Annotated in this window: 55 protein-coding genes; 20 read left to right on the forward strand and 35 right to left on the reverse strand. The window is 54.4% G+C overall.

What is annotated here, in order from left to right; translation table 11 throughout:
- On the reverse strand, window positions 1–1406 hold a 1406-nt coding region (locus Q0362_RS03440), incomplete at its 3' end, for a LamG-like jellyroll fold domain-containing protein (protein WP_298119794.1).
- Between the two features lie 171 nt (window positions 1407–1577).
- On the opposite strand from Q0362_RS03440, the gene Q0362_RS03445 reads away from it, so the two are divergent.
- Window positions 1578–2225, forward strand: a complete 648-nt coding sequence (locus Q0362_RS03445) for a TetR/AcrR family transcriptional regulator (protein WP_298119795.1) — start codon at window positions 1578–1580, stop codon at window positions 2223–2225.
- Here Q0362_RS03445 and ychF read toward each other — a convergent pair whose 3' ends face one another.
- On the reverse strand, window positions 2226–3299 hold the full coding sequence (gene ychF / locus Q0362_RS03450; protein WP_298119796.1) for a redox-regulated ATPase YchF: 1074 nt from the start codon (window positions 3297–3299) through the stop codon (window positions 2226–2228).
- 72 nt (window positions 3300–3371) lie between these two features.
- On the opposite strand from ychF, the gene Q0362_RS03455 reads away from it, so the two are divergent.
- Window positions 3372–3584 carry an antitoxin MazE-like protein gene (locus tag Q0362_RS03455; protein ID WP_298119797.1) on the forward strand — a complete coding sequence of 71 codons (213 nt, stop codon included), beginning with the start codon at window positions 3372–3374 and terminating at the stop codon, window positions 3582–3584.
- Window positions 3581–3913 (forward strand): type II toxin-antitoxin system PemK/MazF family toxin, encoded by a 333-nt coding sequence (locus Q0362_RS03460; protein ID WP_298119800.1) that lies wholly within the window; start codon window positions 3581–3583, stop codon window positions 3911–3913. Before Q0362_RS03455 ends, Q0362_RS03460 begins: the two co-directional genes overlap by 4 nt.
- On the opposite strand, the gene Q0362_RS03465 is transcribed toward Q0362_RS03460, so the two are convergent.
- The gene (locus Q0362_RS03465; protein WP_298119802.1) at window positions 3910–4311 is read right to left on the reverse strand and encodes an acyl-CoA thioesterase; all 402 of its coding nucleotides are present in this window, start codon (window positions 4309–4311) and stop codon (window positions 3910–3912) included. The genes Q0362_RS03460 and Q0362_RS03465 overlap by 4 nt on opposite strands.
- Before the next feature lie 146 nt (window positions 4312–4457).
- Here Q0362_RS03465 and Q0362_RS03470 point away from each other — a divergent pair, with 146 nt between their 5' ends.
- Window positions 4458–5219: a GntR family transcriptional regulator gene (locus Q0362_RS03470; protein ID WP_298119805.1), complete on the forward strand. Its 762-nt coding sequence runs from the start codon at window positions 4458–4460 to the stop codon at window positions 5217–5219.
- A gap of 3 nt (window positions 5220–5222) precedes the next feature.
- Here the strand turns inward: Q0362_RS03470 and Q0362_RS03475 are convergent, their stop codons facing one another.
- From Q0362_RS03475 to Q0362_RS03515, 9 genes are all read right to left on the reverse strand, one after another.
- Window positions 5223–5441: a DUF6186 family protein gene (locus Q0362_RS03475; protein WP_298119807.1), complete on the reverse strand. Its 219-nt coding sequence runs from the start codon at window positions 5439–5441 to the stop codon at window positions 5223–5225.
- Window positions 5438–6028: a hypothetical protein gene (locus Q0362_RS03480; RefSeq protein WP_298119809.1), complete on the reverse strand. Its 591-nt coding sequence runs from the start codon at window positions 6026–6028 to the stop codon at window positions 5438–5440. The genes Q0362_RS03475 and Q0362_RS03480 overlap by 4 nt, the downstream gene beginning before the upstream one ends.
- A gap of 9 nt (window positions 6029–6037) precedes the next feature.
- Window positions 6038–6166 (reverse strand): hypothetical protein, encoded by a 129-nt coding sequence (locus tag Q0362_RS03485; protein WP_280794166.1) that lies wholly within the window; start codon window positions 6164–6166, stop codon window positions 6038–6040.
- Window positions 6167–6260: 94 nt separating this feature from the next.
- A complete protein-coding gene (locus tag Q0362_RS03490; RefSeq protein WP_298119812.1) occupies window positions 6261–7064 on the reverse strand; it encodes an ATP-binding cassette domain-containing protein in 804 nt (267 codons plus the stop codon).
- Window positions 7064–8107: an ABC transporter permease gene (locus tag Q0362_RS03495; RefSeq protein WP_298119814.1), complete on the reverse strand. Its 1044-nt coding sequence runs from the start codon at window positions 8105–8107 to the stop codon at window positions 7064–7066. The genes Q0362_RS03490 and Q0362_RS03495 overlap by 1 nt, the downstream gene beginning before the upstream one ends.
- 74 nt (window positions 8108–8181) lie before the next feature.
- Window positions 8182–9240, reverse strand: a complete 1059-nt coding sequence (locus Q0362_RS03500; protein WP_298119815.1) for a sugar ABC transporter substrate-binding protein — start codon at window positions 9238–9240, stop codon at window positions 8182–8184.
- Window positions 9241–9359: 119 nt separating this feature from the next.
- Window positions 9360–10367, reverse strand: coding sequence for a sugar phosphate isomerase/epimerase (locus tag Q0362_RS03505; RefSeq protein ID WP_298119817.1), 1008 nt, complete (start codon window positions 10365–10367; stop codon window positions 9360–9362).
- Window positions 10368–10382: 15 nt separating this feature from the next.
- The gene (locus tag Q0362_RS03510; protein ID WP_280794161.1) at window positions 10383–11588 is read right to left on the reverse strand and encodes a Gfo/Idh/MocA family oxidoreductase; all 1206 of its coding nucleotides are present in this window, start codon (window positions 11586–11588) and stop codon (window positions 10383–10385) included.
- 301 nt (window positions 11589–11889) lie between these two features.
- The gene (locus Q0362_RS03515) at window positions 11890–13101 is read right to left on the reverse strand and encodes a Gfo/Idh/MocA family protein (RefSeq protein ID WP_298119820.1); all 1212 of its coding nucleotides are present in this window, start codon (window positions 13099–13101) and stop codon (window positions 11890–11892) included.
- 142 nt (window positions 13102–13243) lie between these two features.
- Here Q0362_RS03515 and Q0362_RS03520 point away from each other — a divergent pair, with 142 nt between their 5' ends.
- A complete protein-coding gene (locus tag Q0362_RS03520; RefSeq protein WP_298119822.1) occupies window positions 13244–14269 on the forward strand; it encodes a Gfo/Idh/MocA family protein in 1026 nt (341 codons plus the stop codon).
- A gap of 19 nt (window positions 14270–14288) precedes the next feature.
- Entirely contained in the window at window positions 14289–15065 is a 777-nt protein-coding gene (locus tag Q0362_RS03525) for a TIM barrel protein (RefSeq protein ID WP_298119824.1), read from the forward strand.
- Between the two features lies 1 nt (window position 15066).
- Here Q0362_RS03525 and iolG read toward each other — a convergent pair whose 3' ends face one another.
- Entirely contained in the window at window positions 15067–16065 is a 999-nt protein-coding gene (gene iolG / locus Q0362_RS03530; protein WP_298119826.1) for an inositol 2-dehydrogenase, read from the reverse strand.
- Window positions 16066–16383: 318 nt separating this feature from the next.
- Between iolG and Q0362_RS03535 the strand changes: the two genes are divergently transcribed.
- Window positions 16384–17394 (forward strand): LacI family DNA-binding transcriptional regulator, encoded by a 1011-nt coding sequence (locus Q0362_RS03535; RefSeq protein WP_298119828.1) that lies wholly within the window; start codon window positions 16384–16386, stop codon window positions 17392–17394.
- Window positions 17395–17398: 4 nt separating this feature from the next.
- Here the strand turns inward: Q0362_RS03535 and Q0362_RS03540 are convergent, their stop codons facing one another.
- The 7 genes from Q0362_RS03540 to iolC all read right to left on the reverse strand — a co-directional run bounded on the left by Q0362_RS03540 (window position 17399) and on the right by iolC (window position 25514).
- Window positions 17399–18274 carry a sugar phosphate isomerase/epimerase gene (locus tag Q0362_RS03540; RefSeq protein WP_298119888.1) on the reverse strand — a complete coding sequence of 292 codons (876 nt, stop codon included), beginning with the start codon at window positions 18272–18274 and terminating at the stop codon, window positions 17399–17401.
- A gap of 29 nt (window positions 18275–18303) precedes the next feature.
- On the reverse strand, window positions 18304–19218 hold the full coding sequence (locus Q0362_RS03545) for a sugar phosphate isomerase/epimerase (protein ID WP_298119830.1): 915 nt from the start codon (window positions 19216–19218) through the stop codon (window positions 18304–18306).
- Window positions 19218–21140, reverse strand: a complete 1923-nt coding sequence (iolD, locus tag Q0362_RS03550) for a 3D-(3,5/4)-trihydroxycyclohexane-1,2-dione acylhydrolase (decyclizing) (RefSeq protein ID WP_298119832.1) — start codon at window positions 21138–21140, stop codon at window positions 19218–19220. Before iolD ends, Q0362_RS03545 begins: the two co-directional genes overlap by 1 nt.
- A 22-nt stretch (window positions 21141–21162) precedes the next feature.
- Window positions 21163–22068, reverse strand: coding sequence for a 5-deoxy-glucuronate isomerase (gene iolB, locus Q0362_RS03555; protein WP_298119835.1), 906 nt, complete (start codon window positions 22066–22068; stop codon window positions 21163–21165).
- Between the two features lie 74 nt (window positions 22069–22142).
- Window positions 22143–23639: a CoA-acylating methylmalonate-semialdehyde dehydrogenase gene (locus tag Q0362_RS03560; RefSeq protein ID WP_298119837.1), complete on the reverse strand. Its 1497-nt coding sequence runs from the start codon at window positions 23637–23639 to the stop codon at window positions 22143–22145.
- A 34-nt stretch (window positions 23640–23673) separates the two neighbouring features.
- Entirely contained in the window at window positions 23674–24555 is an 882-nt protein-coding gene (locus tag Q0362_RS03565) for a deoxyribose-phosphate aldolase (RefSeq protein ID WP_298119839.1), read from the reverse strand.
- Window positions 24552–25514: a 5-dehydro-2-deoxygluconokinase gene (iolC, locus tag Q0362_RS03570; RefSeq protein ID WP_298119841.1), complete on the reverse strand. Its 963-nt coding sequence runs from the start codon at window positions 25512–25514 to the stop codon at window positions 24552–24554. The genes Q0362_RS03565 and iolC overlap by 4 nt, the downstream gene beginning before the upstream one ends.
- A gap of 151 nt (window positions 25515–25665) precedes the next feature.
- Between iolC and rmuC the strand changes: the two genes are divergently transcribed.
- Entirely contained in the window at window positions 25666–26898 is a 1233-nt protein-coding gene (rmuC, locus tag Q0362_RS03575) for a DNA recombination protein RmuC (RefSeq protein WP_280794150.1), read from the forward strand.
- A 15-nt stretch (window positions 26899–26913) separates the two neighbouring features.
- Window positions 26914–28149: a CynX/NimT family MFS transporter gene (locus Q0362_RS03580; protein ID WP_298119844.1), complete on the forward strand. Its 1236-nt coding sequence runs from the start codon at window positions 26914–26916 to the stop codon at window positions 28147–28149.
- Here the strand turns inward: Q0362_RS03580 and glpX are convergent.
- Entirely contained in the window at window positions 28146–29084 is a 939-nt protein-coding gene (glpX, locus tag Q0362_RS03585) for a class II fructose-bisphosphatase (protein WP_298119891.1), read from the reverse strand. The two genes, Q0362_RS03580 and glpX, sit on opposite strands and share 4 nt — an antisense overlap.
- Window positions 29085–29295: 211 nt before the next feature.
- Here glpX and fbaA point away from each other — a divergent pair, with 211 nt between their 5' ends.
- Together fbaA and Q0362_RS03595 are read left to right on the forward strand one after the other, a co-directional pair.
- Window positions 29296–30321, forward strand: coding sequence for a class II fructose-bisphosphate aldolase (fbaA, locus tag Q0362_RS03590; RefSeq protein ID WP_280794148.1), 1026 nt, complete (start codon window positions 29296–29298; stop codon window positions 30319–30321).
- Between the two features lie 11 nt (window positions 30322–30332).
- Entirely contained in the window at window positions 30333–30875 is a 543-nt protein-coding gene (locus Q0362_RS03595; protein ID WP_298119846.1) for a DUF6264 family protein, read from the forward strand.
- A gap of 26 nt (window positions 30876–30901) precedes the next feature.
- Here the strand turns inward: Q0362_RS03595 and Q0362_RS03600 are convergent, their stop codons facing one another.
- The 5 genes from Q0362_RS03600 to Q0362_RS03620 all read right to left on the reverse strand — a co-directional run bounded on the left by Q0362_RS03600 (window position 30902) and on the right by Q0362_RS03620 (window position 36639).
- Complete coding sequence (locus Q0362_RS03600; protein WP_298119848.1) at window positions 30902–31918, reverse strand: NAD(P)-dependent alcohol dehydrogenase; 1017 nt, start codon at window positions 31916–31918, stop codon at window positions 30902–30904.
- Window positions 31919–31962: 44 nt separating this feature from the next.
- Window positions 31963–33435 carry a mannitol dehydrogenase family protein gene (locus Q0362_RS03605; RefSeq protein ID WP_298119850.1) on the reverse strand — a complete coding sequence of 491 codons (1473 nt, stop codon included), beginning with the start codon at window positions 33433–33435 and terminating at the stop codon, window positions 31963–31965.
- A gap of 27 nt (window positions 33436–33462) precedes the next feature.
- On the reverse strand, window positions 33463–34275 hold the full coding sequence (locus Q0362_RS03610) for a carbohydrate ABC transporter permease (RefSeq protein WP_298119852.1): 813 nt from the start codon (window positions 34273–34275) through the stop codon (window positions 33463–33465).
- Window positions 34275–35204, reverse strand: coding sequence for a sugar ABC transporter permease (locus Q0362_RS03615; protein ID WP_280794143.1), 930 nt, complete (start codon window positions 35202–35204; stop codon window positions 34275–34277). Before Q0362_RS03615 ends, Q0362_RS03610 begins: the two co-directional genes overlap by 1 nt.
- A gap of 85 nt (window positions 35205–35289) precedes the next feature.
- Window positions 35290–36639 (reverse strand): sugar ABC transporter substrate-binding protein, encoded by a 1350-nt coding sequence (locus Q0362_RS03620; RefSeq protein WP_298119854.1) that lies wholly within the window; start codon window positions 36637–36639, stop codon window positions 35290–35292.
- 346 nt (window positions 36640–36985) lie between these two features.
- On the opposite strand from Q0362_RS03620, the gene Q0362_RS03625 reads away from it, so the two are divergent.
- Entirely contained in the window at window positions 36986–37969 is a 984-nt protein-coding gene (locus tag Q0362_RS03625) for an AraC family transcriptional regulator (protein ID WP_298119856.1), read from the forward strand.
- Between the two features lie 125 nt (window positions 37970–38094).
- Complete coding sequence (locus tag Q0362_RS03630; protein WP_298119859.1) at window positions 38095–40044, forward strand: beta-galactosidase; 1950 nt, start codon at window positions 38095–38097, stop codon at window positions 40042–40044.
- Here Q0362_RS03630 and galE read toward each other — a convergent pair.
- From galE to Q0362_RS03670, 8 genes are all read right to left on the reverse strand, one after another.
- Window positions 40041–41000 (reverse strand): UDP-glucose 4-epimerase GalE, encoded by a 960-nt coding sequence (gene galE, locus Q0362_RS03635; RefSeq protein ID WP_298119861.1) that lies wholly within the window; start codon window positions 40998–41000, stop codon window positions 40041–40043. The genes Q0362_RS03630 and galE overlap by 4 nt on opposite strands.
- Window positions 41000–42154 (reverse strand): galactokinase, encoded by a 1155-nt coding sequence (gene galK / locus Q0362_RS03640; protein WP_298119863.1) that lies wholly within the window; start codon window positions 42152–42154, stop codon window positions 41000–41002. Before galK ends, galE begins: the two co-directional genes overlap by 1 nt.
- Window positions 42154–43221, reverse strand: coding sequence for a galactose-1-phosphate uridylyltransferase (gene galT / locus Q0362_RS03645; protein WP_298119893.1), 1068 nt, complete (start codon window positions 43219–43221; stop codon window positions 42154–42156). The genes galK and galT overlap by 1 nt, the downstream gene beginning before the upstream one ends.
- Before the next feature lie 53 nt (window positions 43222–43274).
- Window positions 43275–44435: an ROK family transcriptional regulator gene (locus Q0362_RS03650; RefSeq protein ID WP_298119866.1), complete on the reverse strand. Its 1161-nt coding sequence runs from the start codon at window positions 44433–44435 to the stop codon at window positions 43275–43277.
- A 37-nt stretch (window positions 44436–44472) separates the two neighbouring features.
- Entirely contained in the window at window positions 44473–46599 is a 2127-nt protein-coding gene (locus Q0362_RS03655; protein ID WP_298119868.1) for an alpha-galactosidase, read from the reverse strand.
- 98 nt (window positions 46600–46697) lie between these two features.
- Window positions 46698–48029 carry a sugar ABC transporter substrate-binding protein gene (locus tag Q0362_RS03660; RefSeq protein ID WP_298119870.1) on the reverse strand — a complete coding sequence of 444 codons (1332 nt, stop codon included), beginning with the start codon at window positions 48027–48029 and terminating at the stop codon, window positions 46698–46700.
- A 79-nt stretch (window positions 48030–48108) separates the two neighbouring features.
- Window positions 48109–49053: a carbohydrate ABC transporter permease gene (locus tag Q0362_RS03665; protein ID WP_298119872.1), complete on the reverse strand. Its 945-nt coding sequence runs from the start codon at window positions 49051–49053 to the stop codon at window positions 48109–48111.
- A gap of 2 nt (window positions 49054–49055) precedes the next feature.
- Complete coding sequence (locus tag Q0362_RS03670; protein WP_298119874.1) at window positions 49056–49952, reverse strand: carbohydrate ABC transporter permease; 897 nt, start codon at window positions 49950–49952, stop codon at window positions 49056–49058.
- A gap of 152 nt (window positions 49953–50104) precedes the next feature.
- Between Q0362_RS03670 and Q0362_RS03675 the strand changes: the two genes are divergently transcribed.
- Both Q0362_RS03675 and Q0362_RS03680 read left to right on the forward strand, forming a co-directional pair.
- Window positions 50105–51040, forward strand: coding sequence for a glycosyl hydrolase family 32 (locus Q0362_RS03675; RefSeq protein ID WP_298119876.1), 936 nt, complete (start codon window positions 50105–50107; stop codon window positions 51038–51040).
- Window positions 51041–51050: 10 nt separating this feature from the next.
- The gene (locus Q0362_RS03680; protein ID WP_298119879.1) at window positions 51051–52025 is read left to right on the forward strand and encodes an aldose epimerase family protein; all 975 of its coding nucleotides are present in this window, start codon (window positions 51051–51053) and stop codon (window positions 52023–52025) included.
- A gap of 22 nt (window positions 52026–52047) precedes the next feature.
- Here Q0362_RS03680 and Q0362_RS03685 read toward each other — a convergent pair whose 3' ends face one another.
- A complete protein-coding gene (locus Q0362_RS03685; RefSeq protein WP_298119895.1) occupies window positions 52048–53043 on the reverse strand; it encodes a 4-hydroxy-3-methylbut-2-enyl diphosphate reductase in 996 nt (331 codons plus the stop codon).
- An 88-nt stretch (window positions 53044–53131) separates the two neighbouring features.
- Between Q0362_RS03685 and xseA the strand changes: the two genes are divergently transcribed.
- The 5 genes from xseA to Q0362_RS03710 form a co-directional block, all read left to right on the forward strand.
- Window positions 53132–54355: an exodeoxyribonuclease VII large subunit gene (gene xseA, locus Q0362_RS03690; RefSeq protein WP_298119881.1), complete on the forward strand. Its 1224-nt coding sequence runs from the start codon at window positions 53132–53134 to the stop codon at window positions 54353–54355.
- 2 nt (window positions 54356–54357) lie between these two features.
- On the forward strand, window positions 54358–54585 hold the full coding sequence (locus Q0362_RS03695; protein ID WP_280794139.1) for an exodeoxyribonuclease VII small subunit: 228 nt from the start codon (window positions 54358–54360) through the stop codon (window positions 54583–54585).
- A complete protein-coding gene (locus Q0362_RS03700; RefSeq protein WP_298119884.1) occupies window positions 54582–55217 on the forward strand; it encodes a DUF4245 domain-containing protein in 636 nt (211 codons plus the stop codon). Before Q0362_RS03695 ends, Q0362_RS03700 begins: the two co-directional genes overlap by 4 nt.
- Window positions 55214–55870 (forward strand): carbonic anhydrase, encoded by a 657-nt coding sequence (locus Q0362_RS03705; protein ID WP_280794137.1) that lies wholly within the window; start codon window positions 55214–55216, stop codon window positions 55868–55870. The genes Q0362_RS03700 and Q0362_RS03705 overlap by 4 nt, the downstream gene beginning before the upstream one ends.
- A gap of 39 nt (window positions 55871–55909) precedes the next feature.
- The coding region (locus Q0362_RS03710; RefSeq protein ID WP_298119886.1) for a lyase family protein at window positions 55910–56303 on the forward strand (394 nt) is incomplete at its 3' end.

The following is a 56303-nucleotide window of genomic DNA, read 5'->3' on the forward strand; positions in this document are numbered from 1 at the left end:
GCTGAAGTTCCATCCGGAGATATCTGAACAATCGATTCGTTTCCTGTTTGGGTATTTCCAACATAGAGATTGCCTGAAGCATCAAATGCCATTGCTGTAGCTGCTGGAGAAAGCAATAAATTCGAGGCGCTAAATAAAGTGGTGGAGCAGGTTCCAAAGCCCGCTGGACTGAGCTTCCTGATTGTGTTTCCCGAGGGGAAATACATGTTTCCTTCGGCATCAAAGGTACCGATACTCGCACAGTTTGAAGGACTAAAGACAGGAACAGGCATCACTGATGCGGTGTAGGGATTTCTGCTCATCAGGGGACTACACGAATTCGATCCGAGCCACGTACTTGTTGAGCAATATGAAGCCCATGAGGACACCGGGCCAAACCTCACGGTAGTAAAGCTGCCCTCAGGAATCGAGTAATCGGAAGTTCCAAAATTGTTAGTCGCGTTGACTCGAAAAATGTAACCCCTCGCCATTGTGAGGCCGGTAACCGTGCAGGTCAATTGGGACGTATTTACACAGTTTGGGATCGGGTTGTAGGTAATTCCATCTATGGATGAGAAAACCGAGTATGTATTTGCGCCCATCCCTGAAATTTCAGTACTCGCTGCCCATGTAACTACTGATTGGGTGTTAGCCCCAGAGGTTGCCTGAACTGTTGTTGGGGGTCTAGGCAAACTGGTGGAAAAAGGGGAATCTGAGCTACTGGTTGGAGTTCCGACAGTCATGGGGACTGCTGGCAATGCCGAACTATCTACTAAATAGGATGGCCCTGTTGCAGTATTCAACAACAAAGATGTCGCTGGCTCCCTGACGAGAGGTGTTGTGCTTGGAGTGAAGCTGGACGTGTACAACGCGGACTTTGTAATCCTGACGTTACTCAGGCGGCCAAAGAAAAAATTTCCGTCTCCACTCGTACTATTTCCACCGCCAATTTCCAGCGGAGTTGAAGTTGCAATTGCAGGGGTTCCGGCGTTAATGCCGGTAGTGGCAATTTGTGTGCCGTCGGAGTAAACCTTGATGGAGGTACCTGAACGTACTATGGCGAGATGATGCCACCCTTTTTCTGCTGGCTGTGCAAAAAGAAAGTTGGCCAATTGGCCAGTTGTAGATTTTTGGATGAAGTTGAATCGAAAGTGGTCATAGCTCGAAAGAAGGAACTCTTGTTTTGATGAGTTGCCCGTCACCCACCGACCCAAAATGTCGCTGACTGGCTTGATCGAATAATTTATCCACATTTCGATGGTGTAATCCCCTGTGCCGATAGACGCGTTATCTGAAGACGGGATAGATATTCGACTATTTCCATCGAAATTTATGCTGCCAGGATCACCATCTAGAGCAACAGCAGATTGGCTTCCAACGCCAAATACCGGTTGCAGAGTGGACACGGTCAATGCAACTACAAGCATCCACGCAAGAAGAAACAACCGAGATGGTCGAAACTGTCGCTTGCTGGGCGATATCTGTAGTGAGGTATTCATAATTGAATATCGTAGTCTTACTTCGATATAGAAAGATAATTAGTTTATTAATATTCGATTACGACTTTCAGATAAATTGAACTCATGGGAGACAGCGATATGACCGTTACAGCCGCTCCCATCGGGGGCCGAAAGAGTGCCTACGTGGCCCGCAACCGCCTTGCCTTATTGCGCGCGGCCCAACGAGCCGTTGCCGAGTACGGACACAACGCCACAATTGAGCAGATCGCTGAAGAAGCTGAGATGTCTGTCAGCACCGTCTACAAGCACTTCGACAATAAAGAGCTCCTCATCTCGGAGGCTTTTCTCTCTGGCTACAAAGAGTGGGAGGAATGGGCAGTTGACCAAGCGTCTGCATGCACAGACCCGCTCGAGCAACTCATTCTCCCCATGCGACTTTTCGTGCGAACCGGGGAAACACATCCCCTGTTCAGCCGAATGTCTGCGCAGTACCCCTCAATCGTGCTCGAGTTGATCCCCCAGGCATCTCAAGGGCTTTTGGGAAGATTCGGGTCTGAGTCAGAGAGTGCTTTCCCCGCGCTCGACGATATGGAAATCCGGGTGGGTAACGTGACTAATTGCGCAGCTATCGCCTTTATTCGCAGGGCGACAGACTCTACATTTACCGCAGAGCAAGCTGACAGAACAATTGGCATTGCCCTGAAGATGTTCAACATTCCACCTGAGCTCGTTCGAGCTGTATTGGATAGGCCACTCCCACCACTGAGTGTGGTCAGAGCACTCTAACTACACATTGAAGCGGAACTCGACTACGTCGCCATCTTGCATGACGTAGTCCTTACCTTCCATGCGGGCCTTGCCCTTGGCACGTGCTTCTGCAACAGAACCGGTGTCAACCAGGTCCTGGAAGGAAATGATTTCTGCCTTGATAAAGCCACGCTCGAAGTCAGTGTGGATCACACCTGCTGCTTGCGGAGCCTTCCAGCCCTTACCAATGGTCCAGGCGCGTGCTTCCTTAGGACCTGCGGTGAGGTAGGTCTGAAGGCCGAGAGTGTCAAAGCCAATACGAGCGAGCTGGTCAAGACCGGACTCATCTTGGCCGGTCGAAGCCAGCAACTCAGCAGCATCCGCTGCATCAAGGTCAATCAGCTCTGATTCGAGCTTGGCGTCCAGGAGAACTGCTTTGGCAGGCGCCACGAGAGCTTCGAGCTCCTTGCGCTTAGCTTCATCACCCAGGACATCCTCATCCACGTTGAACACATAGATAAAGGGCTTAGCAGTGAGGAGACCCAGTTCCTTGATGGGGGTGAGGTCAATGGAGGTGGATGACAAAGGCTTGCCATCGTTGAGCACCTTCTGTGCTTCCAGTGCAGTCTCGAGAGCGATGGGCTCTGCCTTCTTGCCCTTGACTTCCTTCTCAATACGAGGAACAGCCTTCTCCAGAGTCTGGAGGTCAGCCAAGATCAGCTCGGTGTTGATGGTGTCCATGTCAGAGGCAGGGTTGACCTTGCCATCAACGTGAACAACGTCAGGGTCAGAGAATCCGCGAACAACCTGTGCAATAGCGTCAGCTTCACGGATGTTGGCCAAGAACTTGTTACCGAGGCCTTCACCTTCGGAAGCACCCTTCACAATGCCGGCAATGTCGACGAACGACACTGCTGCAGGCAGCAGACGTTCGGAGCCGAAGATGCCAGCGAGAATGCCGAGGCGCTCATCGGGGAGGTTGACGACTCCCACGTTGGGCTCAATCGTGGCGAACGGATAGTTCGCTGCGAGAACGGTGCTCTTGGTCAGAGCGTTGAACAGGGTTGACTTGCCGACATTGGGCAGTCCCACGATTGCGATAGTTAGAGCCACAAGGGTTAATCGTACCGGTTTGGTTATCCACACTCTTGCCAATACGAGGTGTTACATGTAACAATTTCAGGTATGTCTAGTCGCATGAGAGTTGCACAACACCGCAAGCAGATGAAAGAGGATGGCTACCGCCTACTCCAAATCTGGGTACCCGACCGGGCAAATGATAAATACCTCGCCGACATGAAGCGCGAATGCGCCAGCATCAACAAAGCTGACGAGCAAGACGACATCATGGAATGGCTTGAGGACCAGTCAAGCTGGATTTGGGATGAAACAGAGTGAGACGCGGAGAAATCTGGGTCATTGCAGGCGGGAATTACGCAGGTAAACCGCGACCAGGGATCATCATTCAAGATGACAGTCTGCATGAATTACACAGCGTGACCGTCATTCCGCTTACTACTCAAGAAAGCGATATTGGCCGGATTAGAGTTGCCATTTCCATTGAAACCCCAGATGGCCCACCGATAAATAGCTTTGCCCAAGTGGACAAGATTATGACGGTGAAAGCAGCCAATGTCTCGAAACGAATTGGCTCACTCAGCCTGCCTGAAATCAGGGCAGTTGAGAAATCACTTCTCAACCATCTAGGAATTGGTTCCGCGCGCTAACTGGTGGGAATGCGGTCTCGCTCCATGGTGGCCCCGGTATAACCGTGAGGCATGGGCTTGCCATCTTCACCTAAGCCCACAAATACTATGTGGTCCACCGTAAGGATGGACTTCCGAGTAATCATGTTCCGAACCTCAGCCCGCATGGTGATGGAGGTTGTGCCGAACTTGGTGGCCACGAGACCCATCTCAATGAGGTCACCCTCAATGGCCGAAGCTACAAAGTTAATCTCAGAAATGATCTTGGTCACCACACGGCGATTACCCAGCTGCAAGATGGCATAGATCGTGGCTTCTTCATCAATCCACTTGAGCAGAGAGCCACCAAAGAGCGTGCCATTGGCATTGAGATCTTCGGGGCGCACCCATTTGCGGGTGGTGAACTCAATCTGTTCCATCTGACGACCTCGCTGTTGTCTGACATGACGATATAAATGGTGTGAAATATCGGTCTAATTTCACTAATTCTACCGTTCTGTGGTGCTAATGTCATGACATGGTGTCAAAGATGACGCCATGTAAGCACGATGAATAGGAACACACCATGAATCCCACCGAGCAAATTCTGCCTCTGTCGTTATTTATGGATCTGGAACGCACCGGCCCCATCCCTCTCTACTTCCAGGTGGCAACCCGTATTGAGAAGTCGATTCTAGATGGCACTCTCCCCGCAGGTTCGCGCTTGGAAAACGAAGTTGCCCTCGGCGAGCGCCTAGGCCTCAGCCGCCCCACGATTCGTCGCGCAATTCAAGATCTTGTGGACAAGGGACTTCTTGTTCGTCGACGTGGCATTGGTACGCAAGTTGTGCACGGGCAGGTCACCCGAGGCGTTGAACTCACCAGCTTGAACGATGACCTCAATCGAACAGGTCAGAAGCCCTCCACCACGATGCTGACCTGCGAGGTCATTGCCGCCGACGCCAAGATTGCTGAAGAACTCGCCGTTGCCGTCGGTGCACCCACTCTTCACCTCAAGCGCGTTCGTAAAGCAGACAACGTTCCCGTTTCTGTGCTCGAAAACTGGCTCCCTGAAGACTTCACTGACTTGAACCCTGCAGATATCGCCGAGCACGGTCTCTATGCCGTCCTGCGCTCACGTGGTGTCACCATGCGCGTAGCAAAGCAGCGTATTGGTGCACGAAAGTCCACCAATCAGGAAAGTGATCTACTGGATGTTGAGAAGCACGCAGCCTTGCTAACCATGGACCGCACAGCTTTTGATAACTCTGGCCGTGCTGTTGAGTTTGGTCACCACTGCTACCGCCCAGACCTCTACTCCTTCTCGGTCACCTTGGTGGAGAAGTAAGCCTTAGAGCTCTAATTGCACGGTGTCCGCAAAGGCAAAGTGCCACCCGAACCACCACCAGGCAGCAATCACGCCGATTCGAGTCGTGCGTGAAGTCATCACGTGTTCGAGCATGTCCCCGATGGGGGCAAAGTTGTTGGGCTTGCGTTGTGCATAGATCTCGCTGAATATGGCCACAGCCACCACCACGAGGTAACCCGCAATCACAATTGTGCGAATCATGAGCGCCTCCAGAACCTGAGCAGGCCATAGCCTGCAGCTAGCCAGAGGCCCACGAACACAAGCCTGCCCCACACGTTCTCCACGAAAGGGTCGAAGAGAACGGAAATAGTGGGGTAGTTCTCGTTTCCGCCGGGCATGGTCACGCTAAGCACAAAGGCAGCAGCTTCCCACACACAGATAGCCACTGCGAGCATGGACCACATCCACATGGAGCGAAGTAATGCTGCGTGAGGCCGCTGCTCGCGGTCGGGAGCAGGTTCCCAGGCCACTAACAGCACCGTGACACCAATGGCAACGAATACTGCTAAATCGACCCAACTGTGACGGGGTGCCAAGACCAAGACCACCCCTAATGTTCCCGTGACGGCTAGGGTGAGAATCTTGGGCGCAGAAATCGTCTTTTTGATGATGATGAGGCGACCACCGGTCAGGCGGTCAAGAATAAGCATCGCAACGAGTGAGAAAAACAGGATGCCGTCCACATAGGCACCGCGCCAGGTTTGAAACCCGGCCATGATGCCCAGAATGCTAATCCACAACACAGCGGACACACTCCATTGTGGAACTACACGTTCTGAGATGCTCATTCTCTGAGCTTATTCGTCCTTGTTTTTCTTCTTGTTGAGGACGTACCACGCGCCAACAATGAGGATTCCAACACCAAACAAGATGATGCTGCCTGGCGTGCCATCCATGGGCAACAAACCGTCGAGTGGATCAATCATGAGGGCGATCTTTCTGTAAAGAAAAAGGTAGGCGCCCTATCCGCGAAGGTTAGGACGCCCACCAATTATCCCAAGGACTGGGAGTTGAATTGCGTTAGTTGATGGTTGGAATAGTTCCCGTCAGCAACGCGAGTTCTGCTTCGAGCTCGTGCATAGCTTCACCACCGGCCATCAGGTCAGTGATCTGCTCGCGGGTGCGCTCACCCTTAGCAAAGTCATCTGCCTTCTCACCACGAATGAGAACTGCGAAGTGGTCTCCCACCGTCATTGCGTGAGCAACGGAGTGGGTAACGAGAACTACAGCAACACCGCGGTGCTTAGCCTGCATGATGATACGAAGTACGTGTGCAGCTTCCTTCACACCGAGTGCAGCAGTTGGCTCATCGAGGATGAGAACGTTTGCACCGAAGTACACAGCGCGAGCGATAGCCGAAGCCTGACGCTCACCACCGGAAAGGCTACCAACAAGACGGTCACCATCGGTGATGCGGGTAAGGCCGAGGCCCTGCATCTCGGTAACAGCAACGTCGTTTGCGAACTTCTTGTCGAAGCGGCGGAATGGACCCCAACCCTTCATTGGCTCTGCACCAACGAAGAAGGAACGGCCGATGGTCATCAGCGGGAAGGTTCCACCGAACTGGTGAACCGTCGCGATACCTCGTGCGCTTGCATCCTTAGGGGACTTGAAAACAACCTCTTGGCCATCCATCTCGATCTTTCCCGAGGTTGGCTCGTGGAAACCGGAGAGGATTTTGATGAGAGTCGACTTACCAGCACCGTTATCTCCAAGGAGACACAGAACCTGGCCCGCGTAGACGTTGAGTGAAACGTCAACCAAAGCTTTGTTTCCGGGGTAGATCTTGGAAACGTGCTTGAGGGAAAGAATTGGCTTAGTCATTACTTTTTCCCTTTCTTAGGTCCAGTCGATAAAGCTAATCGTCTGAATAGGTTGTTGGTCAATACTGCAGCGAGAACGAGGATACCGATGATGAGCGAAGCCCAGTCAGAGTCCCAGGGGGTGTAGTAGATGCCCTGCTGAACGACAGCAAAAGTGATGGTTCCGAGGATGACACCGAATACAGATCCGTATCCACCGGTAAGGAGAACACCACCGATAACAACAGCGATGATGGCGTTGAACACGAAGGACTGACCCTTCGATACACCTGCACCGTTATAAGTAATGGTCTGCATCATTCCCACGAATGCAGCGGCGGTACCGCTAGCAACGAAGAGCCAGATCTTGACCTTACCTACCTGGATACCCTGTGCACGTGCACTGATGGCGTCGCCACCGATTGCGTACACCCAGTTACCAAAGCGTGAGAAGGACTGAACCCACCAGACCACAATGGCGATGGCGATGGCCCAGAAGATGACGACGGAGAACTTACCGTCAATAAATGTTCCGAACAGCATCTTCGCAACGGGGTCACCCTCAACAGCAATGTTTACTGTTCCCGCGAGGGCACGGGTGAGACCGAGGGTTAAACCCATCACGATGTACATCATGGCCAACGTCACGATAAATGACGGCAGCCCGGTTCGAACAATGATCCAACCGTTGAGGAAACCGATGATTGCACCGAACAGCACTCCACCAACCATGGCGAGCCACAGTGGGAGACCGAAGGTGGTTGCCATCAGCGCGGTAACCATGGAGCTACCGGCAATAACGGAACCGACAGAAAGGTCCAGTTCGCCGGCAATCATAATGAGCGACACTGGCAATGCGACGATGACGAGGTCAGCGAAGATGTTGAGCCAGCTTGCGGCACCGTAGGAGGAGGTGAACTTGTCACCACCGGCGACGGCGAAGAAGAGATAGACGGCGATAGCGCCGATCAGGGCGCCCATTTCAGGGCGGCGGGTGAAGGATCGCAGTGCGTCGCCGAGAGTTCGACGCGGCATTGCGAGCTCAGCCTGTTTGGTGGAAGACATAGATTTCCTCGTCCTTGAGAGTGAAAGTTGGGGTTGCTACCCCCGGGTTTCCCCGGGGGTAGCAAGGGGTATTACTAGCGTGCGCCTGCCGAAACACCAGCCTGTACAGAGGCGATGTTTGCTTCGGTTACCAGTGCAGGACCGGTCAGGAAGACGCGCTCAGCTGGCAGGATGCCGTACTGAACGTACTGCCATGCCATCGAGGTTGCCATGTATCCCTGGAGGAATGGCTGCTGGTCAATACCGAACAGCTGAGTTCCGTCAGCGATACGTGCAAGCACGTTCTCCGAGAGGTCGAAGGTGCCGAGGAGGACCTTGCCGGTCTGGCCAGCCTGCTCGATACCGGATGCAGCTGCGTCAGAGTCCTGCGCACCAATGGTGAGAACACCATCGATGGTGGGGTCTGCAACAAGTGCACCCTTTACTGCCTGTGCAATTGCAGCAGGGTCACCGAAGGAGGATGCGGGGAGAGGAAGCTGAGTTCCTACGCCACCGTTTGCAGCCATACCTTCAGCAAGACCCTGGCAACGGGTTTCCTGGTTTACAGAACCTGGAGTGGTGTTGACACAGATAACGTTCTTTGCACCCTGCTCAGCGAAGTACTCGCCACCGGCAGTACCAGCGATGAGTTCGTCAGAGCCGATGTACATCTGTGCACCAGTGTTCTCCATAGCGGTTACGCCACCAGCGTTGTAGATGAAGACAGCAATACCGGCTGCAACTGCATCCTTGATTGCGGGATCTTCAGCCTCAGGAACCCAGTCAGCGATGACGATTGCGTCAACACCCAGGCCGATTGCGTTACGAACCAGGTCACCTGCGTCAGGGCCGAGGTTTTCGTAGCTCTTGAGAGGCAACCAGGTAACTTCGCCACCAGCGCCCTGAACAGCAAGGCCAGCAGCCTCTACACCGTTCTTGACAGTGGTCCAGAAGCCATCGCTAGCCATACCACCGATAACAGCAACCTTTGCTCCACCAGTCTTGGTTTCGCTTGAGCTGCTGCTGTCGTCAGCTGCAGGAGCTGCACAGCCAGCGAACAGCAGTGATGCTGCAATTGCTACTGGAAGAGCCTTAACAAGGCCCGACACGCGACGCTTCTTTGCGCCTGTGATGGAAGAGATCATCTTTTCCATTTCCTTTCCTTCTTTGTGATTGCGTTCCCCGTCACGGTGACTGAGACGCTCCTAAAAACCAATGGTGTACTGGTTGTCAGGTTGGCCCGATACAAGTACCGAGTCAATTCTTTGTTGAGTTATTCCGGCTTGATACCGGCGATATCTGCAGCTTCGAGAAGAACCTTGGCTGCAAATTCCAGACCCTCGATGCGTCCGAGGGAAGTATCTTCGTGCTCGATAATCACGAACATGTTGGGGTCAACTTCGTAGAGAGCTTTGAGGAACTCTGCCCAGTACTGAGCGTCGTGTCCCTTGCCCACAGCAACGAAGTCCCATGCGGCAGGCTTAGGCCATTCGTTAGCCCATTCGTCGCCACCCAGGTTGGTGCGAGGCTCGTCAGCGCCCAAACGGCGGAAGCTGTTGTCGAGAACACCTTCGATTGCTGCGTGGGGGTTGACGCGAACGTCCTTAGCTGCCGAGTGGAATACGAGAGGACCGAGGTTGCGAACAACAGCTACGGGATCCATCTGCTGCCAGAACAGGTGAGAAGCGTCCAGCTCAACACCGATGTTGGTCACACCAGTGCGCTTGACGAGTTCACGCATGCTTGCGGGGTTGAAAACCAAGTTCTGTGGGTGCAGCTCAAGAGCTACCTTCACGTCAAGGTCACGAGCGAGCTTGTCGACCTCGGTCCAGTAGGCGCCAGCGACGCCCCACTGGTACTCGAGCACGTCAAGTGCATCTGAGTTCCAAGCGTTGACAATCCAGTTCGCGTGCTTGGAACCTGCTTCACCGCCGGGCAGACCTGACATAGTGACAACGCGGTTCTGGCCGAGACGGTGAGCCAGACGGATAGAACGCTTGACGTCTTCCCCGTGCTTGTCACCAATGACGGCGTTGGGGTGAAGAGGGTTACCGTTGCAGTTCAAACCACCGATAACAACGCCGGTGCCTTCGAACAGAGCCAGGAAATCATCACGGGCAGCATCGCTGACCAGGATGTCATCCATAGTGGGTACGTGAGTTGCTGGCAAGAATCCACCAGTGTTGATTTCAATTGCTCCGAGACCGAGGTCAGAGATGACCTTGAGTGCTTCGGGAAGTGAGCGATCGTGAAGGATCGCGTTGTAGACGCCGAGTTTCAACGTAGTTCTCTCTTCTTAGTAGTGCAGGTAGGAGGGGTCAGCCGCTGGAACGTCTACTGACGAACCATTGAGGTTGTAGGACTCAATGACTGAGCCGATAACTTCCATGTTGTGGAGGCCATCTTCGAAGCTGGGGCAGTAAGGCAGAGCAGGAGTCGAAGGCAAGCCAGCAACTTCCTGAAGGAATGCGCGGTTCTGGAAGAAGAACTGATCGTTCTGGCCAACACCAACACCGGGAGCGTCAACGGGGACACCGCCAGCGATGTAGGGGTGATCAGGACCAACCTGGACTGTGCGGTAACCGCGCTCGCCGTAGGGGCCTTCGTTGAACATGAGCTGGAACTCACCATTACGACGCTGGTCGAAAACTGCAGCGCCCTTTTCGCAGAAAACCTCGAACTTGAGGCTGGTGGGGTGACCAGCAGCAACACGAGAAACCTCGATTACACCGGGTACGCCACCGAAGTCAACGGAGAAGCCTGCGTAGTCATCGTTTTCTACTGCATCCATCTCACCGGTCACAGCTGCGAGGCCGTGACCCATGACTGCACCAGTTGCGACGGGGCGCTCGGTGATGGAGGTGACGAAACGTGCACCAGAAACTGCCTTGAAGGGCTTGCCTACGATGAATTCGGAGACGTAGGAGATGTGGCTTCCGACGTCAGCGAGTGCACCAGTTCCCTGAGCACCCTTGTAGCGCCATGAGATAGGTGCGTTGGGGTCTGAGGAGTAGTCAGCCCAGTACTGGCCGCTGAAGTGGAGGACCTTGCCGAGCTTGCCGGACTGGATCAAATTGCGGATAGCCGCGATTGCAGGGTTGCGCAGGAAGGTGAGACCAACACGTGCGGTGGTCGATGCGCGGTTTGCAGCAGCGATCATGGCCTGGGCGTCTTCGAGGGTGTCACTCAGGGGCTTCTCACACAGAACGTGCTTGCCCGCGTCGAGGAGACCTTCAACGATTTCGCGGTGCAGGTGGTTTGCCACAACAACGCTGACAGCGTTGATGTTGGGGTCATCTGCAATGGCACGCCAGTCAGTGTCAGTGCGCTCGTAACCGAAGCGGTCTGCAGCCATCTTGCCAAAGGTGGGGTTTACATCACCGATGGAGACAAGCTTGATTTCAGGAAGGTCTGAACCGTAAAGAGAAGTTGCTGCACGGTAAGCGGCTGCGTGAGCACGTCCTGCCATTCCTGCACCGATTACTGCGACACCGATTGTCATCTGACTAAATCTCCTTTGATTTGTGCTCTGAGTTATGAGCTGATCTTCCTGAAAAAGATCGAATATTAGAACGCTCCAAAAACTACCAGTCAAAAATGAATTTCGACCCGTTGTTTATCGTATTGTTATTTTGTCCTTACAAAGTCACAATGTCAAGTGCGTACGAAATTTCGGCATTTTGTATTCAGATTTCGACAGAAATCGTTGAATTAACAAGGATTTTCGACTGAAATCACTGCAATTGTGATTGCTCTTTCTGAAACAGAAAATGTTAAGTTGTCCGACTTTGTTTGCTGAATTGTTACTTTGTCACCGCAGCAGTGGATCCAGAAACAGGTGCAACCTTGTGCCAACGCTCGTCTTCGGCAGAGGCCAAAGCAGCGTCCACAACACGTGAAGCAGCTACAGCATCATGGATGTTCGAATTGAGATGTTCACGCCCGAGATAGCTTTGAACAAACTTCTTAGCTTCAATGATTTTGAGATCGTCAAAGCCCATCGATGTCCCTGCACCTGGCTGGAAATGTCCAAAGTCACCAAACGAGGGACCTGCCATGATGCGCTGGTACCCAACTCGGACAGGGTCTCCCCCGATAGCAAGCTCGAGTTCGTTCAGACGTTCAAAGTCCCACTTGAGCGATCCGTTAGTGCCATAAATTTCGAGGTCATAGGACGCACGCTTTCCAACGGTCACTCGTGAAGCTTCCAAGGTGCCCAGCGCACCAGAGGCAACTGCGTCGGTACGGAGCTGAACCAGCATGGCAACGTAGTCTTCATTCTCCACGTCGCCGAGTTCTCCCCCTTCAACGAGGTCAAAGTGGGTACCCCCACCCGGTGCTGGGATGGGGCGCTGGGGGTGCACCGTTGACGTAGCAGCACTGACCCGATCGATGGGGCCCAAGATGTAGTGAACGAGATCAACCAAGTGCCCTACGAGGTCTCCGGAAACACCACTACCCGCCATCTCTTTGATGAAGCGCCATGACAGAGCTCCGCGGGGGTCAGAAGAGTAGTCGGCAAAGAATGTGCCACGGAAGTTTGTAATTCGACCGAGTTCTCCGGAAGCGATGATCTGCTTGGCATACTCCAACGCAGGGGCATGCCGGTAGTTGAACCCGATAGATGTGGTTACGCCAGTTTCCTGGACTGCCGCTTCAACAGATTCAGTGTCTGCGGCATGACGACCCACAGGCTTTTCGATCCAGAATGACTTACCAGCCTTTGCTGCCGCGATGCCAATCTCTGCGTGCAGGAAGTTGGGCGCACAAATGGAGACAACATCCACGTCAGTGCGAGCAAGCACCTCGTGATAATCACCGGTAGCCTCAGCGAAGCCGAGCACATCACGAGCGTAATCTTGGCGGTCTGGCACAGGATCTGCTGCAATGACGAGCTCAGGCTTAATACCCAGCTCGGGATAGAACACAGGAAGTGCTTGATACGCGCGCGTATGTACCTTGCCCATCCAGCCAACAGAGATAAGTCCTACGCCGAGACGCTGTGATGTTGTCATGAGATGTCCTTGAAAAAAGGCAATCAGGAATGTGGACAGGGTGTCTTCATTGACCTCGTGCAATTGCCGGAGCTTGTTTACATAGTAATCACTGTTGAGAAATTTGTTCTAATGTCCTTACCTATTCACTAGGCTAATTCTCATGAGCGTCCTCCCCCAGCCCAACATCATCGACCCCACCTCCGTGCCCAGCCTGCGCTGGGGAATCTTGGGAGCAGGTGGGATTGCTCGCACCTGGGCAGGAACTGTCCTCACCAACACGTCACAGCAGATTGTCGCTGTTGCCTCGCGCACCCCGGGTAAAGCTGAAGAATTCGCCCATGATCTGGGCCTAGAGCGCGCCTACAACTCCTACGACGAACTCGTAGGTCAAGCAGACATTGATGCGATCTACATTGCCTCATATCCTTCTGACCACAAGGAACACGCATTACTTGCTATTGCCGCAGGCAAGCACGTCCTCATTGAGAAGCCCACCACCATGAACTCCAGAGATGCGGCAGCAATCTTTGAGGCGTCCACAGCGGCAGGTGTTTTTGCCATGGAAGCCATGTGGACCAGGTACCTCCCCCAGTTCGACATCGCACGTCAGCTACTTGCCGATGGTGCTCTTGGAGAGCTTGATTTATTGGTAGCCACTTTCTGTCAGGACAATCGTCACCTCGAAAGAATGTGGACTAAAGGCGGCGGTTCACCGGTCTTCGATATGGGCATTTACCCCATCGCTTTTGCCCAGATGTTCCTCGGGAACCCCACGAACATCACGGCGTTTGGCGTTGTGCGCGAAGACCTCATCGAAGAAGAAGCGCATGTGTTGATGAGTTACGACGACACTCCAGCGCGCACCAACTTCATTGTCTCTGGCCGCACAGCGCTCCCCCATACCGGCGCTGTATCAGGCTCCAAGGGCGCATTGAACTTCGGTACTCCCTTCGTTGTTCCCTCTTCTATTACTCTGCTCAACACTGAGTTCAACGACACCGGAGTGACCTGGACTGACAACACCGGCATCGTGGGCCACCAAGGACTGTGTTACCAGGTGAACTACTTCGCCCAGTACGTGGGTGAAGGTCTCCTTGAATCTCCGCTCCACACCCACGACGACGTCGTCACCAACATCGCTGTTGCAGAAGAAATCATCGACATCATTGGCGCTAACCCTCACTAAATACTTCTAAGGACCTGTTATGACGAGCTACCGCCTCGCTGCCTCTGCCGAAATGCTCTTTACCGAGCTTCCCTTTGTTGAGCGCGTGCAGCACATCCACAACCGTGGTTTTGAAGTAGAGATCTGGGATTGGACCACCAAGGACCTCCCCGCGCTTGCCGCTACTGGCGCAACCTTTTCGAGCATGACGGGCTATATCGAGGGCGACCTTCTCGAAGAGGATGGCATCGCTCGTCTCCTGGAGACAGCATTGCTGTCGCTGGAGGCATCGACCATCATTGACGCGCCTCGTCTGAATCTCCATGGCACCGGTCTTGATTCCAATGGACAAAGTATTCGCAAGCGTGAAAGTGTGACTGCGGCTGAATGGTCAACCGCTCGTGACACCTTGGCTAAGTTGGCAGAACTTGGCGAGAAGCACGGCAAGCAGTTCACCCTTGAAAACCTCAACCTTGCCGTGGATCACCCCGGGACACCATTCGCTCGAGCTGAAGACACCATTGCCTTAGTCGAAGCAGTGAACAGCCCCCACTTGGCATTGAACCTTGATCTGTATCACGCTCAAATTGGCGAAGGTAATCTCGCCGAGCTCGTGCGGAGCGCATTCCCCCTGATCGGGGAAATCCAGGTCGCAGACGTTCCTGGACGTTGCGAACCTGGCACAGGCGAAATCAACTACCGCCGCATAGCTGCAGAACTCAAGGCTCTGGGCTACACCGGCGTTGTCGGCCTCGAGGGCTGGGCGTCAGGAGATTCTGACGCGGCTCTGGATGCTTTCGCTGATTTCTTCGCGTGATTTAGAGCTTGACTGCTTTACCTGTCTGAGCTGATTCCAGAGCAGCGTTAGCCAGCACGAGAGCGGCACGACCGTCTTCGTAGTTCGGGTTAATGGCCTTACCTGAACGAATGCTGGTGGCGAAGTCTGCTAACTCGTTCTGGTAGCTCAACGCATAACGCTCCAGGAAGAAGTTGAAGTAGGGCTCGCGCACCTCAACGGCCTCTGCTGTGTGAAGTTGAACTGAGGTGGGGGTGAGGTTGGAAGCCGTGAGCATGCCGAGGCTTCCGAAAGCTTCGAGACGCTGGTCATAGCCGAAGGATGCGTGACGTGAGTTCACAATGGTGACCAGCTCGTTGTTAGCTCCACGAAGGGTGACAGCGACACTGTCATAGTCCCCTTCTTCAGCGATGTAGTCGCAGAAGGCGTTCGTGCCCGTTGCACTGACCTCAACAATGTTGGGGACGAAGAAACGGGCCATGTCGAAGTCGTGAATGGTCATGTCGCGGAAAATACCGCCACTGACATGGATGTATTCCTGTGGCGCGGGTGCTGGGTCGCGGCTGATGATGATGAGCTGCTCGAGGGTACCGATTTCGCCTGCAGCAACACGGGCTTGGATTTGGTTGAAACCGGGGTCGAAACGACGGTTGAAACCGATGGCAATAAGAGTTTTGGCTTTGGATGCTTTCTCGCGAAGCGCATCGACGCGCTCGATGTCGAGGTCAATGGGCTTCTCGCACAGAACGTGGAGTCCCAGGTCGATAGCACGCTCAATCAAACCCACGTGAGTCGGAGTGGGAGCGGCGACCAGAATGGCATCCACTTCCCCACTGTTGAGGAGAACTTCGGGGTCATCGGTGATCTTGCCACCATAAAGGCTCTGGATGTTCTCTGCACCCGCAATGAAGGTGTCACACGTGTAGGTCAACTCAAAATCATTCGAGCGATCAATTGTTGCTGCGTGGACCTGGCCAATACGGCCGGTGCCAATCAAACCAATGCGGATGGGAGAAGTCATCGTTGAGTTCCTGTCATGAAGATGTTTGTTACAACATACTCTCAAAGTCTTAATGTTTCCACCCAGGCAAGAGCACGCGAAAGATAAGGGGATTAAGCAACAAAACCCGAGCAAATGCTCGGGCTCTGTTGTTCCCTCCCTCGGGAGTTTTGACTCAAAACTCCGTTGGAACTTGCGGATATAAGTTGAGCGTCGACCTGGAGGCATGGACCGCTCCAACTGATCCTGGATACAAACTATATGCTAAGACTTTGTTAAGTCAATATGAGAAAGTAACTTCTCTTCGCCAATCATTTCCTAAAGTGAGAGAGTTAACAAGTGACCGCTCAGAAATCCACCAAACGCCCCACCATTTATGAAGTGGCGGCGTTAGCTGGTGTTTCTAAATCACTGGTCTCTCTCGTCCTGCGCGACTCCCCGCAAGTCAGCCCCGCCCGGCGCGAAGCAGTTCTCACCGCGATTAAGAAGCTCAACTACGAGCCCAATGCTGCAGCCTCTAACTTGGCCGGAAAAAGTTCCGGTCTGATTGGGGTGGTCATTGATGACTACAGCAACACCTGGTTTATAGAGACGCTCAAAGGACTTCGTGAAATCTTCGATGATGCGGGCTACCACCTCGCTGTGAGCGACCTGCATGAAGTGCGCAGCAGGCACTCCGACGCCGCCTCCGCCCTGTTGGCGATGAGGGTGGACGGTCTCGTTGTTGCAGCAGAACCCTCTAACCTGAGCGATCGCTCAAAGGAAATACCCTACGTCATCATTGGGAGCCGTCAAACCCGCCCTCAACGCGCTGACGTGGTCACCGGAAGCGATGAGCTTGGCGCAGAACTTGTTGTCGATCATCTCGCAGACTTAGGCCACAAATACATTGGTCACATCACCGGACGTGATGGAGCTGCCCACAAACGTCTTGATGGTTTCCTTTCGCAAACCAAAGCACGCGGGTGTCACGGTTATTTTGCTGGTGAAGGCAGGGCAACTGATGAAGAAACCGGGTACGACTGCACACTGGAATTAATGAAAGTCCACCCCGAGATCACCGCTATCTTTGCTGCGAACGACTTCATGGCAGCTGGGGCTATTGCTGCTCTCAAGAAGCTCAAGAAACGTGTCCCTCAGGACGTTTCTGTCGCAGGATATGACGACACGGTGATTGCAGGTCCAAAGTTCCTAGACCTGACCACCGTCAGTGACTCAGGTGCCGAGATTGGACGCCAAGCAGCAAAGCTGCTGTTGCGCCGTATCAAAGCAGCGCAAACTGCACCTCATGATCTGGATCTCGTCCCCACGCTGATTGCGCGAGGCAGCACGTCAAAAGTGAAGAAGTAGCGAACTACGAGTTCTGCTTGGCGATGTAGCTCTTGATGGTCTCGAGCTGGAACTTGGCCACCTCAGCTGCGTTTTCGTTCTCTGCAAAGACACTCGAGCAGACCACCGAGTTGGGGTTGTCGAGGAATCCAATCTCCTTGAGCCCGCCGAAGAATTCATCGAAGTTCACGTCGCCATCGCCCATCTTGAGGTGCTGGTGCACGCGCACAGCGTTTCCGGGAGGGTTGGAGATGTAACGCAGACCGTGTGAGCGGTTGTGGTCCATGGTGTCTGAGACGTGAACGATACCTATACGGTCGCCCGCCGCACGCATAATCTCCAGAGGAGCCTCTTGCATGTGGAAGGTGTGTGAAGCCACGTAAACCATTCCAAAGTTCTTGGAGTTGATTCCGCGAATCACGCGCCAGGCAGCAAGACCGTTCTCAACGAAGTCATCTGGGTGAGGATCGATGAAGATCTTGATTCCCTCTTTCTCGACGAGAGGAACGATCTCCTCCATCGAGCGGTAAAACATACGCTCAGACTCTTCAGCCTTCTCGGGGCGACCCGAGAACTCAGTACCGATGGTGTCCACTCCCAGTTCAGCGGTGATGCGGATGACGCGCTTCCAGTAGCGAACTGCTGCTTCGCGCGCATCTTCATCGGGGCCAGACCAGCGAAGCACGGGAAGGGTGGAGGCAATTCCCACCCCTGCGTCCTTGCACGCCTTGGAAAACGCCTTGACGTAGTCGTCGTCTGCTTTGGGGTGGTTGAAGAAAGGAATCATGTCGGGGTGCGGGGTGAGCTGCAACCATTCATAACCCAAGTCCGCAGCTACCCGCGGGAACTCCATAAGCCCGTGCGAGTGGTGGAACGGGGTGGGGTCGAGGGCAATTTTCACCATGAGATGACTCCTTTACCTAAAGATTCTTACTGAAAACGTGCTGCGTGAGTGCAGCTGTGGATGTGGTCGCGCGTGCGCTTGGCAATCGGGAAGGGGAAGTCCACCGAGCAGCCATACATGTCCTGTTCAACGATGGCGAACATCTCAGGGTTGATTTCTGCTGCCTTCTCAATGATCGGAGCGAACTCAGGAACACCCTTGCCACCAGGCTCGGTCATGACGCCCTTGGCGACAGCCTCAGCGAAAGGAAGATCGTTCTTGAGGGTCTCGGCCAGGATGTCGGGCTCAACCTGCTTGAGGTGGAGGTAACCGATGCGGTCTGGGTAAGCGTTCATTAGCTTGACGTTGTCACCGAGGTAGTACGCGAAGTGGCCGGTGTCGAGGCACAGGTTTGTGTATTCCTTGTTGGTCTCCTGCAGGAAGCGTTCTACTTCCTGATAGGTACCAATGTGGCTATCTGCGTGGGAGTGGAACTGCTGCTTGATGCCGTATTCCTCAAGCAACGCCTTGCCAAGCTTGTCGTGGCCGGCAGCGAGCTTCTTCCATTGGTAATTATCGAGAACACGAGACTCAAGAACTTCTGAGGTTGCATCTGAGCGCCACAGGTCAGGGATAACAACCAAGTGCTCTGCCCCCAACTTGGATACCAAACCAGCAACATCGAGTGCTTGATCCCAGGCACGTTTCCACTGGTCATCGCCCTTGTGGAATCCGGTGAAGACGGTACCCGCAGAAAGTTTCAGGTCACGCTTTCCAAGTTCATCTTCTAGCTGGTGAGGGTCAGTGGGAAGGTAACCGAACGGACCAAGCTCAATCCAGTGATATCCAGCGGTCTGAACTTCATCCAGGAAACGCTCCCAAGGAACCTGCTTGGGGTCGTCTGCAAACCACACACCCCAGGAATCAGGCGCTGAACCGATACGAATCTGAGCGTTGGACATTAGTTGTTCCTTTCGGATGCGCCACGACCAAGAAGAGCCTTCTGGGTCTTCTGGATTTCTTCGTACTCTGCACGTGCCTTCTTGGTTGAAGCCAAGGTGGAGGTAGCTGCAACAGGAACATCCCACCAACCTTCACCGTCGGGTGCGTACAAAAGTGGGTCGCTGTTGATGTGAATCAAGGTGGCGACATTGCTGGCCTTAGCTGCCTTCACGGCAGCCGAGAGGTCAGCAATGGCGTTGGTCGTGGGCTCAACGCGAATCACGTTCATGCCGTAGGACTCCGCGTTGGTTGCGAGGTCGATGGGGAGAATTTCGCCCTGCTCGAAGTTGTTACCATCCTTGTCGTGGGTGCGATACAGCGTTCCATAACGCTGCGAGCCCACGTCTTCAGAAAGGTGACCGATAGAGGCGTAACCGTGGTTCTGAATCAGCACAATGATGAACTTGATACCTTCGGCAACAGCAGAGACGATCTCAGAGTTCATCATGAGATAAGAACCGTCACCGACCATGACGATGGAGTCACGGGTCTTGTCTGCACGGGCAACACCGATGCCTCCGGCAATTTCATACCCCATGCAGGAGAAGGCATACTCGACGTGGTAACCCAGGTCGTCTCGCACGCGCCATAGTTTGTGCAGGTCGCCCGGAAGCGAACCAGCTGCACAAACCACGACGTCGCGTGGATCAGAGGCTTCTTGAACGGCGCCAATGATCTCGGTCTGACTTGGAAGCACCAAACCGCGGTCTACGAAGGCCTTGTCGACCTCAAAGTCCCATGTTTCCTTCTGACGTGCAGCTTCAGCTGCGTAGTCAGCGGAAATGTGGAAGCCAGAAATAACAGAAGAGAGCTCAACTAGAGATTCACGAGCATCTGCCACAACAGGAAGCGCACTTCCGTGCTTAAAGGCATCGAAGGAAGCCACGTTGATGTTGATGAAGCGAACATCAGGGTTTTGGAATGCGGTGCGGCTGGCAGCAGTGAAGTCGCTGTAGCGAGTACCAATACCGATGATGAGGTCTGCCTCTGCGGCAAGACGGTTCGCAGCAGTGGTGCCTGTTGCCCCCACAGCACCCATGTTCTGGGGGTGATCCCAGTTCAGTGAACCCACACCTGCCTGGCTCATGCCCACAGGGATTCCGGTTGCTTCGACAAATTCACGCAGTGCATCTGCAGCGCTGGAGTAAATCACACCACCACCGGCAACGATGAAGGGTCGCTTGGCGGACGCAATCTGACGGGCAACTTCTGCCATCAGACCTGCATCTGGACGTGGACGGCGAATGTGCCATTCGCGGTCCGCCAAGAATTCAGCTGGAACGTCAATCACTTCGGCCTGTACGTCTTCAGGAAGAGCAATGGTGACTGCACCAGTCTCCACGGGATCCGTCAAAACACGCATAGCTCCGAGCGCAGCAGAGAACAGCTGCTCGGGACGGTGAACACGGTCAAAGAAACGAGAAAGCGGCTTGAATGCATCGTTTACACTCATGCTGGCGTCGTGGGGAAGCTCAAGCTGCTGCAGTACAGGGTCAGAGACGCGTGTGGCGAAGGTGTCCGAAGGAAGCAGCAGAACTGGAAGACGGTTGGTCGTTGCCACAGCTGCACCAGTGAGCATGTTGGTGGCACCAGGGCCCACGGATGCAGCACACGCGAAGGTTGAACGACGACGAGTCATACGCGAGTAGGCAATAGATTCGTGCACCATGCCCTGCTCGTTACGAGCCTGATAGTAGGGCATGAGTTCTGGTTCGTCGACGGAGAACTGCTTGAGTGCCTGGCCAATACCTGCCACGTTGCCGTGACCAAAGATGCCAAAGGTGCCCGCAATGGTGCGCTCACGGTAGTCACCATCAACGGTGAACTGGTGACCTAAGAATTCAACCAGTGCCTGGCTGACGGTCATGCGACGGGTAGTCATTGCGGTTCCTTTCGGGTGGTGCTTAAGCCGTGTAGGGAAGTCGGGGGTCGATCTCTTGACCGTTCCAGGTCTCGCGGATCCACGCGTGGGCGGGGTCATCGCTGATCTGCCAGACCCGATCAGGGTCTGGGCCAGCCATCACGTTGAGGTAATAGAGGTCGTAGCCCGGTGCTGCAACACAGGGGCCGTGCCAACCGTGAGGAACGAGTGCGATGTCGCCGGAGTGGACCTCTTCAAGAGTGTCGATGGGGCCCGCTGCCGAAGCATAGGTACGCATGTAGCCAAAAGGTTCTGCTTCGACAGGAGCATCTAGGCCTTTGGCAGTCGCGGTTTCGAAATAGTAGATCTCTTCGAGGTGGGACTCGTGACCAGGGATGTGCTCGTCGTGCTTGTGTGGCGGGTAACTGGACCAGTTTTCTGCGGGAGTAATAACTTCGCAGACAATCAGGCGATCAGCAGCTAATGCCTGGGGAGTGCCAAAGTTGTGCACCTGGCGGCTCGACCGTCCGGCCCCACGGAGCTCAACTGGCACCCCCTCAGCAGATATGTAGGCCACAGGAAAATGCTTCTCTGTGGGCGCTTCAGCAACGGTGACGCGGCCGGTGCCGGTGATTTCAGCATCAGTGCCCGTGGGCAGATACAACACGTCAGTTGGGCCGTGGAATACGGACTTTCGTCCGGCCAGGACCTGAGTGTGAGAACCAGGGTCATCAGAGAGCTGGTAAGTCACGGTGTAGGAACCAGACAGCGGAACGATGATGCGTTCCACTGCAGCCGCTTCCAACGGAACAGAGGTTCCTGAAAGTTCTGCCACGCGAATGCCGGTGTACTTCCAACCGTCAATAGTCTTATCGACGACTGATTCCCAGCCGTCGCGGGCCAGCGAGGTGCGCTTGAAGAACCAGTCACCACTGTTTGTGTGTGTCATGTTCTTCACAGCTCCTTTGCGATGGGGGGAAAGTTCCTGGCCGGGCGATAAGACGCCCGGCCAGGGCTGTCTAACTAGTTCTGGGGGAAGCCCAGGTTGATTCCACCGTGGCTGGGGTCAAGCCAGCGGCTGGTGATGGCCTTGCCACGAGTGAAGAAGTGAACGCCTTCAGCACCGTGAGCCTTAGTGTCACCGAACAGTGAGTTCTTCCACCCACCGAAGGAGAAGTACGCCACAGGAACGGGGATGGGCACGTTGATACCGATCATGCCGACCTCGATCTCGTTCTGGAAGCGACGAGCAGCACCACCATCGTTGGTGAAGATCGCTGTTCCATTACCGAAAGCACCGTTGTTGATCAGTTCAACACCTTCGTCATAGCTCTTGACGCGAACGACAGAGAGGACGGGTCCGAAGATTTCCTCGGTGTAGACCTTGGAGGTGGTGGGAACGTTGTCGATCAGGGTGGGGCCAAGCCAGAAACCGTTGTCAGCACCATCGAAGGTGTCGTTGCGGCCGTCGTGAACAACGGTTGCACCATCTTCGATGGCTATATCGATGTAAGAAGCGACCTTGTCGCGGTGAACCTTGGTAACCAAGGGGCCCATGTCGCAGTTACGACGGCCATCACCGGTGGTGAGCTTGCCCATACGAGCCATGATCTTCTCAATCAGTGCATCTGCCACAGGTTCCACAGCGACAATGACGGAGATGGCCATGCAACGTTCACCAGCAGAACCGAAACCTGCGTTGATAGCGGAGTCAGCAACCAGCTCGAGGTCAGCATCGGGCAGAACCAGCATGTGGTTCTTCGCGCCACCAAGAGCCTGAACGCGCTTGCCGTTCTTGGCTGCGGTTTCGTAAATGTACTGAGCAATAGGTGTCGAACCCACGAAGGAGATCGCCTGAACTGCAGGGTGCTCCAGCAGGCCATCTACAGATTCCTTGTCACCGTTCAACACAGTGAAGACACCATCAGGAAGACCAGCTTCCTTGAACAGCTTTGCCATCCAGATAGCAGCGGTGGGGTCTTTCTCGGAAGGCTTCAGCACAACAGTGTTACCTGCAGCAATCGCAACGGGGAAGAACCACATAGGAACCATGGCTGGGAAGTTGAAGGGCGAGATAACGCCCACAACGCCAAGAGGCTGACGGGTTGAGTAGACATCCACACCAGTGGAAGCGTTCTCGGAATATTCACCCTTGAGCATCTGGTTCAGACCACACGCAAACTCCACAACTTCCTGACCACGAGTGATCTCACCGAGAGCATCGGAGAGAACCTTGCCGTGCTCGGAAGTGATGATCTCGGCCAGTTCGCCCTTGCGCTCGTTGAGCAGCTCACGGAACTTGAAGATGATCTGCTGTCGCTTTGCCAGTGACTGGTCACGCCATGCGGGGAAAGCCGCAGCAGCAGATTCAATTGCTGCCTTGATTTCTGCTTGGTTAGCGAGGGCTACCTCCTTGGTGATTTCACCAAGAGCGGGGTCATAAACAGGTGCAGTGCGACCAGAGGTGCTGACAACTTCAGCACCATCAATCCAGTGGCCAACTACGGGAAGAGTAGACATTGATCTTCTTTCGTGAGGGGTTTTCTAAAAGAACTTAAGAACCGTGAACCAGTGCGGCAGCGGTGTCGATGGCGGAGGCTACGTCTCCGTCGGCGGGGTAGAGCAGGCTACGACCAACAACCAGTCCGCGCACTCCGGGGAGTGCAAGGGCTGCCGCCCATGCGGCGAAGGTTTCTTCTGCATCGCCGTTGGGGTCTCCTCCGAGAAGGAGTGTTGGAAGTGTTGTCGAAGCCATAACGCGTTCCATTTCTGGAACAACGGGAAGCTTGAGCCATGAGTAGGCACTGGAGTTACCCAGACCTGACGCAATAGCAATCGACAGGATGACCGCATCGGGTGAGAGGTCATTCACAATCTTGCCATCTACCCACTCGCTCATAAAGGGTTCGAGCATGATGGGAAGCTCTGCGTCTGCAGCATCAGACACTACTAATGCAGTGGCTTCGAGGGTGTCGACAGAACCCGCGTCCTTGAGGTTGATACGAACCAGGTTTTTACCGAAGTCCAGACCTGATTCGACAATGCCATCAACGTCATACGCGGTGTAACGGTCGTCCATCTCGAACGAAGCGCCCTTGAGGCCGCCACGGTTCATAGAACCAACCACGATCTTGTCATCCAGAAGTCCGAGCAGAGCGAGGTCTTCAATGATGTCAGGGGTGCCGAGGACACCGTCAACGCCGGGGCGAGAGAGTGCAAGTGCCAGACGCTCGAGCAAAACGTTGCGGTCCGCCATGGCAGTTTCGTTCTTGCCTACGCCGAGAGCACCACGCGCGGGGTGGTCAGCAGCAACAATAAAGAGCTTGCCGTCGCCACGGAGGAGTTCACGGCGCTTGCGGTTGGCGAGAACTTCGGCAATTTTGCCGGGGTTCTCTGCACGCGTCTTGCGCAGGGCGTCTAAATCGATGGTGCTCATGCGCCAATCTCCTTCAGAATTGCTTCCACCTCTGCCGTCGTTGGCATGGCGGTTGAACATTCGCGGCGGCTTGCCACCACAGCGCCTGCCACGTTGGCAAAGCGCAAAATCTTCTCAAGACCCCAACCCTGGAGCAGGCCGTAGCAGAGAGCGCCACCGAAGCTGTCGCCAGCTCCGAGGCCGTTGATGACATCAACGAAGTAAGGGGGAACCTCAACGGTCTCGTCCTTGGTCTTCGCCAGAACGCCCTTGGGTCCCTGCTTCACAATCGCGAGTTCAATACCGCGCTCTAGCAAAGCATCTGCGGCGCGGTGTGGCTCGGTCTCGCCGACAGCTACTTCGCACTCTTCCTTGTTGCCGACAGCAACCGTGACGTTCTCGAGTGCCTTGGCAACCTGAACAGAAGCGTTCTCGGGGTTCTTCCAGAACATGGGACGGTAGTCCAAGTCGAGGATGGTCAGTGGCTTGCGGCCACGTGCTTCCCACGCAGCGAAGTGTGCGGTGCGGCTGGGCTCCTCTGAGAGACCGGTCACGGTGGACCAGTAAATCTTGGCGTTCGCAATAGCGTCCAGGTCCAGCTCGTTGGCCTTGATGACAAGGTCAGGAGCGATGGGGTCGCGGTAGAAGTAGAGGGGGAAGTCATCTGGTGGGAAGATTTCGCAGAACACAACAGGAGTGTTCAGACCTTCAACGCCGGAAACGAATTCATCGCTCACACCGAGACGACGCAGCTCTTCGTGGACGTACTTACCGAAGGGGTCGTTACCGGTACGGGTAATCACAGCAGACTTGAGGCCGTGGCGTGCTGCAGCAACTGCAACGTTGGTGGCGGAGCCACCAAGGTACTTACCGAAGGTTTCTACCTTCTCGAGGCCCACACCGTCCTGCAAAGGGTAGATGTCAATGCCAACGCGACCGATGGTAATGACATCGAATGGGGTTGTGGATGCGGCGGTCATACTGCGATGTACAACTTTCTCAAGAGGGTTGGATAACAAATCTAATAGCTCTAACGTACATATGTTAGGACATATTGACAAGTCTGACATTACGCGGGCTTAAACGCGAGCGCAACACCGAAATGTCCCCCGGTACTGAGACACTGTGAAGATGGAGTCTTCACTGTTTCTTATCCTTGGTTTGATTGCTGGAATTGTTGCCGGAATTGCCATTGGCTGGGGCTTGCGTGCACGCAAATCTCTCCCCAGCGATGCAGGCGACCTCGCTGTGCGCGCGGCTACTGCCGAAGCTCGCGTCACCGGTAAAGAGGAGCAGATCCAGACTCTGGAGCGCATGCTCAGCGAACTGCGCGAAGTCAGCGAGCGCAAGCAGGAAGACGAAGCAGCACGTGCTCGAGAAGAGCACAAAGTTCTTGAAGCCCTAGCCCCTGTCAAAGAAACCCTGCAGGCGATGCAAACCAAGGTCAACGACCTAGAAAATCAGCGCCAGGAACAGTATGGCCAGATTGCCCAGCAGCTAACCCAGTCCCGCCAGTTTGGCGAAGAATTGCGCGCAACCACCCAGTCACTCGCCTCAGCTCTGAGCTCCAACAGTGTTCGTGGCACCTGGGGTGAAGCACAGCTTCGCCGCTTGGTCGAAGTTGCCGGCCTGACCGCCCACGTGGACTTTGATACTCAAACCACTATGAAGACAGATGGTGGAACCATCCGCCCTGACATGGTGATAAACCTTCCCGGCGGCAAGACCATTGTCATTGACGCCAAGGTGCCCTTCAACTCCTATCTCGAGGCAAGCCAGATCCCCATCACCGCAACTGGTGAAGAGGCAGCTCGTCGCAAGACCCTGATGGACGCTCACGTGAAAGCTGTCCGCTCCCACGTGGACGCTCTGAGCTCCAAGAGCTACTGGAGCGGCTTCGACTTCAGCCCAGAATTTGTTCTGGCTTTCATTCCCAGCGAATCGCTCCTTGCTTCCGCACTCGAGGCAGACCCCACTCTTCTGGACTATGCCTTTGGCAAGCGCGTTGCGCTGGCCTCTCCTGTGAACCTGTGGGCAGTGCTCAAGACCGTGTCCTACACCTGGCAACAGCAGGTCGTAACTGACGAAGCTAAGAAGCTCTTCGACTTGGGAATCGAGCTCTACTCACGCCTCAGCACCATGACCAAGCACACCGAGGACCTGCGTAAGGCGATAGAGAACACCGTCAAGCACTACAACGGTTTCATTTCCTCGCTCGAGACGCGTGTGCTCTCCACGGCTCGTAAGTTCCCTGGCATCGACCCCACCAAGATCCTTCCTGAAGGAATTGAAGTTCACGATGCCCCCAAACCACTGACTGCCGGGGAACTCGTTGATCCTGAGAACAACACCCTCTCCAGCTAATGACATGATGGGAACGTGAGTTCCCCATCAGCTAACGCGCCCCGTGCCTTATTGGCAGGGCGCGTTTTAGCGTTTGCGGGTATCGCACTCGTGGCATTTAGCATGCGTGCAGCTGTTGCAGGTCTCTCTCCACTGATTCCGATTATTGGTCAGACCTACGAGCTGAACACAGCAGCCATCGCGCTCCTGGGATCCATTGCCCCCTTGAGCTTCGCTGCAGGCGGGGTCTTCACCCCACGCATTGAGAAGCGCATAGGCCTTGAGCGCACACTGATTTTGGCGCTAGTTCTCATGATTCTGGGGCACGTCATTCGAGCTGCATCTGTGAACTGGCAGACCTTGGCTGTGGGAACGCTTTCAGCGCTGGTGGGAATGGGCTTTGCCAATGTGGCCATGCCTCCGGTTGTGCGCAAATACTTCCCTGATCGCGTCAGCATGATGACGTCGGTCTATATGTCGATCATGTCGATCAGCGCCTTCTTGCCAGCACTAGTTGCTGTTCCAGTGGCAGATGCCATTGGTTGGCGCGGTTCCCTCTTGCAGTGGGCCGTCATTGCCACCATCGCTCTGATTCCCTGGATTCTGGAATACCGATCACACCGCAAAGACTCGTCGTTTGATGCACCCGAGAAATCCCCACAGGTGCGGAAGATTCATCCCTGGCGCTCCCCCACTGCGTGGGCAGTGGGAACTGTCCTCGCTGTTTCTTCCATCACCGGCTATGCCATGTATGCGTGGATGCCGGTCATTCTCATTGATATTGCCGGGGTTACCCCCGCACAAAGTGGCGCCCTGTTGGCGCTCTTTGCCGGCATCGGTTTACCCCTTGCCTTCGTGACCCCAGGCTTGGCTAAGCGCATGGGAAAGCACGTGCATTGGCTTGTCACTCTCGGCAGTGCCTTCTTTGTTGTGGGCTATCTCGGCTTATTACTCTCGCCCACCCATGGGACATGGATTTGGGTTGCCATCGTGGGCACTGGATGTTTAGAGTTCCCGCTTGCCTTGGTTTTGGTCAACCTGCGAACGGGCAGCGTGCGCAGCTCGATGGCGTTGAGCGGTTTTGCCCAGATCGTGGCCTATCTATGCGCAGCAATGGCACCGCCCCTGATGGGCATGCTTTACAGCAGCACCAATGACTGGACCGTCGTTCTGACGACCCTCATGATCGTCTCAGTTGCAGCAAATATTCCTGCCGCACTGATTCTGCGTCGCAACCGCATGGTTGACGCAGAACTTGCTCTGAAGTCTTAGACCTCGAGCCAGCGGTCAGCGCGGTAGTCGGCCTGAACGCGGCGGATGGTGCCCGAACGACCACGAAGAATGATGCTGTCGGTACGGATGATTGGCCCCTTGCGGCGAACACCCTCCACCAGACCACCATCAGTCACACCAGTGGCAACAAAGAAGGTGTTGTCGCTGGTGACGAGTGAGTCCTGGTCATAAACGTGGTCAAACTTGAGGCCTGCGTCGAGACCCTTCTGCTTCTCGTCATCATCCTTGGGAGCCAAGATGGTCTGGATCATGCCGCCGAGTGCCTTCATGGCACACGCGGTGACCACACCCTCAGGGCTGCCGCCGATACCCACACACATGTCGATGCGTGATTCGTAGCGGGCAGCGTTGATGCCACCTGCGACGTCACCATCGAGAAGAAGACGAGTACCAGCACCGGCGTCACGGATCTCTTGGATCAGTTCCATGTGACGGGGACGGTCCAGCACGGCAACGCGGATATCTCCGACGTTGCGACCGGTTGCCTTGGCGAGCGCACGGATGTTCTCACCAATGGGCTTACGGATGTCGACAACACCGATGCCCTCAGGGCCGGTGGCAATCTTGTTCATGTAAAAGACAGAGGAGGCATCCAGCATGGTGCCGCGGTCTGAGACCGCAATGACGGAGACCGCATTCTGACGGCCTGCAGCCGTCAGGCTGGTGCCGTCGATGGGGTCCACAGCGATGTCGCAGGCAGGGCCACGACCATTACCGACGTGCTCACCGTTGAACAACATGGGAGCTTCGTCCTTTTCGCCCTCACCAATGACGATGACGCCGTCAAAGTTCACGGTGGCAAGGAATGCGCGCATGGCGTCAACAGCAGCCTTGTCAGCTGCGTTCTTGTCACCATGGCCAATGAAAGGCACTGCGCGGATAGCAGCAGCTTCGGTGGCACGCACCAGCTCCATACCAAGGTTGCGATCAGGGTGAAGGTTCAGGATTCCGGTGTTTGTCGTAGTCACGCTCTCAGCCTAGGCGTCGACGCGCGTCACTCCCCAGCCGACGGGCGTAATACTCCGTATTCGTTTCGTTCATACCCGAATCACGCTCACCAGCTGGCTGGTTAGACTAGAGGGGCGCTTTCCCGTTTCTATTCGCGCCACAAATCTAGGAGATGTCATGCCCGTCGCAACCCCGGAACAGTATGCAGAAATGCTCGACAAGGCAAAGGCCAAGGGCTTTGCATACCCCGCGTTCAACGTTTCGAGCTCACAGACGCTCAACGCTGTTCTTCAGGGACTGACCGAGGCCGGTTCTGACGGCATCATCCAGGTCACCACTGGTGGTGCTGACTACTTTGCAGGTCACACCGTCAAGGCACGTGCAACTGGTGCACTCGCATTCGCGAAGTTCGCTCACGAAGTAGCAAAGAGCTACCCCATCACCGTGGCACTGCACACCGACCACTGCCCCAAGAACGCTCTCGATGACTTCGTTCTTCCCCTCATCGCCGCGAGCGAAGAAGAGGTCAAGGCTGGCCGCAACCCCATCTTCCAGTCACACATGTGGGACGGTTCTGCTGTTCCTCTGGCTGAGAACCTTGAGATCGCTCAGATGATGTTGGCCAAGACCAAGAACATCAACGCCATCCTCGAGGTTGAAATCGGTGTTGTCGGTGGCGAGGAAGACGGCGTCTCTCACGACATCAACGACAGCCTGTACACCACCATCGAAGACGGCATCAAGACCGTGGAGGCTCTGGGCCTCGGCGAGAACGGCCGCTACATGGCAGCCATGACCTTCGGTAACGTGCACGGTGTTTACAAGCCCGGTAACGTCAAGCTTCGCCCCGAACTCCTCAAGGAGATCCAGGAAGGCGTTGCAGCTAAGTTCGGCACCGCAGCAAAGCCTTTCGACCTCGTATTCCACGGTGGTTCTGGTTCAACTGACGCTGAGATCGCTGAAGCAGTAGCAAACGGCGTGATCAAGATGAACGTCGACACCGACACCCAGTACGCCTTCACCCGTTCTGTTGCAGACACCATGTTCCGCAACTACGACGGTGTGCTCAAGGTTGATGGCGAAATGGGTAACAAGAAGATCTATGACCCCCGCGCATGGGGCAAGCTCGCTGAGACCGCTATGGCAGCTCGCGTTGGCCAGGCTACTCAGCAGCTCGGTTCTGCTGGTCACTCCGGTAAGTAAGAACCCTCTCCATGGCAGAAACACCTGAGACCACGCCTGCTTCCGACAAGGAAGACAAGGCGACTTCGGTGACCCCTGCCGCCGAGAAAAAGAACGACAAGAACGAATCGAAGCAGGCTCCGACTCCCCTCACTCCTGAGGAGAAGAAGGAGCGGAGCCTTGCTCTCGATCGTTTCATCACCTGGGGTTTGATCTTTGTCGCCGTGTTCTCGGTCTTCTCCGGCCTTGGCGACTACATCAACCCTCGCGCCTCGATGAACCTGCTCTATGACGAGCTGAACACCCTGAACCCAGACTTCAACCTGGGCACCTTCGAGAACATCACCTTCGCCGTTCAAATGGGCTGGGTTGCCGTCACCATTCAAGCCATCGTGTTGGCCATGGTTGTCTGGGTCTCACGTCAGCGCATGAAGGCGAAGAAGTTCTCCTGGTGGATTCCCGTACTGGGTGCTGTTATCTCTAACGCACTGTCCACAGCCTGCATCTTTATTGCGCTGTTCTCAGACCCTGGCTTCCAAGAGGGAATCAATTCCCTCATCAACGCCGGAAAGTAATTCAGCGTCGTTCGCAGAAAAGGTACTTACTTTCCTGGGTAGACAATCGCTTTGAGCTGACCAGCTGTCTTGCCTGCATTCAGGGCTTCCTCAACTTCGTTGAGCCCGAACTTACCTGTGACGAGAATGTCCAAGTCCACCTTGCCACTGGACACCATCTCAATAGCGGTCGGCCAGGTGTTGGTGTAACGGAAGACACCGCTGATCCAGATCTCGCGGTTTTGAATGAAGGAGATGGGGAGGCTGTATTCATCGTGACCGCCACCGACCAAGATGACACGACCTGCTGGGCGCACTGCCAAGATGCCACCCTGTACGGCAGCAGGAGCACCGGAAGCATCAATGAAAGCATCTACTTCAAGCCCAGCGAGCTCATCGACACGAGGATCTAATGCCTGCGTTGCACCGTGCTGCAGAGCAAACTCACGACGGTCTTCTGCCACATCAGTGATGATGACTTCTGCAGCGCCGAGTGCACGAGCAGTCTGAGCAACAATGACACCGATAGGACCAGCACCGGCAATAAGAACTCGGCTACCCTTGCCTACTTCAGCACGTTCACACGCCCAAATACCCACCGAGAGGGGCTCCATCAACGCAGCTGCCTCAAAGGAGACGCTGTCAGGGATCTCGAAGGCAAACTTCGACTGGATAGTGACGTATTCACAGAAAGCGCCATCGATGGGAGGGGTTGCATAGAACTCGATATCGGGGCAGAGGTTGTAACGACCGGCGTTGCACTGGAAGCAGTCGCCGCAGGGTCGCTGTGGTTCAACTGCTACGCGCTGACCAACACGCGCAGGATCAACCTCTGAGCCGACTGCGGTGATGACACCAGAGAGCTCATGTCCCAGGATCAGAGGCTTTTCGACAACGTAGGGGCCAATCTTGCCGTGAGCGTAGTAGTGAACATCACTACCGCAGACGCCGACTGCTTCCACCTGAACAAGAACTTCATCAGCACGAACCTCAGGCACCGGAATCGTCTCAACAGCTAATTCGCCCTGCTTCTTCAGAAACGATGCCTTCATCTGGGTAGTCATGATGTTCTCTTACTTGTTGGTGTGGATGGTGAGGTCGAACTGAATTAGCGGGTGTAGCTGGAAACGGTCTCGTGTGCCCCGCGAGTGAATAGCGATTCAAGTGCTGCGAGATATGGCGCAGTGAACTTCTCGTTCTCGCTCAGGTTGCCAAAGAGTTGTTTGTTCTGGATGAATGCCAAGGGGTTCTCCCGCTGCGAGAGCGCAATGGGGATCAGCTCATCTTTGAGAGGGTCGACCACGTTGATGGGCTCCCCCTGTTCGTCAACACCTTCGGCATAGCGAGCCCAGCTGGCCACAATGGCAGCAGAGAGAGTGACGTCTCCGCCCTGAGCAAGCTGATCGTGGATCACAGGAACAAGCCACTTAGGGATGCGGTCAGAAGACTCAGCACACAAGCGAACTAATGTGTCGCGCACCTCAGGGTTTGAGAAGCGCTCAATGAGCATGTGCTTGTAGGCAGTGAGGTCGATCCCGGGTACAGGGCGAAGGGTTGGAGTCGCTTCGTTATCCATGTAGGCCAGGAGGAATTTGGCAATGGCAGGGTCGGCGAGCGCTTCATGAGCAAAGCGATAACCACTGAGGTATCCAAAATAGGTGAGGCCTTGGTGGCTGGCATTGAGTAAACGTAGCTTCATCAGCTCGTAGGGCTCAACATCTTCGACGAGCTGAACGCCCGCATCCTCAAATGGTGGTCGGCCCATGGTGAAGTGGTCTTCAATAACCCACTGGAAGAAAGGCTCAGCGACAACAGGCCAGGAGTCACTCAGACCGGTGAGTTCTGCCACTTCAGCAATGTCTTCCGGAGCAGTTACTGGAGTAATGCGGTCGACCATGGAGTTGGGGAATGCGACATTTTGCTCGATCCACTCACCCAACTCAGCGTCTTTGAGCTTGGCAAAAGCAACGAACATCTCTTGAGCCACATGACCATTGCCCTGGATGTTGTCACAGGAAAGAACGGTGAACGCGGGTATCCCACGTTCACGCCGACGACGCAGAGCTTCGGTCACAAAACCGAATGCGGTGGAGGGAATTGCGCCATCGAGGAGATCAGCTGCAACGGCAGGCGTGGAGGCCATAAATTCGCCCGTTACGCGATCAAAGTTGTATCCACCCTCAGTGATGGTCAGTGAGACGATTCGCGTCTCAGGGTCTGCCATCTTTTCGATAACGGCTTCTGGGTCATCGGGAGCAAACATGTACTCACGAATGGAGCCAATAATGGAGGGCTCTCGGACACCATCAGGGTGCTTGAGAACGAGTGTGTAGAGGCAATCTTGTTCGGCGAAGACATCGCGGAGTTTCTTGTCTCCATCAAGTAGGCCGACCCCGCAAATGCCCCAGTCAAGCGCCTTGTTCTCATTCATCAACCGATCGAGTGTCATCGCCATGTGTGAGCGGTGGAATCCACCCACACCGAAGTGAACGATTCCAGTCTTGACGGCATCAAGGTCGTATCCAGGAATTGGAACCCCTGCGTTAATCGAGGAGAGGGTTCGCTTGTTGAGGGTCGTCATGATCTATTTGCGTCTTCTAGTCTCGGGTTACTTCACAGCGCCCATAGCAAGACCGCGAACGAGCTGCTTCTGAGCGGCCCATCCAGCGATGATGACGGGGAGAACAGCGATGGTGGAAGCTGCGGAAAGAACTGCAAGGAACTGTCCGCGACCGTCAACGAAGCTGGCCAAGAACGGCGGGGTTGTGCGAGCTGTGTCCGTGGTCAACAGCAGGGCCATGAAGTATTCGTTCCAGGAGAAGATGAAACAAATCAGGGCCACTGCCGCAATACCGGGGACCACGATGGGCAAGACAACTTTGATCAATTCAGTGCGGAAGTTCGCACCATCAATCTGTGCCGCTTCAATTATTTCCATGGGTACTTCATTGAAGAAGGAACGCATCATCCAGACAGCAATGGGGAGGTTCATTGCGGCATAGAGGAAGGTGAGAGCTGTGATGTTATCCAGCAGACCCATGAACTTCAGAATAAAGAAGATAGGAAGAATCGATGCTGCCACAGGCATGAAGCGTGTGGAGATGAAGAAGAACAGGGAGTCCTGAACTTTCTTCACTGGGCGAATACTCAAGGCATACGCCGCGGGGATGGCCAACAACAACACAATCAGTGTCGAGGAAATGCTCGAGGTGAATGAGTTCAACAGAAATGAACCCATGCCACGATCAAAGACAATCTGGAACTGGTCCAGTGTGGGCGTAAAGAAGAACTTTGGTGGGATTGAGGCCGCGTCAGCTTCTGACTTGAACGCGGTCATGAACATCCACGCAATGGGGAAGAAGAACAGCAGGACCAAGATCCAGGTGATGGTGGTAGTCAGCCCACTCTTGAAACGACGCATCAGCGGTCTCCTCCGTTCATGAATACCTTGAACAGAGTTCGAAGGGCGATTGTGGCAACAAGAATCGTGATGAACACGGTAACAACACCGAAGGCAGCCGCCTGGCCCACATCTAGACCAATAAAAGCGCGTTCATAGAGCAGGTAGGACAGCGTCTTTGTTCCACCAGTTCCCTTGGTCATAATCGCAATGGGGTCGAATACCTGGAGCAGCATGATTGAACCCAGCAAGGTCGCAATCTCAATGTATTGACGCATGTGAGGCAAGGTAATCCACTGGAAGGTGCGAATGGGGCCTGAGCCATCAACTGAAGCTGCTTCGAGGACATCTTTGCTCTGGCTCTGCAGACCAGCCAACAGAATCAGCATCATGAAGGGGGTGAACTGCCAGGTCAACAGCATGATGATGGTGACGGCAGGAAGATCTGTGTTCCATGCCACTGGAGGAAGGCCGAGGGTTGTCAACGCGAAGTTGACCATACCGACGTTGGCATCCAGCATGGACCACTTCCAGATCAGCGCTGCCGCGGCAGGCATGATCAAGAAGGGGGTAATGAGAAGTGTGCGGGCAATTGCCTGACCGGGGAATTTGCGGTCGAGAAGAATGGCGAATCCCAGACCAAACAACAGTGACAGGACGACAGAGGATCCTGTAATGAGCACTGTTGCGCCAAGGGAAGAGAGGAAGTCTGGGCCAGTGAACACCGTCACGTAGTTGGCGAACCAGTTGAAGCCAACCTCGTTGGGGTAGAGCTGGTTCCAATTGAGCATCGAGAAGTAGATCGTGACCAAGAAGGGGATCTGGGTCAGGACCAAGGCGAAGATCAGTGCGGGGAGGATGAGCGAACGCGAAAGTCGAACTTTCTTCTTCTCTGCTTGTCCAACCGGTGGCACTGCTTGTGCGCCTGGCTTCTGAACGATGGTCGTCATGGATTTTCTTTCTCGTCGTTGAGTGGTGGGAACCCAGGGCCGGCCTACAAGTAGACCGACCCCGGGCTGAGTTGCCTAAGAAGTATTACTTCTTGTGCGCGTCTCCAGCCTTCTGAGCGATCTCCTGGCCCTTGTTCAGAGCGTCAGCGACCGAGATGCGGCCCGCGATTGCGTCAGCTACAAGCTGAGCAACCTGGTTTCCAACATCCTGGAACTCAGGAATGGTTACGTACTGGATGCCAACCCATGGCTGTGGGTTAACACCAGGCTGCGATGGGTTGACCGAGCTCATGACCTCAAGGGTAATGGGCGCGAATGCAGCAGCAGCTTCCTTGTACTCAGGGATTTCGTAGGTTGAGATACGAGCCCCTGGAGGTACGCGGGTCCAGCCGAGAGTCTTACCAACGAGCTGCTGGTAGTCCTTAGAAGTTGCCCACAGAACGAACTTGTCTGCAGCTTCCTTGTTCTTGGAGGACTCGGGAACTGCGAGGTTCCACGACCAAAGCCATCCGGACTCAGCGGTCTTGTAGGTAGGAGCGTGAGCGTAACCCATCTTGCCGGCAACCTTCGAGGTCTTAGCGTCCTCGAGGATCGATGCAGCTACAGATGCGTCGTACCACATAGCGGTCTTACCCTCCTGGAGGAGGTTCAGGCACTCAGTGAACGAGTAGGAAACAGGGTCAGCCTGACCTGCGTTTGCGAGGAGGTCCTTGTAGAAGGTAACTGCCTCGGTGAACTCAGGAGAGTTAACTTGTGCGTTCCAGTCCATGTCGTACCAAGAACCACCGAAGGTCTGGACAACAGTGGTCAAAGGTGCGAACAGGTCGCCCCAGCCGGGCTTGCCGCGGAGGCAGATGCCCGAGTCAGCGATGCCCTGATCCTTGACAGCCTGAGCTGCGGTTGCAACTTCCTGCCAGGTTGGGTTGTTAGAGATGGTTACGCCTGCAGCAGCAAGCATTTCCTTGTTGTACATCAGGATGGAGGACTCACCGTAGAAAGGCACTGCGTACTGCTTGCCATCTACCGAGAGAGCGTCACGAACGGGAGGAAGAATGTCCTCTACGTCGTAAGTCGCGTCAGCCTTGAGCGCAGGAGTGAGGTCCTGCAGCCAGCCGTTTGCGCCCCACTGTGGAACTTCGTATGCACCAACGGTGACGATGTCGTACTGACCAGCACCGGAAGCGACGTCAGCGGTGACAGCGGCACGAAGGTCGCCCTCTTCCATCTGAACGAAGTTAACCTTGATGCCTGGGTTAGCAGACTCGAATTCGCCCTTGAGCTCTTCCATGTCCTTCATCTGTGGGTTGCTTACAGTTGCGAGCGTCAGAGTGACGTCCTGCTTAGCTCCACCAGCACCTGAACAGCCTGTGAGTGCGAGTGCCGAGGTGGCGAGGATCGCGCTCAAAGCAAGTGCACGCTTTTTAGTCAAAAGCATTGATACTCCTTTGTTGTCGTTGCTTATTACTTACTTGGTGTTCGCCGGACCGTCCCGGCTAAGAAAAGTTGCCTTCACCCCGAAAGGGAGAGAGTTGGAAGCCATCACACCAAAGAAGTGAAAGAGTGAAGACAAATTTTCCTGTGTTGAATGTACGAAAGAAAGAGCTAAACGCAAACCGAAATCCACCCCCACTGACATGGACTTCTGATACTTTTTTGCCAAAACGAACTAATGCTTTTTTGCACCCCATCCATGCCCCCACAGCGCACTGTCGAACTTCCGCTTGTTTACTGGGCAAAACGGGGGTAGATTGGTCTTCAACGAGAAGCCAATGGAGGCCCCCTTGAGTGAGCGTGTTATAAAACCGTTACTTTCTGGAGACACTCGTCCAGCCACAATCGCTGAGGAAATCCTCACCCTCAGCCCTTATCGCGAAGTCATACCGCGTCAGCCAAACGAGTCTTTTCGTTTCCTCAATCATGACTACCCCAGCGAAATTGCTCGCTGGCAATATCACCCAGAGTTTGAAATCCACCTCATCCGTGAGGGCACAGGAAGCTTCATCATCGGAGATACGGTTGGCGCCTTCACCGCTGGTCAGGTTTATTTGATGGGATCAGGTCTCCCCCACGACTGGATGAGTGACCTTGAACCTGGCCAAGTCATCCGCAATCGTGATGCAGTGATCCAATTCGAACGTGAATGGCTTGCAAAGTGCGCCGAAACCATCCCCGAAATTGCCGACACCCGCCATCTGTTGCAAGAGTCCAGCCGCGGAATTCTCTTCAAGGGCGAAACCGCCGAAAAGGCTGCCGTTGAGATTGAAGCTGTGGGTGAGACCGAGGGCATTGCCCGCATCGCACACCTCATGAATATCTTGGCTTTGATGGCAAACGCCCCCTCGGAGGAAAAAGAACTCATCGCTAACGAGTGGTACACCGAACCCAGTAGCCGCGACGAAGCAACAGCAGCAGATGCCGGCATCGCCTACATCTTCGAGAACTTGCGTTCGAATATCCGCATGTCTGAGGCGGCGCGACTTGCATCAATGTCAGAGCCAACTTTTTCGAAATACTTCCGCAAAGTCAGCGGCCTGACTTTTAGTGACATGGTGAAAAAGCTTAGAATTGCCCACGCCTGTCGCCTGCTCGAACAGACAGACAAGGCTGTCTCTGCCATCGCGGAAGACTCCGGCTATACCAACTTGGCAAATTTCAACAAGCAGTTCTTAACTGAAGTCGGCATGACTCCGCGTGAATATCGCAACCTCGATGAAGCCGATCGTCCTGGCGCAAAGGTGTTGAGCTTGGGAACAAAAGCTCCATAAAGCCACCACACTTAAACCTTGGATTCTTTCTGAATTCGTTTTTCTCAAATCCCCTATAAGTCGGCTCTCATTATACGAGCGTGACTTTTGTTTCTTTTACATTGAAAATATGGCACGCTTTTGATGTGCCCCTTCCATTCATTCGCTGGCCATCTGATGCTGCACCCCTAATAGGTTTCGGCGCTGATTACAACCCCGAACAGTGGTCCCGAGAGGTGTGGGCTGAAGATATTCAGTTCATGAAAGAATCCGGCGTGAACCTGGTGAGTGTGGGAATTTTCTCCTGGGGACTCATTGAAGTTCAAGATGGTGAATTCGATTTCAGTTGGCTACATGAAGTCCTAGATCTTCTGCATGCACACGGTATTGCTGTGGATCTTGCAACAGCGACTGCTTCTCCCCCGCAGTGGCTCATTGAAAAACATCCAGAGATTCTTCCCGTCGACAAAAGCGGGCTAACTGCTGATAACTCCAGTCGCCAACACTGGAGACCCACCTCCCCCCTATTTAGGAAATACGCTCTTCGACTGGTCGAGGCGATTGCCACCGAGTTTGCAGAGCACCCAGCACTAGCGTTATGGCACGTCAATAATGAACTCGGGTGCCACAACACTTATGACTACTCCCCCGACGCGGTGGCTCATTTCAGACAATGGCTTCACACAAAATACGGTTCGCTTGAGAAGTTGAACTTTGCGTGGGGCACACACTTCTGGTCTCAAAAGTATTCAAGCTGGGAGCAAATTCAACTTCCTCAGAATCCCATGACGTTTGGCAACCCCACACAGACGATTGATTTCAAGAGATTCTGTTCAGATGTATTGCGGGACTATCTCGACGCAGAGATGGCCGTTCTCAAACGAATCACACCAGAGATACCTGTGACCACCAACTTCATGGTGATGTGGACATACGACGGTGCTGACTATGCCAGCTGGGCCGATCACGTTGATGTCGTCTCCAACGACCACTATCTACACCCAGGCCCTCAGTCGTGGATTGAACAGTCCTTCTCAGCTAGCCACACCCGTGGAATTGCTGCTGGCAAGAACTGGATCTTGATGGAACACTCCACCAGTCAGGTCAGCTGGCAGCCGGTGAATTTTGCAAAACAACCGGGCCAGCTCGAACGAGACAGCGGGACTCACTTTGCCCACGGTGCAGATGCGATCTGTTTCTTCCAGTGGCGTCAATCATCTGCTGGCGCTGAGAAGTTCCACTCTGCCCTCGTGCCTCATGCTGGAAAACAAAGTCAGATCTGGACTGAGGTAGTGGGCCTGGGCGAGAAGCTTTCTTCCTTGTCTCACCTTGCAGGCGCAATGGTTGAGCAGGCAAAGATTGCCATCATCTTTGATCAAGACTCCTACTGGGCACTTGCCAATGATTCGGTGCCCAGCCAAGCAGTGAAGTACCGCGAACATGCTCTGGGCTGGTATCGAGCATTTGTCGAGAGAGGTCATAGCGTTGATGTCATCACGTCACTGACAGCTCTGGAAAGTTACGAAGTTGTCGTTACCCCAAGCCTGTACATGGTCAACGATGAGCTTGCTCAGCGGTTAACGTCCTATGCCGATCAGGGCGGTTTGCTCCTCGGCACATTCCTGACCGGTATCGCTGACGAAAACGACCATATTGCGCCATCGGTTTATCCAGCACGACTGGGGAACCTCTTTGGCGCTCAGACCACAGACTGGATGCCGCTTGCTCCAGAGGAAACCATCATCCTGGAATCAGGCCTCACTGCACACACCTGGTCAGAGAACATCGTTGTGAGCACAGGCAACGTCATCGACACTTATCCAAACGGCAATCCTGCACTCGTTGAAACTGAAAACACCCTTTATGTGTCAACAATTCTCGACACAGCGTCTCTGCGCCAACTTGTTGATCGCATTGCGCTGAAGAAGAGCATTGCACCTGCACTCACTCTGGCTGAAGGCCACCGAGCTGAGCTTCGCGTGAGAGTAACTGCTGATGGATCTCGTTATGGAGTTCTCATCAATCACGACGAAGGACCGGTTTCTGTGGGCAACCACCACATTTCAGAAACGGGTTTCCACGTAGTCGAGCTTTAGCGGGACTCCAGTTCGGCCAACCATGCGTTCTTGATGGTGCCGGCCAAGTCAGCTCTGTTTTCCCACTTCAGATCACGTGCGGCTAATGAACCATCCGCGACGATAAGAGCAGGGTCACCGGGGCGACGTGGATTAATACCTGGTTCAAAATCATGCCCGGTTACTTCGCTCACGGTCTGCATAATTTGCAGAACTGAGACACCTTCACCAGCGCCCAGGTTATAGACAGGCTCCACTGGCAAACCCGACTCGAGACGGCCAGCAGCAGCGACATGTGCTTTGGCAATGTCGCTGACATCGACATAATCTCGCACGCAGGTTCCATCCGGCGTGGGGTAATCATTGCCATTAATGCTGGGGGTTTTGCCAGCCTTGAGCGCTGCAAAAACCAGCGGGATGAGGTTATGTGGACTGGTGTCTCGCAATGAGATATCCCCAGACCCAATGACGTTGAAATATCTCAACGAGGTGTGCTTGAGACCACAGGCCTTCTGCGCATCTTTCAACAGCCATTCGCCAATGAGTTTGGTTTCGCCATAAGGCGATTCTGGGCGCGTGGGCGTCTCTTCTGTTACCTGCGCAACATCAGGAGTGCCATAGACGGCGGCACTGGAGCTAAACACAAATAACTCAACACCGGCGTTGTTACAGGCCTCTAACAGGCGCACAGTCCCTGTGACGTTTTGCTCATAGGTGTGCATCGGGCGCTTGACTGATTCACCTGCGTATTTGTAGCCACCAAAGTGAACAACACCAGTCACTCCCTCAAGAGCTGTGGCCAGCGCATCGTTGTCGAGAAGTGAACCTTCAACAAAACGAGCATCAGGGTGCAAGAACTCTCGATGACCACTGGAGAGGTCATCCAGAACGGTTACGTCATAACCAGCTTCTAGAAATTCTCTAACAGCGTGGGAACCGATATATCCCGCACCACCTGTGATGAGCCATCTCGACATTAGATATCCCTCCGGGCACCCTGGCTGGGAACGACCGTAAATTGAAGTGGGGGCTGATATCCCGCAGCTGTGAATGCCTCAGCAACTGCCGTCATGACCTCGGGCACCTGCGCAGATGCGACGAGGGCAATCGCGGCCCCGCCAAACCCTCCACCGGTCATGCGGGCAGCAACAGCTCCTGCCGCGAGTGATGATTCGACAGCAAGGTCTAGTGCTGGAGTCGAAATCTCAAAGTCATCGCGCATGGAGGCGTGGCTTGCTGCAAAGAGTTCCCCGATCGCCTCAAAATCACGGGCGCCAAATGCTGCAACAGCGTTTTCCACGCGAACGTTTTCGGTCACGACGTGCTTGACACGTCGGAAGGTTTCCTCATCGAGCTTCTGCTGAGTTTCATTAAGCATGTCGGTGGTGATGTCGCGCAGTGTGCTCACACCCATCACGTCCACGGCAGAGTCACACGCCTTGCGACGCGACGCATAACCTCCGGTGGCGTGGGAGTGCTTTTCCTGAGTGTCCATGACGAGAACTTCAAAGTCTCCCAAGCCCAGAGGCACCGCACGGACATCCATGCTTCGGCAGTCGAGGAATATCGCCGAGTCTGGTTCCCCAAACATGGAAGCAAACTGATCCATGAATCCCGTGGGGGCACCCACTACGGTGTTCTCTGCACGTTGACCGGCCAGCGCAATGTCTGAGCGTGACAAACCTGCATCCCAAATGTCATTGAGCGCGATGGCAACGGCGCACTCAATGGCGGCAGAAGAGGACAAACCTGCTCCAGTGGGGACATCGGATGCAAGATAAATATCGAAACCCTCAACCGCGTGACCGGTGAGTTCGCTCAGCACCTGAACAACTCCCAGAGGATAGGCAGACCATCCCTCAAGGGTGGGCGTGGACTGCGCGCCAAAGTCGACTTCGATGACTCCGTGGAAACCTTCGCTTGCTACGCGCACTGTGCCATCGGTTCGCTGACCAATTGCTGCGAAAGTGCGTCGATTAATGGCAAACGGGAGCACAAGGCCAGCGTTGTAATCCGTGTGTTCACCGATCAGGTTTGCGCGGCCAGGTGCAGACCACACACCCACAGGTGAATACCCATACAACTCTTCAAAGTTACGAGCTGCGAATGCAGCATCAATCGTGAGTGCCATTAGATAACGTCCCGAATTGCTGCTGCGGTGACCTCTGGAAGTACGTCTCCGATGAATGCGCCCATGGCGGATTCAGAACCAGCTAGGTATTTCAACTTGTCGGCAGCTCGGCGTGGAGAAGTAACTTGGAGCATCATGCGGACGGTGTCTCTGCCCTTGTTGACTGGAGCTTGGTGCCATGCCGCGATGTAGGGGGTGGGGGTGTCATAGAGCTTGTCGAGTGCACTCAAGATTCGCTGTTGCATCACTGCGAGTTCATCACGTTCTGCATCAGTGAGCTCAGTAAAACCGGGAACATGGCGGTGCGGAAGCATGTGCACCTCAAGTGGCCAGCGTGCGGCAAAAGGCACAAACGCGGTGAAGTAGTCACCCTGGAGAACAACACGCTCAGAGCCTTGTTCAAAGGCCAGAATGTCTGCCATCAAGTCAGGGCCGTACTTCTCAATCGAGGTCAGTAGTTGCTGAGTCTTCGGCGTGATGTAGGGGTAGCTATAGATCTGCCCGTGCGGGTGGTGCAGGGTCACGCCAATTTCTTGACCGCGGTTTTCAAAGATAAACACTTGTTGAACTCCGGGAATTGCCGACAGAGCTTCAGTTCTGTCAGTCCATGCCTCAACCACGGTTCGAGCACGCTGCGGAGCAAGCGTGGCAAAGGAACCATCATGTTCTGGGCTGAAGCATACGACTTCACAGCGGCCTAGAGAAGGCTTGGTTCTGCCCAGGCCAATGGAACTCAGGTCTGAAAGTTCAGCGACAACATCTCCCTCGGCCAGGAATTCAGGGCCAAAAGACGGGGATTTGTTTTCAAAAACCACCACGTCATAGTTGCTGGGAATCTCAGAAGGATTTTCAGGTGTTGCTGGAGCAAGAGGATCAAGGTGCGCCGGAGGCAAGAAGACACGGTTCTGACGTGCAGCGGCAATAGAGATCCACTCCCCTGTCAGAGGATCCTGGCGCATGGTTGCACTCGGCGAGCGCGGAGCGCTCTCCCGACTGTCCTCGAGTCGTTCGGCAGGAAGTGTCGTGTCGGGGTCGTCAAAGTAAATCAGCTCACGGCCGTCAAACATGCGCTTGGAGATTTTTCTGACGGAGGGCACAGCTGTCCTTACTTTGGGGGTGGTTACGCGACCAGAAGTCGGTCGAAAGAGGATTGAATAGCTACCGCAGCAGCACCTCGAGCCCAGGCAACGAAGTTTCCTTCGTCAACAAGGATGGTCAAAGGTGTGAACTCCACTTTGCGGTCACGGTTGATCTCTTCCCACACGACATCTTCAGTGCCCCGGAAGAGCTCAATAGCCTCACCAGCAAGGACAAAAGTGTCCACTAAAGCGAGTGAGGAAACGAGAGCAATCAGGCGTCCAAGTGCCCTGCCTGCTCGGAAGAAGATGTTGCGGGCGAACGCATCCCCTTCCTTGAACAAGGCGACAAGTTCATCAAAAGATACGGTGCGGCCAAAGTGTGCGGTGGCCTGCTCCAACAGAGCTGGGGTTGTCAAGAGCTCAGTAGCGCAGCCCTTGTACCCTTCAGAACACGAGGGGCCGTCAGCATCCAAAATGATGTGCGTACCGATACCTAGACGAGCATCTTGGGTGTTGACCACACGGTCACGACGGACAAGGCCGTAACCAAGACCTGCACCCACAGTGATGACGGAGAAGTCTGTGTGGCCGCGACCTAAGCCGAACCAGTGTTCAGCGCCGGCTACAGCAACAATGTCATTTTCAATGTAAACGGGAATACCGAGCTCCTCTGACAGTGGACCAGCCAGGTCTACGTTTTCCCAACCCAGGAAGGAGGCATACCCGATGGTGCCGTCTTGGTGAACGTATCCACCAATGCTGATACCCAAAGCTTTGACCTCTGAAGCGTAATGAGCTTTTTCAATGAGGTCTTGATACAGCTTCACCAAGATTCGGTGGACAGTGCTGACGCGGCGATCCATGAAATTAGCTTCGAGTCGAACCAGCTCATTGGCTTTGATATCCGTCAACACACCAATGGCCTGATCACCGGTGAGCTTGACGCCCATGTAGTAGCCCGCTTCAGGACGAACATCTAATGGCTTGGTGGGACGACCAGTGGTGTTTTGAGAAAGATCATCAACTTCGTAGAGAATTCCACGATCAATCAGAGCCCGGGAAAGACGCGTCAACGTGGGAAGTGACAGCCCTAGTTGTTCAGCCAATTCGCCTCGAGAGACGGGTCCATGAATCAACACCGCTCGCGCTAAATCCGCAATGGAATCTGGCACAGAAATTTCTACGGTGTCAATTGTCTTCATGAGTAATCCCGTTTCTTAGAAAGCTGTTTGTCTCAGCCTAGGAAACTTTCGTGATTTCAAAGAGAACGGCGTTCTCGGGGCGCAAAATAGGTGGCTGAATACCGATGTCAGCCAGCACTGCTCCCGAGGCAGTGATTGGTTCCGTCATGATTGATGGAACAGCAGTTTGCATACATTGTGCGGGCCCAGCAGGCTGCACAACCTTGACTTCATAAGTTGCTTCAGGATCCAGATCAGTCAACAGAACGGAATCTGGCTTTGTGCTGTTTCCTGTGCTCAGTTGAACATAAGCAAAGAGCGCTTCGGACTTATCGTGAGCGACTACGCCGTGCACAAAGGCAGAGTCTTCGCTGTGATCTACACGAACTACCTTGCCGGAGTGCAGGAGATCACGCTTGTCCTTGTAGTACTGAGCCCACGAAGCGAGGTGAACTCGTTCTTCTGGCGTGGTCTCTGTGAGATCCCACTCCAAACCTGCATGCCCGAAGAGAGAGGTAATGGCACGGAACGACAGTTCGTGCACACGACCAGTGGTGTGGCTGTGGGTCGGGCCGACGTGGGCACCAATCAGCTCAGGGGGAATAGCGAAACCGGTGTAGCGCTGAATGGACTGACGCTCGAGAGCATCGTTGCAGTCAGATCCCCAGAAACGATCAGCATGCTGAACCATGCCCAGGTCAACACGACCACCACCAGAAGAACATGACTCGATTTCAAGTCCCGGGTGACGACGCTTCAGCTCATCAAAGAGTCGATAAATAGCAAGCGTCTGCTCGTGGGCAGCAGCAATACCCTCGTGACCGGGGTCAATCAACGTTCTGTTGTGATCCCACTTGATGTAATCAACTTTGTATTCCGATAGGACAGCATCAACCTGACCGAGGACATGCTGGTAGGCACCCTCATGCGTCAGGTCCAATACAAGTTGGCGGCGTGCTTCAAGAGGCATGCGGCCTGGGATATGCATAATCCACTCGGGGTGTGCGCGATACAGATCGCTATCAACCTGCACCATTTCGCCTTCAAACCACAGACCAAATTCAAGTCCAGCATTGTGAACTGCCGTTACCAATGGTTCTAAACCATCTGGCCATGCTTCGGGTGAAACAGTCCAGTCACCCAAACCAGAGTGATCGTTGCGGCGGGAACCAAACCAACCGTCATCGAGGACGAATCGCTCAACGCCAATTTCCTTGGCAACATCCAGAAGTTCAATGAGCTTTCCTAGGCGGTGATCGAAGTAGACCGCTTCCCAGACATTGAGAGTGAGTGGACGTGGCTTCAGCTTGGTGGGGTGCTGCTCACGTGCACGAACCCAGCGGTGGAGGTGATCAGAAATACCGTTGAAACCGGCATCCGTATAAGTAGCTGCGACGGTGGGAGCTGAATAACTTGTACCTGGAGCAAGAACAATCTCTCCTGGCTCCAGAAGCTCACCAGCGCCAATGGCTTTGTAGCCGGTTTCTTGCTTATCAATGGAGTGTTTGGTGTTTCCGCTCCAGACAAGACCCAAGCTCCACACTTCGCCAGAGGCATTGTTGGCTTTGTCAGTCATGGCCAGCTGAACGATTGTGTAGCCATGGCCAGAGCGACCATCGCGAATTTCGCGGGAGAAGGTTCCGTAGTTGATGGGAAGTCGTTGTGGCTGGCGTTCTTTGACCCATCTGCCGTGGAAGTCCATGCTTTCAACAGCACGATCTGGAAGCGGCATCCACACAGTGAGTTCGTCCACTGCGTAGTCACTGGAACCAGTGTTGGTGACCTTCTCATCAATGAGAAGGACACCCTCAGGGGTCAGTTCGAACTTCACGGTGACTTCGAGTCCTGCGTTGTCATCAGCAGAGACGAAGGTCAATACGTTGTGTGAACTTGCGACAGTGCGTAAAGAAAATAAAGGAGCCCAGTCAAGACGACCCCGTCGACCTACGAGGGAGGAAGCACCAAAGAAGCCGCGGGCGCGTTCGCGCCACAAACCGGGGTTCTGAGGAAAGTCAAGGTCTGAATGCGGAGTCGCCTCGGCTAGGAGTCGAGAGATCTGGCTGGGTGAGGTGCTGCCAGCAAGCTTGCGGCCCCAGTGCGCGACGACAGGAGTGCCTGTCGCGGTATCAACAATCAGTTCCACATCAGAAGTAGAAATGCTGAAGGTTGTCTCGGTGCTCTTCATGGGGGGCCTTTAGGGAAACTAAATGAGTGTGAGTGAATTGTAAGTAAGTGGGTGGGCGCAGAGAGGAAACTTGCGCCCACCCACTCATTACGTTGTTATTACTTGAAGAGGTCGTTGACCTTCTTGTTGGCGTCGGTGAGGGTCTCTACCCCAGCCTTGCCAGACATGATTGCTTCCATTGCTGGAGTCATGATTGCGCCGATGTCCGACTTGAAGTCAGTGATGGGGAACAGGAACGTAGTTCCGTCCTGCACCTGAACGAGGAAGGACTCGACATCAATACCCTTTGCGTTGAAAGCAGCTTGTGCCTTCTCAGTTGAGGACTTGATTGCGGGGAATACAACAGCGTTACCTGCAACGACATCCTGGCAAGCAGGTGAGCCGAAGTAAGCAACGAGCTGCTGAGACTCAGCTGGGTGCTTGGTGCCAACCCAGATGTTGTCTGCAAGACCGTTGTACATCGAAGCGCGTTCGCCTGAAGGACCAACAGGAGTTGGCGCAGCTGCAGGAGCGAAGGTGTCGCTAGCGGAACCGAATACGGAACCGATCATCCACGAACCGTTAGATGCCATAGCTACGGTGCCAGCAGCAAGCTGCTCGCTCCAGCTCACGCCATCCTGTGCTTCCCAAGTAGGCATGTAACCCTTGTCCTGGAGAGACTTCCACCATGCGATGGTTTCCTGGAATTTAGGGGAGTCGTAGTTGTACTTGTCGCCCCAAACGCCGTTGGTGTGGGTCCAGTCGTTGGTACCGGTGAGGAACGACCACTGAGTTTGGCCATCGCCACCACCAGAGCCTTCCATCCAGATACCGTAGGTGGCTACGTTGTTCTTGTCGAAGCCAGGCTGGTTTCCGTGTACGCCGTTCTTGTCAACGGTGAGAGCCGCGATGACCTGCTCGTAGGTTCCACCATCGGTGGGGTTCCAGGTCATGCTGTTGATCTGCTCCGTAGTGACGCCTGCTGCTTCGAGATCATTCGCGTTGTAGAACATTGCGATGGTGTCGAAGTCCTTGGGGAGTCCGTATTGTTCTCCGCTTGGGCTGGTCCACAGTTCAGCAAGACCATCTTGGTAGATGCTCAGGTCAATGCCGTTCTTCTTAGTGTCAATAGGAAGGATCTGCTTCGTGTTTACGAACTCAGGGTAGAAGGCAAGGTGGCTGGTGAAAACGTCATAGTTTTCGCCAGAAACAAAGCCGTTGTTGATCTTTGCCCAGTAGTCATCCCAACCGATTTGCTCAACATCAACCTTGATGCCAGTTTCAGCGGTGAAATCTTCAGCACACTTCTGGTACGAGGGCAGCTGGTTTGCGTCCCACAGACCGTACTTCAGCGTGACATCTCCGGAGTCGCTGCTTGTAGCGCAGCCGGAGAGACCGAGTGCTGCAGTAGCAATGACGGCGCCGATGGCAACCACTTTCATTGTTTTCATTGAACTCAACTTTCTTATCTCTTGGTTTTAGTGAGACCAGGGTTGGCCTGCACCGATTTATCCGAGGTGATGTAACCGACTACTTCACACCCGAAGACTGAATCGATCCGACAATCCGACGGCCGAAAATGAGGAAGATGATGATGATGGGGATTGCCGCAATCAGCGCACCAGCCATGAGTCCTGCCCAGTCAGGGTTTCCCTGTGGGGTCTGGCTCCGGAAAATTCCGAGTCCGACGGTCAGCAACTTGGAATCTTCTGACTGTCCGACCAAGAAGGGCCAGAGGTAGTCATTCCAATAGAAGATGAACTGCAAAATCGATAGCGTCAGAATTTGTGGCATGACCAGCGGTGCCGCAACTACCCGGAAGATGCGGAAGTGGCTTGCACCATCAATAGTTGCTGCTTCAATGAGTGATCGGTTGATACCGAGGAAGAACTGTCGTAGGAAGAACACCGAAAAAGGTGCCATAAACATTGCCGGTAGTGCGATACCGAGATAGCTGTTCAGAAGACCCAACTCTTTGACGAGAAGGAAGTTAGGCAACAGGGTGAAGATTCCGGGCACCATCAGCGCAACAAGGAAGATGGCGAATACAGTGTCTCTGCCTCGCCACTGCAAAATAGCAAATGCATAGGCTGCCAACGCGCCAAATCCGATTTGGAATACGACAATCAGGGTGCAGACAATCAGAGAGTTACCCATGTAGTGAAGGAAGCTGATCTGACCACCAGAACCACCTTCTGCAATCGCTTCCTGGGTCGTCGCCAATCCCAAAACACGCTTGATTGCACCGAATGTGAAATCAACAGGAGCCAGGCTGGTCGCATCAGAGAACATGGACTTGTTCGTTGAGAATGCAGTACGCAGCATCCAATACAGCGGGAACAGAGTTCCCAAGATGATGAGAGTGAGTGCAGTGAGCCCGAAGAAACGAGCTACTGGTGACTTCACGAGTGCTGACGAGTCTTCGTTTTCGACCTGGCGGCGCTTGCTGTTGATGAATTCAGATAATTTCGACATGATCAGCGGTCCAAATCGTTCTCGTTAGCTTTGAGCAGTTTGTTCTGAGCGATGGCGATGAATGCCAGGAAGATCATCAAGATGACTGCCATGGCAGATGCGTAACCGAAGTTTCTCTGCTCGAATGCCTGCTGAAAGATGTAGACGTTGATTGCTCGTGTTGCGTGAACTGGGCCACCCTCAGTGGTCACTGCGATGGTGTCGTAAATCTGGAACGAACCAACGAGGGTCACAACGAGGACGAAAGCGAGTACGGGCCGCAACAAAGGCAACGTAATGCTTCTGAAAATGCGCCATTCTCCAGCACCATCTACCTCTGCTGCCTCATACACATCACGAGGAATCGCAACAAGTCCCGCGAAAATCAGGAGAGCCGTGTAGCCGACGTGTCGCCACACGTTGACGAAAGCGATGGTGGGCATAGCGAGGGTTTCGTTACCGAAGAAACCCATTCGCTGAATTCCCAGTCCGTCAAGTGCTGAGTTAATCAAACCCAGGTTGTAGTCACACAGCCAGTACCAGACCAAAGCAACAATGACGTTGGCAATGAGGTAGGGAAGAAGAATAATTCCGCGGATAACTATGGACCGAGTAAATCGGTGAAGCAACACTGCAATCAACAACGCCAAGACGGTCTGAATACCGATGTTGAGGAACACGTATTCGAGCGTTACGCCAATTGAGTTTAAGAAGATGGGATCTTGAAACATATTCACGTAGTTGTCGATGCCGGTCCAGACGGGATCTCGCAGCATGTCGTACTCAGTGAAGCTAAGGTAAATGCCTCGTAACGCAGGCCAGGCAAAGAATCCAAAGAACCCAATGAATGAAGGGATGAGGAACACCATCGCAATAGCGAATTGCGATTGGGTGAATCCCTTTTGGGTGGTTGTAGCCACGTGGTGTCCCCTTTGACGGCCCGACTAATGTTTGTGGTAAAAAAAAGATAGAGTTTCTTTCATGATGAAATCAAGTCCAATTCATTGAATTTTCGACTTTGTTACCAATTCGTAATTATTTTCACAGCAAACAAAAGTGAGAGGATGGGCACATGATCGCACTTCACGACGACTGGGTATGGGATTCCTGGTACGCACAAGATGGCGAAGACCTCCATGTCTTCTACCTTAAAGCCCCCAAATCACTGGGTGACTCCGACAAGCGCCACCACAATGCCCAGGTTGGACACTCCGTTTCCACCGATGGGGTGAACTGGACCGAATTGCCAGATGCTCTCCTGCGCCGAGAAGGCGAATACTTTGACAGCCAAGGAATTTGGACCGGAAGTGTCCTCAAACACAACGACGTGTGGCACATGTTCTATACCGGCATCGACAAGGAATCAAAGGGCCGAATTCAACGAATCGGTCATGCCACTTCTTCCGACCTCATCACGTGGGAACGTGTTGGGGACGAGCCCATCCTCACCGCTTCAGGTCCCTGGTATGCCACGAGTGAAACTGATCCCAAGGATGAAGAGCCTTTTAGGGATCCGTGGGTTTTCTTTTTCGAAGATCAATGGCACATGCTCGTCACTGCACGTGACACAACCGGCGATGGAACCATGGCGCACGCGGTCTCGAATGACCTCTCTTCCTGGGAACTCAAGGAACCGCTGCTCTCCAACGCGCAATTCGACCAGCTTGAGGTATTCCAAGTTGTCGAAGTAGATGGACGCTGGGTTCTCATTTTCTGCGCTGCTCCTCAGGACATTCACCGCCCTGGTATTGAGAAAACATATGCAACCTTTGCAGCTCCAGCCGCAGGGCCTTTAGGGCCGTTCAATCTGGGTGCAGCCACCCCTATCCCACCTGATGGTGGGGTTTATGCTGGCCGCATCGTGACCTTTGCCGACGGAAGTCACAATCTTTTTGGCTTCAAAGATTCTGGGGCTCCCGGAGAATTCACTGGAACAATCAGCTCCCCCATTCCGGTGGAATTACATCACAATGGTGCGCTTCGACCGGTAGCTCAACAAGTCGGATAAAACTGATTTCATGAATTCCACGCAGATCACTCTGAGGCATCCTGTTGGAACCTCAGCAGTGCTCTCCACCTGTGGCGCACGTCTGGTAAAACTGCACGTTCCCGACAAACACGGCATCTTGACCAATGTGGTCCTCGGGTTTTCCAATCCAGACCACTATGAAGAATTTCAGGATGACCTCATCGGGGCAACTGTAGGCCGCCTTGCCGGAAGAGTTGAGAACGCCACCTTCATTCGAGATGGTTTCACGTATCCACTTACCGTCAACTCCTCCCCACATCACCTTCATGGCGGTGGGGAGGACGCTCTAGACCGCGTGAACTGGCAAATTTCAGAGCAGACAGAATCTGAAGTGACGTTCACACATATGAGTGTCGACGGAAATAACGGCTATCCAGGCAACCTCACTGTCACCGCTCGTTACAGTCTGACGTCAGATATGAGCTTGTTGATTGAATACACCGCAACCACGGATCAGACCACACCCGTCAACCTCACGCATCACTCCTACTGGAACCTCAGTGGAGCGAACCAAGAAGACCTTTCAGGTCACGTACTCAAAATATATGCTTGTGAAGTTCTTGACACCCACGACCTGATTCCTACTGGCGAAGTTTCTTCTATTGAAGGAACTGATCTCGATTATTCAGAACCCACCGCACTAGCCAAGAGGCCATGGAAAGAGCTCGACAACAGCTTCATCTCCAATGAACCGGGGGTTGTCGCAGAGTTGTGGCACCCCGGCACGGGAATCACACTTTCCCTCACCTCTCAACAACCCGTTCTCCAGGTCTATGCAGGTAAATTCCTCAGCCCGATAAACAACGAAGACGGATCACACATTGGTCCAGGGCGTGGATTAGCGCTGGAGCCTCAGCACGTCAATAGCGCCATAAGTAGAAGACCTGAGTTGCAGACAACCCTCTTCGAGCCAGGAATGACCTACTCCAACATCATGAAGTTCGCGTTTAGCACCGCCAGATAAATGTCGGTGTTGCGACTGAGGTCTAAGAAGCGCGCTTAGGGCGCAGTTCTTTCGGCAGCGAGAAGATGAGGTCTTCTTCAGCTGTCTTCACTTCCTGGATGTCTGTGTACCCACCGGAAGCAAGTACTTCAAGCACGTCCTGAACGAGCTCTTCGGGGACAGAAGCACCGCTGGTGACACCGACCGAAGAAACTCCTTCGAACCATTCCTGCTTGATTTCGTCAGCGAAGTCCACACGATAGGACGCCTTGGCACCGTATTCGAGGGCAACTTCAACCAAGCGCACTGAGTTCGAGGAGTTCGCTGAACCGACCACAATCACGAGATCCGAATCAGCAGCCACCTTCTTGATGGCAACCTGACGGTTCTGGGTGGCATAACAAATGTCATCGCTGGGGGGATCTTGCAAGTTGGGGAAGCGTTCGCGCAGTAGGCGAACGGTTTCCATGGTCTCGTCCACGCTGAGCGTGGTCTGAGACAACCAGACAACCTTGTTGGGGTCCTTGACCTCGATGTGAGGAACAGCGTGAGGACCATCCACGATGGTGACATGGTCGGGGGCTTCGCCGGCAGTTCCTTCGACTTCTTCGTGACCTTCGTGCCCAATGAGCAAGATTTCATAGTCGTCACGAGCAAAACGCACCGCTTCACGGTGAACCTTGGTCACCAGCGGACAGGTGGCATCAATAGCCTGCATGTTGCGAGCTTCAGCTTCGGCCACCACCGCTGGGGAGACACCGTGAGCTGAGAAGACGAGGTGTGAACCTTCAGGAACTTCGTCAACCTCATCGACGAAGATTGCACCTGCTTCTTCGAGCGTGGTCACGACGTGCTTGTTGTGAACGATTTCCTTGCGCACATACACAGGTGCACCAAAAGATTCCAGGGCTTTCTCCACTGTGATGACAGCGCGGTCAACACCGGCGCAGTAGCCACGAGGAGAAGCGAGAAGGACGCGCTTGGGCTCAGGGGAAGGAAGTTCCACCAGAGTGATCTTGGGGCGGGGGATGCGGGGCATGCCCAGACCAATATTCGTTGCGCTCACAGCTTCAAGTGTAGGCGACTGAAGGTGAGGTTTGTCCGGAGTCTCGACTACCGTAGAAGGTATGAGTGAAGAGGCATCGACCCCGGAAGATCCGTGGCCCGTTGCTGCCCTCACCAGCAAACTCAAGGCGTATCTGGATCGCCTTGGTTTGGTCTGGGTTGAGGGTGAAATTACGCAGTGGGATCAGCGCTCCTCAGGCATCTTTGGCAAGCTCAAAGACCTCACCGAAGACTCCACCATGGGCTTCACTATCTGGTCCAATGCCCGCACCAAGATGCCTGATGACATCAAGCAGGGTGACCGCGTCATCGCGCTGGTCAAGGTCGACTTCTGGAAGAAGAACGGAAACCTCGGCCTCAACATTCTTGAGCTGCGCCATGTTGGTTTGGGTGACCTGTTGGAGAAACTGGAGCGCTTGCGCGCGCAGTTAGCCAAAGAAGGTCTCTTCGATGCGGACCGTAAGGTTCCGCTGCCGTTCCTCCCCCAGTGCATTGGTCTCATTACCGGGCAAGACTCGGACGCCGAAAAAGACGTTCTCAAGAACGCACACCTGCGCTGGCCCCAGGTTGAGTTCAAGGTCATCCACACCAAGGTGCAGGGCGACCAAACCGTCCCTGAAGTCATCGCCGCTATTCAGAAACTTGATGCAGACCCCGAAGTGGATGTCATCATCGTGGCCCGAGGAGGTGGCGACTTCCAGAACCTGCTTCCCTTCAGCGATGAGAAGCTGGTTCGCGTTGCCGCAGCCTGTGTCACTCCTCTGGTCAGTGCTATCGGCCATGAGGCCGATGCTCCGCTTCTGGATAACGTGGCCGACCTCCGCGCTTCAACGCCTACGGATGCCGCCAAGCGAGTTGTTCCTGATGTGGGAGAAGAATTGGCACGCGTTGCCGATGCGCGCAGCCGCATCAACAACCGCGTGACGTCTTTCCTCACCGGCGAGCTCGACCGCCTCGAGACGTTGCGTTCTAGGCCCGTCCTGGCAGATGCGGACTGGATCATCACAACGCGTGCGGAAGAGATCGTGCGGAACGTTCAACGAGGCTCTGACCTGGTTGATCGCGCGCTGCACAACGCAGCTCAGGAAACCTTGTCGTTGAAGACCCAACTGCGAGCGCTCTCACCCCAGCAGACGCTGGATCGTGGCTATGCGATCGCCGTATTGCCTAATGGCAAGGTCGCACGCTCCGCCAAGGATGCGCCTTCGAAAACAGAATTTGCTCTCACCCTGGCCGAGGGCACTATCGACGCGGTTTCGGCCGGTCCACGGAAGGTAGAATCGTAACTATGGCAGCACCAGTAGATGTCTCGAAGCTCAGCTACGAAGACGCACGTAATGAGCTTGTTGCTGTTGTTTCTCAGCTTGAGCAGGGAAGCCCCACTCTGGAAGAGACTCTGGCTCTCTGGGAACGCGGCGAAGCACTGGCCAAGCGCTGTGAAGAATGGCTTGTTGGTGCCAAAGAGCGTCTCAATGCTGCTCGTGCTGGATTAGACACAGGCGCTGCCGCCGAATGAGCAAAAAGCCCAAGATTGTTGCCGAGCTAGGTCGTCCTGAGACACCAGCAGAAACTGCTGCTCGTAAGCAAGAGAATTCCAGGCTCTACAAATCTCGCAAGACCATCAACAACCTGGTCTACTCACTATTGGTGACTGTTGGTCTCGTCGCGGTGATCTACTTCCTGGTCCCCCGCGCTGAGGGTGAACCTAACTGGCAAGTTGACTACATCTCCGAGAGTCAGGTTGCCTCGCAGTCTCTCGGTGAAGACCTCCTGGTTCCTGCCATGCCTGAGCAGTGGCGAGCGAACGCAGCAGAGCTGCGTAATGCCGCAAACGGCCAGGTCACCAGCTGGTACATCGGCTTCATTACCCCCAACGATAAGTTCATTGCGTTCAACGAAGCTTTCGATGCAAACGAAACCTGGGTTTCGAACGAACTCAAGGATTACCCCGCCACCGGTGAAGTCACTATTGATGGCCAGGTGTGGACCGAGTACGACAATCGCTCTATGAGTGACGCAGGAAACGTCCAGTATGCATTGGTAACCTCCTCTGGGCGTTCGACTGTTGTCCTCTTTGGCACCGCAGACAACGCTGAATTTCTCCAACTAGCTACTTCGATCACGGCAGACCTGAGGAGCGCGCAATGACCAAGACCACCCCCGCTAAGGCCTGGGAAGAGATGACCCGTGGTAACGAACGCTTCGTTACGGGCGCTCCCGCTCACCCTCGTCAGGACGTTGACCGTCGTGCTGAACTCGTGGCAGCCCAGCGCCCTATGTCGGCACTGTTTGGATGCTCTGACTCCCGACTCGCTGCTGAAATCATCTTCGATAAGGGACTCGGCGACCTGTTCGTGGTTCGTAACGCGGGCCAGATCATCTCTGACTCAGTGGTGGGTTCGTTGGAATATGCCGTCAGCGTTCTAGAGGTTCCCCTCATCGTTGTGCTTGGTCACGACAACTGTGGTGCGGTCAACGGTGCCATCAACATGCTGGGACCCGATGCCAACCCGCTTCCACCCCACATTGAGTCCCTAGTTTCGCGCATCGTTCCGGCTATCCGACGCGTTGCGGGCAAAGCTGGACTCTTTGCACCTGATGGCTCGCTGGATCCCCAAGCAGTTGATGCTCTCGAGGTTGGCCGTGAACACCTGCGCGACACCATCGCTGAACTCATGGAAAGCTCTGAGCTCATCACTCAGGCCATTGCCGAGGGAAACCTCGCCATCGTGGGCGCCAACTACCGACTCGGTCAGGGTCGTGTGCAGCCTGACGTTGTGGTCGGCGACATCGGCATCTAAGAACCTTCGCTCCACCTCACCACCACAGCAAGGACGCTCATGGCTCAGAACACAGACTTCCGCATTGAGCACGACACTATGGGTGAGGTGCTGGTGCCTATCAACGCGCTCTACGGCGCTCAGACTCAGCGCGCAGTGGAGAACTTCCCCATCTCAGGCACCACACTCGAGCCTGCACACATTGCCGCATTAGCCCAGATCAAGAAGTCGGCGGCTCTCGCTAATGCAGAACTGGGTGTTTTGAACCAGAAGATTGCAGACTCCATCGCCTGGGCTGCAGATCAAGTCATTACGGGTAAGTATGACGACCAGTTCCCCATTGATATCTATCAAACCGGATCAGGCACCAGCTCGAACATGAACATGAACGAGGTCTTGGCAACCCTTGCTTCAAGCAAGCTCAAGAAGCCCGTACATCCCAACGATCACGTGA

This window comes from uncultured Aurantimicrobium sp. (genome assembly GCF_936931525.1).
Taxonomy (GTDB): domain Bacteria; phylum Actinomycetota; class Actinomycetes; order Actinomycetales; family Microbacteriaceae; genus Aurantimicrobium.

Bases quoted from the DNA above. Each gene is read 5' to 3' on its own strand.
- Q0362_RS03445 (WP_298119795.1), top strand. From the start codon at position 1,578: ATGACCGTTACAGCCGCTCCCATCGGGGGCCGAAAGAGTGCCTACGTG.
- Q0362_RS03455 (WP_298119797.1), top strand. From the start codon at position 3,372: ATGTCTAGTCGCATGAGAGTTGCACAACACCGCAAGCAGATGAAAGAG.
- Q0362_RS03465 (WP_298119802.1), bottom strand. From the start codon at position 4,311: ATGGAACAGATTGAGTTCACCACCCGCAAATGGGTGCGCCCCGAAGAT.
- Q0362_RS03470 (WP_298119805.1), top strand. From the start codon at position 4,458: ATGAATCCCACCGAGCAAATTCTGCCTCTGTCGTTATTTATGGATCTG.
- Q0362_RS03475 (WP_298119807.1), bottom strand. From the start codon at position 5,441: ATGATTCGCACAATTGTGATTGCGGGTTACCTCGTGGTGGTGGCTGTG.
- Q0362_RS03480 (WP_298119809.1), bottom strand. From the start codon at position 6,028: ATGAGCATCTCAGAACGTGTAGTTCCACAATGGAGTGTGTCCGCTGTG.
- Q0362_RS03485 (WP_280794166.1), bottom strand. From the start codon at position 6,166: ATGATTGATCCACTCGACGGTTTGTTGCCCATGGATGGCACGCCAGGC.
- Q0362_RS03490 (WP_298119812.1), bottom strand. From the start codon at position 7,064: ATGACTAAGCCAATTCTTTCCCTCAAGCACGTTTCCAAGATCTACCCC.
- Q0362_RS03495 (WP_298119814.1), bottom strand. From the start codon at position 8,107: ATGTCTTCCACCAAACAGGCTGAGCTCGCAATGCCGCGTCGAACTCTC.
- Q0362_RS03500 (WP_298119815.1), bottom strand. From the start codon at position 9,240: ATGGAAAAGATGATCTCTTCCATCACAGGCGCAAAGAAGCGTCGCGTG.
- Q0362_RS03510 (WP_280794161.1), bottom strand. From the start codon at position 11,588: ATGACAATCGGTGTCGCAGTAATCGGTGCAGGAATGGCAGGACGTGCT.
- Q0362_RS03515 (WP_298119820.1), bottom strand. From the start codon at position 13,101: ATGACAACATCACAGCGTCTCGGCGTAGGACTTATCTCTGTTGGCTGG.
- Q0362_RS03520 (WP_298119822.1), top strand. From the start codon at position 13,244: ATGAGCGTCCTCCCCCAGCCCAACATCATCGACCCCACCTCCGTGCCC.
- Q0362_RS03525 (WP_298119824.1), top strand. From the start codon at position 14,289: ATGACGAGCTACCGCCTCGCTGCCTCTGCCGAAATGCTCTTTACCGAG.
- iolG (WP_298119826.1), bottom strand. From the start codon at position 16,065: ATGACTTCTCCCATCCGCATTGGTTTGATTGGCACCGGCCGTATTGGC.
- Q0362_RS03545 (WP_298119830.1), bottom strand. From the start codon at position 19,218: ATGTCCAACGCTCAGATTCGTATCGGTTCAGCGCCTGATTCCTGGGGT.
- iolD (WP_298119832.1), bottom strand. From the start codon at position 21,140: ATGACTACCCGTCGCATGACCGTCAGCCAGGCACTGGTTGAATTCTTA.
- iolB (WP_298119835.1), bottom strand. From the start codon at position 22,068: ATGACACACACAAACAGTGGTGACTGGTTCTTCAAGCGCACCTCGCTG.
- Q0362_RS03560 (WP_298119837.1), bottom strand. From the start codon at position 23,639: ATGTCTACTCTTCCCGTAGTTGGCCACTGGATTGATGGTGCTGAAGTT.
- Q0362_RS03565 (WP_298119839.1), bottom strand. From the start codon at position 24,555: ATGAGCACCATCGATTTAGACGCCCTGCGCAAGACGCGTGCAGAGAAC.
- iolC (WP_298119841.1), bottom strand. From the start codon at position 25,514: ATGACCGCCGCATCCACAACCCCATTCGATGTCATTACCATCGGTCGC.
- rmuC (WP_280794150.1), top strand. From the start codon at position 25,666: ATGGAGTCTTCACTGTTTCTTATCCTTGGTTTGATTGCTGGAATTGTT.
- glpX (WP_298119891.1), bottom strand. From the start codon at position 29,084: ATGGAGCTGGTGCGTGCCACCGAAGCTGCTGCTATCCGCGCAGTGCCT.
- fbaA (WP_280794148.1), top strand. From the start codon at position 29,296: ATGCCCGTCGCAACCCCGGAACAGTATGCAGAAATGCTCGACAAGGCA.
- Q0362_RS03595 (WP_298119846.1), top strand. From the start codon at position 30,333: ATGGCAGAAACACCTGAGACCACGCCTGCTTCCGACAAGGAAGACAAG.
- Q0362_RS03600 (WP_298119848.1), bottom strand. From the start codon at position 31,918: ATGACTACCCAGATGAAGGCATCGTTTCTGAAGAAGCAGGGCGAATTA.
- Q0362_RS03605 (WP_298119850.1), bottom strand. From the start codon at position 33,435: ATGACGACCCTCAACAAGCGAACCCTCTCCTCGATTAACGCAGGGGTT.
- Q0362_RS03610 (WP_298119852.1), bottom strand. From the start codon at position 34,275: ATGCGTCGTTTCAAGAGTGGGCTGACTACCACCATCACCTGGATCTTG.
- Q0362_RS03615 (WP_280794143.1), bottom strand. From the start codon at position 35,204: ATGACGACCATCGTTCAGAAGCCAGGCGCACAAGCAGTGCCACCGGTT.
- Q0362_RS03620 (WP_298119854.1), bottom strand. From the start codon at position 36,639: ATGCTTTTGACTAAAAAGCGTGCACTTGCTTTGAGCGCGATCCTCGCC.
- galE (WP_298119861.1), bottom strand. From the start codon at position 41,000: ATGTCGAGATGGCTCATCACAGGTGGTGCGGGATATATCGGTTCCCAC.
- galK (WP_298119863.1), bottom strand. From the start codon at position 42,154: ATGGCACTCACGATTGATGCTGCATTCGCAGCTCGTAACTTTGAAGAG.
- galT (WP_298119893.1), bottom strand. From the start codon at position 43,221: ATGTTTGACGGCCGTGAGCTGATTTACTTTGACGACCCCGACACGACA.
- Q0362_RS03650 (WP_298119866.1), bottom strand. From the start codon at position 44,435: ATGAAGACAATTGACACCGTAGAAATTTCTGTGCCAGATTCCATTGCG.
- Q0362_RS03655 (WP_298119868.1), bottom strand. From the start codon at position 46,599: ATGAAGAGCACCGAGACAACCTTCAGCATTTCTACTTCTGATGTGGAA.
- Q0362_RS03660 (WP_298119870.1), bottom strand. From the start codon at position 48,029: ATGAAAACAATGAAAGTGGTTGCCATCGGCGCCGTCATTGCTACTGCA.
- Q0362_RS03665 (WP_298119872.1), bottom strand. From the start codon at position 49,053: ATGTCGAAATTATCTGAATTCATCAACAGCAAGCGCCGCCAGGTCGAA.
- Q0362_RS03675 (WP_298119876.1), top strand. From the start codon at position 50,105: ATGATCGCACTTCACGACGACTGGGTATGGGATTCCTGGTACGCACAA.
- Q0362_RS03680 (WP_298119879.1), top strand. From the start codon at position 51,051: ATGAATTCCACGCAGATCACTCTGAGGCATCCTGTTGGAACCTCAGCA.
- Q0362_RS03685 (WP_298119895.1), bottom strand. From the start codon at position 53,043: ATGCCCCGCATCCCCCGCCCCAAGATCACTCTGGTGGAACTTCCTTCC.
- xseA (WP_298119881.1), top strand. From the start codon at position 53,132: ATGAGTGAAGAGGCATCGACCCCGGAAGATCCGTGGCCCGTTGCTGCC.
- Q0362_RS03695 (WP_280794139.1), top strand. From the start codon at position 54,358: ATGGCAGCACCAGTAGATGTCTCGAAGCTCAGCTACGAAGACGCACGT.
- Q0362_RS03700 (WP_298119884.1), top strand. From the start codon at position 54,582: ATGAGCAAAAAGCCCAAGATTGTTGCCGAGCTAGGTCGTCCTGAGACA.
- Q0362_RS03705 (WP_280794137.1), top strand. From the start codon at position 55,214: ATGACCAAGACCACCCCCGCTAAGGCCTGGGAAGAGATGACCCGTGGT.